This is a genomic window from Sulfuricurvum sp. RIFCSPLOWO2_12_FULL_43_24 (assembly GCF_001829605.1).
GTDB lineage: Bacteria > Campylobacterota > Campylobacteria > Campylobacterales > Sulfurimonadaceae > Sulfuricurvum.
This window is the reverse complement of record NZ_MIBT01000013.1, coordinates 1-52,248: the sequence shown is the minus strand read 5'-3', so window position 1 is coordinate 52,248 and position 52,248 is coordinate 1. Positions and strand designations below refer to the sequence as shown.

General features: G+C 43.6%; 53 protein-coding genes. 27 read left to right on the top strand and 26 right to left on the bottom strand.

From position 1 onward, the window contains the following. Both A3G19_RS01305 and dinD read left to right on the top strand, forming a co-directional pair. On the top strand, nt 1-603 hold a 603-nt coding region (locus A3G19_RS01305; RefSeq protein ID WP_294870202.1), incomplete at its 5' end, for an aldolase/citrate lyase family protein. 74 nt (nt 604-677) lie between these two features. After that, on the top strand, nt 678-1,532 hold the full coding sequence (gene dinD, locus A3G19_RS01300; RefSeq protein ID WP_015653873.1) for a DNA damage-inducible protein D: 855 nt from the start codon (nt 678-680) through the stop codon (nt 1,530-1,532). 162 nt (nt 1,533-1,694) lie between these two features. Here the strand turns inward: dinD and A3G19_RS01295 are convergent, their stop codons facing one another. Both A3G19_RS01295 and A3G19_RS01290 read right to left on the bottom strand, forming a co-directional pair. After that, complete coding sequence (locus A3G19_RS01295; protein ID WP_015653872.1) at nt 1,695-2,363, bottom strand: energy transducer TonB; 669 nt, start codon at nt 2,361-2,363, stop codon at nt 1,695-1,697. Between the two features lie 60 nt (nt 2,364-2,423). Continuing rightward, nucleotides 2,424-3,191, bottom strand: a complete 768-nt coding sequence (locus tag A3G19_RS01290) for a hypothetical protein (RefSeq protein ID WP_294870200.1) — start codon at nt 3,189-3,191, stop codon at nt 2,424-2,426. 264 nt (nt 3,192-3,455) lie between these two features. Between A3G19_RS01290 and A3G19_RS01285 the strand changes: the two genes are divergently transcribed. Then, nucleotides 3,456-3,725, top strand: coding sequence for a hypothetical protein (locus A3G19_RS01285; RefSeq protein WP_015653870.1), 270 nt, complete (start codon nt 3,456-3,458; stop codon nt 3,723-3,725). 7 nt (nt 3,726-3,732) lie between these two features. Here A3G19_RS01285 and A3G19_RS01280 read toward each other — a convergent pair whose 3' ends face one another. From A3G19_RS01280 to A3G19_RS01265, 4 genes are all read right to left on the bottom strand, one after another. Next, on the bottom strand, nt 3,733-4,608 hold the full coding sequence (locus A3G19_RS01280) for a DMT family transporter (RefSeq protein WP_041192424.1): 876 nt from the start codon (nt 4,606-4,608) through the stop codon (nt 3,733-3,735). A gap of 14 nt (nt 4,609-4,622) precedes the next feature. After that, on the bottom strand, nt 4,623-5,393 hold the full coding sequence (locus tag A3G19_RS01275) for a GGDEF domain-containing protein (RefSeq protein WP_015653868.1): 771 nt from the start codon (nt 5,391-5,393) through the stop codon (nt 4,623-4,625). A 149-nt stretch (nt 5,394-5,542) separates the two neighbouring features. After that, nucleotides 5,543-8,224 carry an EAL domain-containing protein gene (locus A3G19_RS01270; protein WP_294870198.1) on the bottom strand — a complete coding sequence of 894 codons (2,682 nt, stop codon included), beginning with the start codon at nt 8,222-8,224 and terminating at the stop codon, nt 5,543-5,545. A 64-nt stretch (nt 8,225-8,288) separates the two neighbouring features. Further along, the gene (locus tag A3G19_RS01265; protein WP_294870195.1) at nt 8,289-9,857 is read right to left on the bottom strand and encodes an EAL domain-containing protein; all 1,569 of its coding nucleotides are present in this window, start codon (nt 9,855-9,857) and stop codon (nt 8,289-8,291) included. Between the two features lie 138 nt (nt 9,858-9,995). Here A3G19_RS01265 and A3G19_RS01260 point away from each other — a divergent pair, with 138 nt between their 5' ends. Both A3G19_RS01260 and A3G19_RS01255 read left to right on the top strand, forming a co-directional pair. Then, nucleotides 9,996-10,226, top strand: a complete 231-nt coding sequence (locus tag A3G19_RS01260) for a hypothetical protein (RefSeq protein ID WP_015653866.1) — start codon at nt 9,996-9,998, stop codon at nt 10,224-10,226. Between the two features lie 12 nt (nt 10,227-10,238). Then, a complete protein-coding gene (locus A3G19_RS01255) occupies nt 10,239-10,451 on the top strand; it encodes a hypothetical protein (RefSeq protein ID WP_294870193.1) in 213 nt (70 codons plus the stop codon). Nucleotides 10,452-10,457: 6 nt separating this feature from the next. Here the strand turns inward: A3G19_RS01255 and A3G19_RS01250 are convergent, their stop codons facing one another. From A3G19_RS01250 to A3G19_RS01240, 3 genes are read right to left on the bottom strand one after another with little or no spacing between them, the layout of a single operon-like run. Further along, nucleotides 10,458-11,216 (bottom strand): TerB family tellurite resistance protein, encoded by a 759-nt coding sequence (locus A3G19_RS01250; protein ID WP_294870191.1) that lies wholly within the window; start codon nt 11,214-11,216, stop codon nt 10,458-10,460. Between the two features lie 58 nt (nt 11,217-11,274). Next, complete coding sequence (locus A3G19_RS01245) at nt 11,275-11,532, bottom strand: GIY-YIG nuclease family protein (RefSeq protein ID WP_294870189.1); 258 nt, start codon at nt 11,530-11,532, stop codon at nt 11,275-11,277. A 6-nt stretch (nt 11,533-11,538) separates the two neighbouring features. Next, nucleotides 11,539-11,907 (bottom strand): hypothetical protein, encoded by a 369-nt coding sequence (locus tag A3G19_RS01240; protein WP_015653862.1) that lies wholly within the window; start codon nt 11,905-11,907, stop codon nt 11,539-11,541. A 151-nt stretch (nt 11,908-12,058) separates the two neighbouring features. Between A3G19_RS01240 and A3G19_RS01235 the strand changes: the two genes are divergently transcribed. Then, the gene (locus tag A3G19_RS01235; RefSeq protein WP_294870187.1) at nt 12,059-12,682 is read left to right on the top strand and encodes a hypothetical protein; all 624 of its coding nucleotides are present in this window, start codon (nt 12,059-12,061) and stop codon (nt 12,680-12,682) included. Beyond that, nucleotides 12,679-13,086, top strand: coding sequence for a c-type cytochrome (locus A3G19_RS01230; RefSeq protein ID WP_015653860.1), 408 nt, complete (start codon nt 12,679-12,681; stop codon nt 13,084-13,086). Before A3G19_RS01235 ends, A3G19_RS01230 begins: the two co-directional genes overlap by 4 nt. On the opposite strand, the gene A3G19_RS01225 is transcribed toward A3G19_RS01230, so the two are convergent. The 4 genes from A3G19_RS01225 to cobA form a co-directional block, all read right to left on the bottom strand. Further along, entirely contained in the window at nt 13,079-15,373 is a 2,295-nt protein-coding gene (locus A3G19_RS01225; protein ID WP_294870184.1) for a nitrate reductase, read from the bottom strand. The two genes, A3G19_RS01230 and A3G19_RS01225, sit on opposite strands and share 8 nt — an antisense overlap. Before the next feature lie 86 nt (nt 15,374-15,459). Further along, nucleotides 15,460-17,025 (bottom strand): DmsC/YnfH family molybdoenzyme membrane anchor subunit, encoded by a 1,566-nt coding sequence (locus A3G19_RS01220; RefSeq protein ID WP_015653858.1) that lies wholly within the window; start codon nt 17,023-17,025, stop codon nt 15,460-15,462. After that, nucleotides 17,025-18,932 (bottom strand): hypothetical protein, encoded by a 1,908-nt coding sequence (locus tag A3G19_RS01215; RefSeq protein WP_015653857.1) that lies wholly within the window; start codon nt 18,930-18,932, stop codon nt 17,025-17,027. Before A3G19_RS01215 ends, A3G19_RS01220 begins: the two co-directional genes overlap by 1 nt. Next, complete coding sequence (gene cobA / locus A3G19_RS01210) at nt 18,910-19,686, bottom strand: uroporphyrinogen-III C-methyltransferase (RefSeq protein WP_015653856.1); 777 nt, start codon at nt 19,684-19,686, stop codon at nt 18,910-18,912. Before cobA ends, A3G19_RS01215 begins: the two co-directional genes overlap by 23 nt. A gap of 110 nt (nt 19,687-19,796) precedes the next feature. On the opposite strand from cobA, the gene A3G19_RS01205 reads away from it, so the two are divergent. Next, a complete protein-coding gene (locus A3G19_RS01205; RefSeq protein WP_294870182.1) occupies nt 19,797-20,372 on the top strand; it encodes a bifunctional precorrin-2 dehydrogenase/sirohydrochlorin ferrochelatase in 576 nt (191 codons plus the stop codon). An 81-nt stretch (nt 20,373-20,453) separates the two neighbouring features. On the opposite strand, the gene A3G19_RS01200 is transcribed toward A3G19_RS01205, so the two are convergent. The 5 genes from A3G19_RS01200 to A3G19_RS01180 form a co-directional block, all read right to left on the bottom strand. After that, nucleotides 20,454-21,689 (bottom strand): alginate export family protein, encoded by a 1,236-nt coding sequence (locus A3G19_RS01200; protein WP_294870180.1) that lies wholly within the window; start codon nt 21,687-21,689, stop codon nt 20,454-20,456. Between the two features lie 60 nt (nt 21,690-21,749). Next, complete coding sequence (locus A3G19_RS01195) at nt 21,750-22,550, bottom strand: ABC transporter ATP-binding protein (RefSeq protein ID WP_015653853.1); 801 nt, start codon at nt 22,548-22,550, stop codon at nt 21,750-21,752. After that, nucleotides 22,547-23,329, bottom strand: coding sequence for a nitrate ABC transporter permease (gene ntrB, locus A3G19_RS01190; RefSeq protein WP_015653852.1), 783 nt, complete (start codon nt 23,327-23,329; stop codon nt 22,547-22,549). The genes A3G19_RS01195 and ntrB overlap by 4 nt, the downstream gene beginning before the upstream one ends. Before the next feature lie 93 nt (nt 23,330-23,422). Continuing rightward, nucleotides 23,423-24,700 (bottom strand): CmpA/NrtA family ABC transporter substrate-binding protein, encoded by a 1,278-nt coding sequence (locus tag A3G19_RS01185; protein WP_015653851.1) that lies wholly within the window; start codon nt 24,698-24,700, stop codon nt 23,423-23,425. 511 nt (nt 24,701-25,211) lie between these two features. After that, nucleotides 25,212-27,140 carry a thioredoxin domain-containing protein gene (locus A3G19_RS01180; protein ID WP_294870178.1) on the bottom strand — a complete coding sequence of 643 codons (1,929 nt, stop codon included), beginning with the start codon at nt 27,138-27,140 and terminating at the stop codon, nt 25,212-25,214. Between the two features lie 127 nt (nt 27,141-27,267). On the opposite strand from A3G19_RS01180, the gene A3G19_RS01175 reads away from it, so the two are divergent. The 4 genes from A3G19_RS01175 to A3G19_RS01160 are packed head-to-tail and all read left to right on the top strand — an operon-like array spanning nt 27,268 to nt 29,497. Then, nucleotides 27,268-27,531 (top strand): hypothetical protein, encoded by a 264-nt coding sequence (locus A3G19_RS01175; protein WP_294870175.1) that lies wholly within the window; start codon nt 27,268-27,270, stop codon nt 27,529-27,531. Nucleotides 27,532-27,541: 10 nt separating this feature from the next. After that, a complete protein-coding gene (locus tag A3G19_RS01170) occupies nt 27,542-28,363 on the top strand; it encodes a DUF692 domain-containing protein (protein ID WP_294870172.1) in 822 nt (273 codons plus the stop codon). After that, nucleotides 28,354-29,043, top strand: coding sequence for a PqqD family peptide modification chaperone (locus A3G19_RS01165; RefSeq protein ID WP_294870171.1), 690 nt, complete (start codon nt 28,354-28,356; stop codon nt 29,041-29,043). The genes A3G19_RS01170 and A3G19_RS01165 overlap by 10 nt, the downstream gene beginning before the upstream one ends. Nucleotides 29,044-29,050: 7 nt before the next feature. Next, nucleotides 29,051-29,497, top strand: coding sequence for a DoxX family protein (locus A3G19_RS01160; RefSeq protein WP_294870169.1), 447 nt, complete (start codon nt 29,051-29,053; stop codon nt 29,495-29,497). 63 nt (nt 29,498-29,560) lie between these two features. On the opposite strand, the gene A3G19_RS01155 is transcribed toward A3G19_RS01160, so the two are convergent. From A3G19_RS01155 to A3G19_RS01140, 4 genes are all read right to left on the bottom strand, one after another. After that, on the bottom strand, nt 29,561-29,986 hold the full coding sequence (locus tag A3G19_RS01155; protein ID WP_015653846.1) for an Rrf2 family transcriptional regulator: 426 nt from the start codon (nt 29,984-29,986) through the stop codon (nt 29,561-29,563). 183 nt (nt 29,987-30,169) lie between these two features. Continuing rightward, nucleotides 30,170-33,130: an EAL domain-containing protein gene (locus A3G19_RS01150; protein ID WP_294870167.1), complete on the bottom strand. Its 2,961-nt coding sequence runs from the start codon at nt 33,128-33,130 to the stop codon at nt 30,170-30,172. Nucleotides 33,131-33,253: 123 nt separating this feature from the next. Beyond that, nucleotides 33,254-34,894 carry a bifunctional protein-serine/threonine kinase/phosphatase gene (locus A3G19_RS01145; RefSeq protein WP_294870165.1) on the bottom strand — a complete coding sequence of 547 codons (1,641 nt, stop codon included), beginning with the start codon at nt 34,892-34,894 and terminating at the stop codon, nt 33,254-33,256. Nucleotides 34,895-35,049: 155 nt separating this feature from the next. Continuing rightward, entirely contained in the window at nt 35,050-36,327 is a 1,278-nt protein-coding gene (locus A3G19_RS01140; protein ID WP_294870163.1) for a nitrate/nitrite transporter, read from the bottom strand. A gap of 145 nt (nt 36,328-36,472) precedes the next feature. On the opposite strand from A3G19_RS01140, the gene nifE reads away from it, so the two are divergent. Then, nucleotides 36,473-37,831 carry a nitrogenase iron-molybdenum cofactor biosynthesis protein NifE gene (nifE, locus tag A3G19_RS01135; protein WP_015653839.1) on the top strand — a complete coding sequence of 453 codons (1,359 nt, stop codon included), beginning with the start codon at nt 36,473-36,475 and terminating at the stop codon, nt 37,829-37,831. A gap of 40 nt (nt 37,832-37,871) precedes the next feature. Then, on the top strand, nt 37,872-38,696 hold the full coding sequence (locus A3G19_RS01130; RefSeq protein WP_015653838.1) for a mechanosensitive ion channel family protein: 825 nt from the start codon (nt 37,872-37,874) through the stop codon (nt 38,694-38,696). Nucleotides 38,697-38,825: 129 nt separating this feature from the next. Here A3G19_RS01130 and A3G19_RS01125 read toward each other — a convergent pair whose 3' ends face one another. Both A3G19_RS01125 and A3G19_RS01120 read right to left on the bottom strand, forming a co-directional pair. Continuing rightward, complete coding sequence (locus A3G19_RS01125) at nt 38,826-39,251, bottom strand: HepT-like ribonuclease domain-containing protein (protein WP_294870161.1); 426 nt, start codon at nt 39,249-39,251, stop codon at nt 38,826-38,828. Further along, nucleotides 39,244-39,540: a nucleotidyltransferase domain-containing protein gene (locus A3G19_RS01120; RefSeq protein WP_015653836.1), complete on the bottom strand. Its 297-nt coding sequence runs from the start codon at nt 39,538-39,540 to the stop codon at nt 39,244-39,246. The genes A3G19_RS01125 and A3G19_RS01120 overlap by 8 nt, the downstream gene beginning before the upstream one ends. 237 nt (nt 39,541-39,777) lie before the next feature. Between A3G19_RS01120 and A3G19_RS01115 the strand changes: the two genes are divergently transcribed. The 10 genes from A3G19_RS01115 (at nt 39,778) to rpoN (ending at nt 47,552) form a co-directional block, all read left to right on the top strand. Beyond that, entirely contained in the window at nt 39,778-40,065 is a 288-nt protein-coding gene (locus A3G19_RS01115; RefSeq protein WP_294870159.1) for a DUF3892 domain-containing protein, read from the top strand. An 80-nt stretch (nt 40,066-40,145) separates the two neighbouring features. Continuing rightward, the gene (locus A3G19_RS01110) at nt 40,146-42,023 is read left to right on the top strand and encodes an ATP-binding protein (protein ID WP_294870157.1); all 1,878 of its coding nucleotides are present in this window, start codon (nt 40,146-40,148) and stop codon (nt 42,021-42,023) included. A 49-nt stretch (nt 42,024-42,072) separates the two neighbouring features. Further along, on the top strand, nt 42,073-43,371 hold the full coding sequence (nifN, locus tag A3G19_RS01105; protein WP_294870155.1) for a nitrogenase iron-molybdenum cofactor biosynthesis protein NifN: 1,299 nt from the start codon (nt 42,073-42,075) through the stop codon (nt 43,369-43,371). Further along, nucleotides 43,361-43,912 (top strand): nitrogen fixation protein NifX, encoded by a 552-nt coding sequence (gene nifX / locus A3G19_RS01100; RefSeq protein ID WP_294870153.1) that lies wholly within the window; start codon nt 43,361-43,363, stop codon nt 43,910-43,912. Before nifN ends, nifX begins: the two co-directional genes overlap by 11 nt. Before the next feature lie 5 nt (nt 43,913-43,917). After that, the gene (locus tag A3G19_RS01095) at nt 43,918-44,364 is read left to right on the top strand and encodes a NifX-associated nitrogen fixation protein (protein WP_294870151.1); all 447 of its coding nucleotides are present in this window, start codon (nt 43,918-43,920) and stop codon (nt 44,362-44,364) included. 17 nt (nt 44,365-44,381) lie between these two features. After that, nucleotides 44,382-44,897, top strand: coding sequence for a flavodoxin (locus tag A3G19_RS01090; RefSeq protein WP_015653832.1), 516 nt, complete (start codon nt 44,382-44,384; stop codon nt 44,895-44,897). Between the two features lie 38 nt (nt 44,898-44,935). Beyond that, nucleotides 44,936-45,310, top strand: coding sequence for a nitrogenase-stabilizing/protective protein NifW (locus tag A3G19_RS01085; protein ID WP_015653831.1), 375 nt, complete (start codon nt 44,936-44,938; stop codon nt 45,308-45,310). Next, nucleotides 45,267-45,713, top strand: coding sequence for a nitrogen fixation protein NifZ (locus A3G19_RS01080; RefSeq protein ID WP_291750831.1), 447 nt, complete (start codon nt 45,267-45,269; stop codon nt 45,711-45,713). Before A3G19_RS01085 ends, A3G19_RS01080 begins: the two co-directional genes overlap by 44 nt. A gap of 82 nt (nt 45,714-45,795) precedes the next feature. Next, on the top strand, nt 45,796-46,086 hold the full coding sequence (locus tag A3G19_RS01075) for a 2Fe-2S iron-sulfur cluster binding domain-containing protein (protein ID WP_015653829.1): 291 nt from the start codon (nt 45,796-45,798) through the stop codon (nt 46,084-46,086). A 200-nt stretch (nt 46,087-46,286) separates the two neighbouring features. Further along, the gene (gene rpoN, locus A3G19_RS01070; protein WP_015653828.1) at nt 46,287-47,552 is read left to right on the top strand and encodes an RNA polymerase factor sigma-54; all 1,266 of its coding nucleotides are present in this window, start codon (nt 46,287-46,289) and stop codon (nt 47,550-47,552) included. Nucleotides 47,553-47,554: 2 nt separating this feature from the next. On the opposite strand, the gene A3G19_RS01065 is transcribed toward rpoN, so the two are convergent. Next, complete coding sequence (locus tag A3G19_RS01065; RefSeq protein ID WP_294870149.1) at nt 47,555-48,478, bottom strand: 5'-nucleotidase; 924 nt, start codon at nt 48,476-48,478, stop codon at nt 47,555-47,557. Nucleotides 48,479-48,521: 43 nt separating this feature from the next. Further along, nucleotides 48,522-48,917 carry a P-II family nitrogen regulator gene (locus tag A3G19_RS01060; RefSeq protein WP_015653826.1) on the bottom strand — a complete coding sequence of 132 codons (396 nt, stop codon included), beginning with the start codon at nt 48,915-48,917 and terminating at the stop codon, nt 48,522-48,524. A 206-nt stretch (nt 48,918-49,123) separates the two neighbouring features. On the opposite strand from A3G19_RS01060, the gene A3G19_RS01055 reads away from it, so the two are divergent. From A3G19_RS01055 to A3G19_RS01045, 3 genes are all read left to right on the top strand, one after another. After that, a complete protein-coding gene (locus A3G19_RS01055) occupies nt 49,124-50,101 on the top strand; it encodes an iron-sulfur cluster assembly scaffold protein (RefSeq protein WP_015653825.1) in 978 nt (325 codons plus the stop codon). Nucleotides 50,102-50,103: 2 nt separating this feature from the next. Then, nucleotides 50,104-51,225, top strand: a complete 1,122-nt coding sequence (locus tag A3G19_RS01050) for an aldo/keto reductase (protein WP_015653824.1) — start codon at nt 50,104-50,106, stop codon at nt 51,223-51,225. After that, nucleotides 51,215-52,248, top strand: a 1,034-nt coding sequence (locus tag A3G19_RS01045) for an FAD-dependent oxidoreductase (RefSeq protein WP_294870147.1), incomplete at its 3' end; no start/stop codon positions are given. The genes A3G19_RS01050 and A3G19_RS01045, both read left to right, overlap by 11 nt.

The window sequence follows — 52,248 nt, the reverse complement described above, 5'->3', positions numbered from 1 at the left end:
GAGATATTGTTTCTCAACCCTTTTATGCCCGATGCGATCCGTGTCCCGAAAATACGGAGTGTAGCCGATGTGAAAAGGGTTTTAACGTTGGTGGATGAAGAGATTGAAATTCATCTCTCCATCGAAACCAAAGAGGCGTGGCTGGCATTGGCGGATCTCAATATTGATTCACGGATAAAAGCCTATTATTTAGGGATTTTGGATCTCTTTGCCGATTTGGGTCTCTCTCAGAGCCTTCTTACCCCTGATAACCCTGCGGTTCACTATCTATTGTCCCATTTTTTGATCACCTGCCGAGCCTGTGAGATTAAACCGGTCTCTTTTGTCTATCAAGATTACAAAAACAGTGACGGATTGCGCAATTGGCTGGAGTTGGAAAAAATGATGGGATTTGATGCGAAAGGGTGTATTTCCCCTGCACAGGTAGAACTGATTCATGAGAATTTTGGACACACTGATGCGGAGATAAGCCGATGCCGTGAGATTGTAAGATTGTTTGAAGAACACAGTGCGCGGGGAATCAGCGGTTTCACGGATGAGCGGTATGGATTTATTGACGAGCCGATTTATAAGGGTGCATTGGCAGTATTGAATGTGCGGTAATTTTTCATATTGTCATATTTCTACATCATTTTCTTGCGACGGGGTACAATGAAGAAAACCATCAAAGGTGACCTATGAAAAAAGAGATCATAGAAACGTTACAGAGTGAGTTTAACGCTATCGCCAATATATTAGACGATGGACGAACCGAATACTGGTATGCGCGGGATTTGCAAAAAATGCTGGGATACCAAGGTTGGGATAAATTTCAAAATGTCATCGATAAAGCAAAAGATGCATGTGAAAATTCCAATGTTGATGTATCAGACCATTTTCGCCACGTGGGAAAAATGGTCTCTATCGGATCAGAAGCTACAAGAAATATAGAAGACATAATGCTCACACGCTATGCGTGTTATCTCATCGCCCAAAACGGTGATAGCAGAAAAGAGCAAATCGCTTTTGCACAAACCTATTTTGCGATCCAAACACGTAAACAAGAGATTTTAGAACAACGCCTAGAGTTGGAAGATCGTTTGCAAGCACGCGCAAAACTTCGTGAGTCAGAAACCGAACTCTCAAAAAATATCTATGAACGGGGTGTGGATGATAAAGGGTTTGCTCGAATTCGTTCTAAAGGAGATAGTGCGCTGTTTGGAGGATACGCAACACAGGCGATGAAAGATAAACTCGAAGTACCCGATAACCGATCATTAGCGGATTTTCTTCCGACGATTACCATCACAGCGAAAAATCTTGCGACCGAAATCACCAATCATAATGTCAAGCAAAATGATCTCTATGGTGAAAATGCCATTACCAATGAGCATATTCAAAATAATGAAAGTATACGAGGATTATTGGTGGAACGTGGGATTAAACCCGAAGAATTACCGAGAGCGGAAGATTTGAAAAAACTCGAACGTAAAGTCAAATCCGATGAGAAAAAACTGATCAAAGAGAGTGCACTTCCCAAAGAGAAGAAGTGAGCGACTACAATGAAGAGCGATTCTAACTGTGGTGAATTCGCCATAGTTGAAGATAGTTCAGAAAAGAATTATAAAACTACATGGGGACAATTTGTCCCTAGGCACTGTAGGAATAGCGTGAATGACAAAACCTTTGTTACCTCCGAAAAGAAAGCATAAAAATCACTCTTTGACAATAATATAAACCCTTATCCGTATATGGGTCGGTTGGTCGGGCTTGGGATATTTGGGATGGGCGAGGTTGATGGTTTGGAGCGTTAGCTCATCGAGCGGTGTGCCGATACGGTTTTTCTCCAATGAGAGATCACTGATTCTTCCATCAGGGTTGAGGATGAACTCGACCACGTTATTATCCATCGGATCGACATCATCGGGGCGTTCACGCAGTAATCGTGTACCGACCATCTCATTGATTTTACGTATTTTTTGGAGATTATCGATGATATAGTGCTGTTCACCTGCACTCAGGGCGAAAAATTCATCACCGTAGTGGTGGAGGACAGAGAATGGAAGGCTCTCTCGGTCCGCTTCGGTTATATGTTTCAGTGAAATTTGGGATGAAGGTTCTTGCAGTTTTATAGGTGTAGTTGAAGCGCTCAGAGCCTTGGATGGTTCAGATTCGGTGATTTGTGTGGGTGATTGGCTCGCTGAGGGGATCGTATCCATAATTTCAGTCTCTTCACTGAGGGTGATACCAAAGCGCTTTTCTTTGTAAAATGGTTTTTGATCGGATATCTCTTCGTACAATACCAAAAACCAAAACAACCCCAATAACAGCGTATGAATAAAGATTGCAATGAAAAGCGCTAACAAAAATCGGTTTGCTTTCATACGTTGATTATAACCACTGAAGTTCCGATGTTATTAAAAACTTCACATTAGAAGAGAGATTTAATACCCTGTAAGATTGTAAAAAACACGGTAGCGAATCAGTGTTTTTTGTTGCGGTTTTGGATATTGGCCGTAGGCCAGTTCGATCACCTCTTTGGTCGTATCGTCCAAAATGGAGAGTTGGCTGTTTTTAAGAAAACGTATATCAGAAATACTTCCATTGGGGTGGAGATAAAATTCGATCATATTGGTATCGTTTATACGAATATTATCGGGAATACGAGATCGGCCGTAACGATCTAAGACTCCTTGGGTGATACGGCGCATCACTTCTTGGTTATCAAGGATATAGCGTTGTTCCCCTTCGGAGAGTTCATTAAATTTATCACCGTAGAGACGTTGGATACTATCACTGACTTTGGTAAAACTTTTTGGGCGCTCTTGGGCTGATGAATCGGCTTTGGAGAGAATGTCGTACAGCCCTTGCTCTTTTTTGGGTTGAGGCTGCCGCTGAATCTCGGCAACCGTTTTAGCAACATGGCGCTCGAATGCTTTTTTAGGCTCTACAATCGGTTCAGAAACCGGAGGTATTGGTTTAGTGGCAGGCGTTACCGGAGGTGTCGGCTTGATGGTTTGCGGCTTCGGTATAGGTTGGGTGTTTTTGATAAGCTGTTCACCGCGTGGGATGGGAAGGGTAGGGGAAATTTTAGGAATATCGTTTTTGACAATGGCTTCGGGTCTGTTGTTCGGCATCTCTTTGAGTGAGAGTCTAAAACGTTCCTCTTTAGGCTCTGGAGGCTTCGTTTCGGGCGGGATAGAAGGTTTCAATTGATTCATCATCATAAGTAACAATATGATAATAAGGTGCACCAGTAAAGCGATTAACAGTGCATAGAAAGAAAAAGATTGGGTTCGCTTCATAGTCTCAAAAAGTATTTAGATAAGGCACGAAGTGCACAATGAGGGAAATTGTACCTCGTATTAGCTAATGAAATGGAAAAGGCTAAGGAATACGTGACGGTTATTTACTTCTTGCAATAGTTGTTAAACAATTTGTGCTATGATATTTGAAGATGAAAGTGGAGAAAATAGATGCGGCGTATTGTCTATATTATACTTTTTGCCATTGTTGTTTTGATTTTTAAAGCATTTTTTTTGGATGATTATTTAAAAGAGCGTGCCAGTGAAAATAACGAAACAGCGCCGGTAGAAGAGGTCAAAACCGAAGAAACAATCAAAGATAAGCCCACAGTCACTAAGAGTGTTAAAGAGAAAAAAGTACAACATTCAAACAAAAATGAGGGTATGCCAATCGATCAGCTCGGTGATAGCATCGCTGAAAAACTGGACGATAAACTATAAGTTATTTTTACCGAGAGAGAATTACTCCGCTAAGAACAATTAACACTCCCCCTCCAATCACCATTGGTGTCGGGAAGAGATCTCCCAACATCACTCCGAACAACGTGGCAAAAAGTACCACTGAATAGCTCACCGTACTAATAACCCCTGCTTTAGCGTAAAAATAGGCACGGGTCATGTAAATTTGCCCGTAAGCGGCAGTAACTCCCATCAATGCAATCCAAATCCAGTCATAACCGGAAGGCTCAATAAACGGGGTTAGGGCAAAGGCGAAAAATTCTGACGTTATGTATTGCGCGGTAAACATCAAAAATACGGGGATAAGCACTCCCGATAGCATAAAAGAGAGGACAACGGTTCGTTCGTCATAGTAGGCTTTGAGGCTTCGGACACTGGTGTAAGCCAACGCCGAGAGAAAGCCGGTCAATATCCCCATAACATGAAGATATCCCAGATTCATTCCGCTGAGCATCGCTACACCGGCAAAACCTATGAATATAGCGAAAATAGCACCGGATTGAAGTTTTTCTCTAAGGAGTAAAAAGGCGAGTAAAGCGGTAAAAATCGGTTCGGTTTTCGCGTAAACGATAGCATTGGAGAGGGTAGTAGCACTGATGGTATAAAAAAAGGTAAGGAGGGCTATGGTTCCGATAACACCGCGAAAAATAAGGGTGAAGGGTTTTCCGCCGATATTTCGGATGGGTTTGTTCAGGCTGAAAAGGGCTATAACGATCAATCCGATCGCATTACGCCAAAAGGTCACTTCGACCGAGCCCATCGAACCCGATAGAAGTTTTGCGAATAACATCGTAAGGGCAAATAAAAAAGAGGCCATCAACATATAAACTATGCCTCGGCGTGTATCGCTCAGGTGTGAAATCATGATGCGATTATAGTCTATGCTCCCTTTTTATGTCGATACATTGATTTATCTGCGGCCTCCACAACGTGGAGGACATCTGCACCACGGGTAAAGGGTGCCATTCCGTAGGCAAAACTGACTTTAAACGATTTATCCTCAACCTTGAAATGGATTTTTTCAAAATAGCGGAGAATATTTTCGATTTTCGCTTTAATATCAGAGGTGGAAACTTTAGCATCAAAAACGACGATAAACTCATCTCCGCCATAGCGTACTACCCGTCCTCCGCTCTCTTTGAGTTTTGCTGTAACATGGATGAGTACTTTATCGCCGACGAGATGACCGTAGGTGTCATTGATCTCTTTAAATTTATTCAAATCAATCATCACGATTGTACCGCTGTCACGTAATGAGAGTTTATCCTGAGTCAAGATGGTGTCGTCGAACCATTTTCGATTATAACTTTTGGTCAGACCATCTTCGTAAACGATTTTTTGGAGTTCTTGGATCTCTTGTTGGAGTTGTTTGGTTTTCTCTAAAATGGAGGTTAAAAGCGATTTGTCTTCAGTCTCTATGGCTGTGATAGCGTGGTCGGCACATTCAGAGAGGGTGATAATGTGACGAACGATTTTTTCATCAAGCATCTCATAGGTTAACAGCTCATCGGGTTTGAGATGAATATCACGAGATTGTGAGGCTTCGTAGTAGAGTTTCCCATACTGAGCCGGAAATACAATGGGTACGTTATGAATAGCTTGTTTGACTTGATTCGTGATTTCAATGTGCTCTTGATGTAAATCAGCCATATTTTTCCATTTTAATATCAATTATAGTTAATGATTATACTTTTTACTCCCTGCCAGTATACTGAATTTTAGGATAATAATCACAATAAATTCAATCTCAGTAACAGCAGGCAGAACACGTTTTTATAAAGCTTCTGAAAGGTTGTCTTTTAAGGTAAAAACAATTTTTCAATTGCTGTTATGGACAATGGTTTATGAAAATAGAACCCTTGTACGGAATCGACTCCATTTGTTTGTAGAAACTCAAGTTCTTCATAGGTTTCTACCCCTTCTGCAAGGACTTCCATCCCAAGTCCTTTTGCCAGAGCGATAATGGTTTTGACAATGGTTTGGTTTTTGGGTTCTGAGGTGATATTGCGAATAAACGAGATATCGATTTTAAGTTTGTCGATGGGAAGATGTTTGAGATAGGAGAGGGAGGAATATCCGGTTCCGAAATCATCGATAGAGATGTAAAATCCTTTGGATTTCAGGATTTCCAGTAATACGATCATCTTTTCAGGATTTTCGAGGATTGAACTTTCGGTAATTTCGAGTTCAATCCATGCGGGGTTACAGTGTGTCTCCATAATAATACGCTCCAGTGTCGCTAAGAAGTTCACATGCGTAAGTTGCCGTGCTGAGATATTGATCGCAATACGTCCTTGTAACAGATTGGCTTCTGACCATTTATGTGCAATCTGACACCCTTGATAGAGGACAAAATCACCGATCTCTTGTATCAAACCTGTCTCTTCGGCAATCGGAATAAAGATAGCCGGCGAAATACTTCCATCGGGGGTAAACCAACGAATAAGTGCTTCAACACCGATGATTTTAGAAGTATGAATATCGACTTGGGGTTGAAAGTAGAGCGCTAAGGCATCACTCGAGAGCGCTTTTCTGAGACTGGTAGCGATTGTTGTACGGTACAGGGCACTTTCGGTCAGATGGGTACTGTAAAAACTAAAGGTATTTTTTCCCATTTTTTTGGCGTTGTACATTGCAGCATCGGCACGCTGCAGTAACTCTTCGGTTGTTTCTGCATCGGCTGGATACATCGCAATACCGACACTGGCAGTGATGTAAATATCAGTTGATTCGATGTGGAAAGGATTGTTGAGGATGGAAACCAGTTGATCCATGGTGGATTGAATAAGATTATGATCTTTTTGACACCCTAAAACAATGACAAACTCATCTCCTCCGGTACGGACGATAAAAGTTTTTGGCGGGAAAATATCTTGGAGAAGGGTTGCAAAATGGACGAGGAGTGTATCTCCAAATCGATGCCCGTAGGAGTCGTTTACCTCTTTAAATCCATCGAGATCGAGGAAAAAGAGGGCAAACGGGTGATCTTCCATCCCATCGGTTTTGATTTTTAGTGTCTCAATAAGGCTTAAACGGTTTGGTAATCCGGTTAGTGGATCGTGATGGGCTAATGCATCCAGATGTTCTTTGGCTTCTATAAGATTTTGCTGATGGATTTTACGTTCGGTAATATCACGTGCTGAGGCATAAATGTAGGGTTTGTTATTGAGCATAATCCCTTTTGCATTGATCTCTACGTCGATTTGCGTTCCATCTTTTCGGGTATGGCGCGTTTCAAAGGTAATACGTTCTTGTGTGAGGTTATGCATCATCTCGTGGATTATTGCGGGATCGAAATAATGATCCCAGTCGTATACACTCAGCTTCTCGGTTTCTTGTCGCGTATACCCCAGCATAAAGGCAAACGAATCGCTGAAAAGGTGGAGGTTTCCGTCCAAGTCGTGTACATGGACCCCATCACTGGCCGTAGAAAGTATTAATTCGATCTCATAAGTATGTTCACGGTTTTTGCGAGAGGAGATGATGTAATAAAACGTAAAAGAGGCTCCCGCAACGGTGATCATACTAAAAAGCAAGATGAGTGGCAAGGAATATTTTTGCAAAACGTCTTGAAAACTGAATGTCATTTTATCGAAGGGATAAACTTGATATTTCTGCATTAAATCACGGGTCGATTTATAAGAGATCGGATTGGAAAAGGAGTGATAATCATTGTAAAGAGTAGAATTGATATGGTACAAAGCAAGGGTTGTTTGTTTGATGGTTTCGGGATCTGGACGGGTGGTCGCTGCAACAGCCCATTCGGGATAGAGAGGTGTGGAACGGAAATAATGGAATGTGTCGGTTTTAGGCTGAGGATTGATGATTTTTAATTCACCGTTTTTGAGTTTTCCTTTAGCGATCATCTCTTCGATGTAGCCGGTCCGAAAAAATGCGACATCAGCCGCACCGGAGCGTAGGGTGTCGAGTATTCGTTCTTGCGGCTGACCGGTAAAGATGAGACGGCAATCTTTACGAATATCGACCCCGGCATTCATCAAGGTATCGAGAGGCAATAAATAGATGGCAAAGGCTTCTTTGTGTGTTGTTGCAATTGTTTTATCTCGAATGTCACTGAGTTGATTGATATCATGGCGATCGGATTTAACGGCGATTACACCGCCATAGCGGGTAAGTTGTTTTTTTTGATCGTCTTGACGGATAATTGAGGCGATGTTTTGGGCATTGTATTTGGTTTCCATCGTGACATAAGAGAGCGAATGGACAACCATAAAATCCAGTTTATTCAGCGCTACCGCTTTTTCAAGATCGATTTCTTTATACGAGTGAATGCGGTAATTGTACTGGGGTTCGAGACGGTTGAGTTCATCAGCGAGAGGTTGCCATATTTGTTGATTTTCGGCAATGGGACGAAATGAAATGATACCGATATCAATGTTTTGTTTCGATGGGTTATTCGATGCAAATAGAGTTGGATGAATTATACAGAGTAGAACGAGAAAAGAAAAAATAAGATGCATTCATTATCCACATGTGATATTAATCAGCAATTATACATTAGATGATGGTTTAACGTATAGAAAATTAAATTAAATCCGTCAAAAAGTTCGGATCCATCGGTTTGTAATAATAAAATCCCTGGACCGAATCGATTCCATTTTCGCGTAAAAACCCGAGTTCATCGGCACTTTCTACCCCTTCTGCGAGGACTTCCATCCCAAGTCCTTTTGCCAGAGCGATAATGGTTTTGACAATGGTTTGGTTTTTGGGTTCTGAGGTGATATTGCGAATAAACGAGATATCGATTTTAAGTTTGTCGATGGGAAGATGTTTGAGATAGGAGAGGGAGGAATACCCGGTTCCGAAATCATCGATTGAAATTTTAAATCCCTTCTCTTTGATCGTTTCGAGCAACAAAATCATCTTTTCAGGATTTTCGAGGATTGAACTTTCGGTAATTTCGAGCTCTATACAAGAGGGTGGACATTGCGTCTCATGGATAATGTTATCGAGGGTAGAGATAAAATCGGGGTGTGCGAGTTGTCGAGCTGAGACATTGATCGCAATAAGCCCGTTTAAAATACCTAATTTTTGCCATTGAAGTGCGGTTTTACACCCTTCAATCAAGACAAATTTGCCGATATCGAGGATGAATCCGCTCTCTTCGCAGATCGGGATAAAAATAGAAGGGGGGATAAAACCTTCGGGAGTTTCCCAACGCAGCAGTGCTTCATAGCCGATAATCTTTTCAATATAAGGGTCCACTTGAGGTTGATAGAAAAGTTTTAGCTCCCCGTTTTCGAGAGCCTTTTTCAAATTACCGGTCATAGTGGTCCGCTGCAATGCATTTTCGATGAGGTCTGTGCTGTAGAAATAAAAGGTATTTTTTCCCATTTTTTTGGCTTTATACATTGCGGCATCGGCACATTGGAGCAAGTTTTCGGTTGTTATGGCATCTTTGGGAAAATGGGCGATTCCGATACTGGCCGAGGTGTATACATCGATATTATCGATATGAAAAGGGTGATTTAGCCCGTCAATTAGGTGTGTCAGTTGGGTTCGGAGTGAAGGGTCATTGTCATGACACGGGGTTATCACGAGAAACTCATCACCGCCGGTACGGGCGATATAGGTATTTGGAGGAAAAATACTTCGGAGTAGATGTGCTACTTCGATGAGAAGATTATCCCCAAAACGGTGTCCGTAAGAATCATTAATTTGTTGAAACTCGTCTAAATCCAAAAAGAGCAAAGCAAAGGGACTTTGATCCGTTTCTGCCATTTTGAGATTCAACGTTTCGATGAGACTGAGTTGGTTTGGTAAATTGGTCAAAGGATCGTGATGAGCGAGGCGATCAAATCTCTCTTTTGCGTCTAAAATAGTTTTTTGGTATCGGATCTGTTCGGCGATGTTTTTGGAATATTGAAGAAATTGTGTGTACAAAAATTGATAGGTAAGGAGATAAAGCAATATGGAAGTGATCAGAATAAAAAACCACCCTTTGTAGGTTTGCAGTAAACTAAGCTGATGATGGTTGGTTGCAATCGCTTCGACCGCTGAATCGGAGAAATAGATCCAAAGAAATCCGAAAATAAGATAAAGAATAGAGACCCAGAAGGCACTTTTAATGCTTTGGTGATTATTGATCTCCATGGTTCCCTTTCAAAGATGCGGTATGGAAGATTATAACACAATAAAATAGCATGAATATTCTTTTTTTAACTATCGATAAAAGCTCATCTGGAACACTCTATGCAGAGGTAATAACAATCAACTCATAAGGATTAGACTATGGAACATCACGTTGTTATCGAAAAATTGTGCAGCTGTGCCAAAAAAGAGGGATTGGCTCAAATTACTACTTTTGAGGCGAAAGATACGGCCTTGGAAGCTGCGGAAACACAAATGGCATATATGAATGGACACTTTTGCGGCAAACATGAGTTTCAGCTGGTGGAAGTGAATGACAATTTTGTCATCGGTATGGTCGGTGGCGGCTGTGGATGCAAGTCCGATCACTAATAGGAGGAAATTATGGAACATCATGTAGTGGTTGAAAAACTGTGTAAATGTGCAATACGGAAAAAAATGCCTCAAATCAAAACATTGGATTATAAAGAAAATGCGATGAGAATCGCTCGTGCATGGGCGCAAGAGATGAATGAGAGCTTTTGCGGTCAACATTCATTCGGCGTTGTGGAAGTGGATGACAATTATGTCATCACGGTAGGAGAAGGGAGCTATTAGCCCTTTCTAGATACCGCGAGATTTTTTAATCATCTCATAGGCGGCGTTGATATCCTGCACTTTCTCTGTGGCTTCTTTGAGATATTCCTCCGAAGCCCCTTGAGATTTAATAATGTCAGGATGATATTCTCGAACCAGTGCGCGGTAGGCTTTTTTCACTTCATCATTCGTCGCTTCGGCGGTAACCCCTAAGAGTGCATAGGCTTGATCGATCGAACTCTCTTTGACACTGTTGCGGTGGTAGGAACCAAAACGCTCCATCATCGCTTTTAGATCCCGCTCACTAAACCCTAAATGGTACGCGATCCGGTGAAGCATATCTTCTTCGCTCTGAGAGAGGGTTCCGTCGATGTAGGTGAGATTGACGAGAAATTCCACCATTTTTTGACGTTTGTGAACATCTTTTTCCAACGTTTTGTAGAGTGCCTGAGCTACGAGATCGAGATTGTGCGGAGCATTTTTCTCTTCATCAAAAATCTCTTTGAGCAGTTTTTTGGTTGCTTCGGGATCAGGGAAGAGTGCGCTGATATCGGTGAACATATTGCTCACGAGTTCCGCTTCGAGCTCATCGACACGACCATCGGCTTTGGCGACTTTGGCGGAGAGGGCGACAAACAGTCCGAGTTCACTGTGTGCAAGGGCGTCTTTATTGAGCTTAAACCCTGCGAACTGATTGCGGGTATAGGTATGCTGGTTTTGGGAAAAACTGCGGGAAAGCCAGTAAAAAATGGCAACAACGACAATAAGGATGAGTATTTGGGTCATGAAAAATCCTGCAATAATTTAGATGTGGAAGTGTAGCTTTAAATCGATAATGAAAAATTTATAACAGCTTCTCTTTTTTGGATCGGGGCATTTTTTTAATAGCAATTTCTCGTTTTAGTGCTTCGCTTTTATTTTCATGTGCTTCATGGTAGACCAAGGTTACCGGACGGCGATAGCGGGTATATTTGGCTCCGCGATCCGAGGTATTGTGCTCTATTATCCTTTTTTCCAGATTGTTGGTGATTCCGGTATAGAGAGTGCTGTCACTGCATCTGAGGATATAAACACTATACGCAAGGTCAGAAATCATAAGCATTCAAATTTATAAGGTAATTTTCAAGGCATCCAGTAATCTTTTTTTGGAGCCTTCAGGGTCATCGAAAAAACCGCTTTTGACATCTTCTTCGAGTACGGCAATATCATCAAAGAGTTCTGAATCGTCCTTATGTGGGAAGTAGCGGGAGACTTCTTCTCCCAGTGCTTCCATGTAACTCTCTTCCATCTCTTCCGCATCGAGCAGTCCGATACGGTTGCAGTGTTGTATCGTGGAGATCGCACGGAGGTAGTAAAGCATGTCGAGACGATTGTCATCGGATTCTTGGTGAATCAGCGTATTAAGCGTAGTCACTTCGTGTTTGTAGATTTCGGTCGATTCTTTGATTTGTTGTAATTTTGCCGGAGGGAAAGTCATGGGCATCTCTTTTGTATGGGGTTACTTTTTTATAAAAGCAATTGTACACATAATTAGTAACGCATAGGATTAAGAGAGACAAATTGATATATATCAATATCCATACGCTCATGAAACATTATAATCTCCTAAATTAAAAGGAGTTATGCGTATGTCTTTTCCTATTTTTTTTAACAATGTTCCCGTAATCACAATGGCTGATCCCCTCGCAGATATTCTGGGTGCCGCTTCAGGCGGGATCATGGAATATAGCTATGCCGATGCGGTTAAATTAGCGGGGCACTCCTGTCCAACGGTAGCAGGGGCCTATCGTATGCTGCAGCAAGGGCTTGCCCTTTTATACCCTGAAAGCGTCCCTGTTCGGGGAGAGATTCGCGTTACGATCAAAGGAAAGCTTGGCGATGGCGTTGTCGGGGTAATCGCCAATGTTGCATCTATGATTACAGGAGCGACTGAATCGAGTGGATTTCATGGTTTGGGCGGACGATTTGATCGGCGAAATCTCCTCTATTTTGATGAGGGATTAGAGAGCGATATGGTGTTGGAGCGGATCGATACCGATCGAAGTGTTTGCTTAAGTTACAATCCAAAGATTGTTTCAGCTCATCCGCAGATGCAAGAATGGCTTGGAATGATTTTGAGCGGAAAAGGTGATATGAAGACACGTGAAGCCTTTCAATCCGCATGGCAGGATCGGGTTAAACGGATTTTAATCGATCATCGCGATGATGGTGTTATCAAATTAAAAATGTTAGAAGAAGGGAGAATTATATGATTAAAATGGGGATGATACTGGGGGTTGCTCTTTCGCTATACGGGGCAGACGGATATAGTGTCTATCAAAAAAACTGTATGCAATGTCACGTTGAAATGATGGAGAAAAAAGAGGTGATAAAAGTACTTCACACTCTCAAGGCTCCTCCTATGGTAGAAGTTTCCAATCGACTCAAAGAGAATATTATTATTGCCGATGAGGATGAGGATGTGAAGCGTCGTGTGACGATTGCATTTATCAAAGATTACATCGAAAATCCCAGTGTGCAATACAGTATGTGTCACCCGATGGCGATTGAGAAATTTGGAATTATGCCCTCCCTCAAAGGGAAGTTGAATGAGGATGAAAAACAAGCGGTTGCTGAATGGATTATCGATCGGTATGCAAAAGTCTCGTTTAAATAACCGCCTGTTCTAACGTTTTTTCCTCTATTCGCAGATCAGAATCCGTTCTTTGCAATGTGATTTCACCGCTGATCTGTGGAGACTTCATTTTGATCCCCTCCGGTACTTTCTGCGAGTGAAGCTGAACGGCGGTTTGTTTAAAATTCGGTTCTCCCGATTTAGGGCAAAATAGACTCGGGGTGAGGGTATTAATGAGCTGGGTGTTAAAATGAAACGGGACAAAGACGTTTCCTTCCCGTACCGTCTGTGTCACCCGTACCACGATATTATCGACCCGTCCGCGCGGTGAGCTGATGGAGAGACGATCTCCGCTTTTGACCTCCAATTGTTCGGCATCGGCAGGATTAATATCGACCCACGCTTCGGGAGCCAAATCGTTGAGGATACCGATTTCTCGTGTTTTGGTACGGGTGTGCCACTGCTCGACGGTGCGGCCTGTATTGAGAATAACGGGGAACTGCTCGACTGTCGGCTCTTGGAGCGGTATCCATTCCAAGCTCAGGAGTTTGGCTTTGCCATCAAGGGTGCGAAAACCGATTTCAGGGGTATAAAGTCTCGGCGTACCGAGGGGGAATTGTTCGTTACACGGCCACTGTATTCCTCCTCTGAGTTCCATCATTTCATAGCTCATACCCGAATAGTCGCACAGCTGTCCCTGCGTGACCCGTTTCCACTCCTCGAACGCATCGGCCGGTGTTTCCCAGTTGGGATAGATTAACTCTTTGACCCCCTCGAAATAACCGCTGAACTCAAGAAAAATATCAAAATCGCTTTTGGCTTCGCCCGGAGGGTTGATCGCTTTGTTTGCGCGGTTACAGCGGCGCTCGGAGTTGGTGTAGGTTCCCTCTTTCTCTCCCCATGTTGCGGCAGAGAAGACGACATCGGCCAGTTCTGCCGTATCGGACATAAACGCATCCTGTACGACGAGGAGATCAAGTTTGGCAAGGGCGGCACGTAAGCGTGTCTGATCGACGAAACTGACCAGCGGATTGGTCGCAACAACCCACAGCGCTTTGATCTCACCGCGTTCGATCGCTCCGATGATCTCACCGTATTTGTAGCCCCGTGAGGTCGGGATCAGCTCAAGCGGTACATGGACGATATCAGCGTACTCTTGTGCCGCTTTTTCATCACCGTAGTTACGGTATCCCGGAAGGGAAGAGGTAAAACCGCTCTCACGCGTTCCCATGGCGTTGCATTGCCCCGTGATCGAAAAGGGGGAGGCTCCCGGACGTCCGATCTGCCCCGTGAGGAGGTGGAGGTTGATGATAGCGCTGACGGTATCGGTTCCCATGTAGGATTGATTGACTCCCATTGTCCATGCGGTAAGTGCCGCCGGTGCTCCGGCGATGAGACGGGCGAGTTCATAGAGGGTTTTGACATCGACTCCCGTGATATTGGCAACTTCCTGCGGAGGGTAGTTTTGGAGATGGCGGCGCAAATCGCCTAACCCCGTGACGTTGGCTTTGAGGTATTCGCTGTTTTCCCACCCCTGTTCCAAAACGATGTAGGCCAGGCCGTTGAAAAGGGCGAGATCGGTACGAGGTTTGAGGGGGACGAAAATATCGGCCATCTGCGCCGTTTTTGAGGCTCGCGGATCGATCACGATGATTTTGGGCTTTTTGGTGTTTTTGGCGATATGGAGTTTGAGGATCGGATGGTTGTCGGCGATGTTCGCCCCCACGAGTACGATCACGTCGGCACACTCAAAATCTTCATACGATCCGGTAGGACCGTCGGAGCCGAGGGATTGTTTGTATCCTGCCACCGCCGAAGCCATGCAGAGGGTTGTATTTCCGTCGTAATTGTTGGTACGAAGCCCCAGCTGAACCAGTTTGCCGAGGGTATAGAACTCTTCGGTCAAAAGCTGTCCGGTCGAGAGGACGCCGATGGCGCGCGAACCGTATTTTTCGCTGATGGATTTGAATGTCTCGGAAACTTTGGTAAACGCTTCGTCCCACGATGCTTTTTCCAGTGTCTCCCCCTTGCGAATGAGCGGGGAGAGGAGGCGGTTGGAGGAGGTGAGCATCTCGTGTTCGCTTAGACCTTTTGGGCAGAGGGTTCCCATGTTGACACTATGACAGGCGTTGCCTTTGGTATAAACGGCTTTTCCATCCTTGACCCCGATGTAGAGACCGCACCCCACGCCGCAGTAGCCGCAGGTGGAGAAGACCCATTTATCCGGTTTTTTCGCATCTGCTATGCGTCCGAACATCGGATCATCACTCAGAGCGTATTTGGAGGCTTTGATATCCAGACCGAGGAAGTTTTTGAGTGAATTTAGCATCGTAAAGCCTTTCGTTTTATCTATTCTGTTCGTGGTGAGCTTGTCGAACCATGAATGCACCCTTCGACAGGCTCAGGGCGAACGGGTTAATGTCGTTGTGTGCCAACGAAGAAACCGCCGGCCATAGAGAGGGGAACCGTTGTTGTATAAAATAAAAATCGATCCATAAGCTCACTAAGCACTAAAAGGATAAGCGCGATTCCCAAAGTGAGTATGGATGCGAGGTTCACCCCTGACGCGATAAACAAAGTGGTAAGCAGTGGCAGTGCAAAGGCACCCACGGCAAACATACCCCATCGGAGCGTATGGAATGTTAAGAAATATTCGCGGTACAACCGGAGCGTTTTTTGTAACTGCGGTATCGATGAACTTTTGAGTTCATTGTAGGCATCAAATGTAAAAAATCCGTGCATGAGTGCCAGTAACATTGCCGCACTGAGCAACGGTGTTGCCGAATCGTTTTGTCCGAAAATGAGGAGGGCAAGGGCGACTAAAAAAAGTCCGCTATAGGCAGTGGTAAAGAACTTTCGGTTGGTGCTTACTCTATCCCATGAAGGGCGGGCAGGTATACGATAAATCATCGCTTGGGCATAGATACCGTAAAGTCCGACCATCAGTGTCATCGCTTCAAAAACAAGGCGTATCGCCGTCGTAATCTCAAAATAATAGAGAGCGACATTGAGACTCATCAGTGTTGCAAATGCACCTAATGCGGCGGCTTCTCGGCTGAGCCAGCTGGTGCGGAGATTTTTCATCGCGCTGAGTGCTTTAAGTGGACGCCCAAGATGCAGAGCTGAGAGGGGGAGTCCTAGTGCGGCAGGAGCAAGGGTGAGGAGGGCAAGTATCCAGTTGGGCTCAAAAAATCCGAACAGGGAAAGAATATCTCCGACGAACAATGCGCCGAAAGCCCCCAACGACATTTGAGTGAGAACCGTCATAAACACGAGCGGAATCTCGGAATGAGCAGGGTGCAGATGATGTTCATCGGCTTTACTCATCGTTTCGGGGAGATCGTTTGGGAGGGTAAAGCGGGTCGTGGAATGGGTGAGGCGCGCGTTTGCCAGATGAGGCATATTGCCCTGCGTGTCGATAGCACTCTCTTTCCATTCGCTGACATTGACGGTTTCGATTTCGATGGCACCGGAGGGGCACGCTTGGACACAGGCGGGGCTTTGGCCGATGGCGAGACGTTCGTGACACATATGGCATTTGGTAACGATATGGCGCTCTTCGTGGTAGGTCGGGACACCGTAGGGGCAGTTCCAGGTACAGTATTGGCATCCGATACAGCTGGGATCATCGTGAAAGACGATACCGTTATCGAATTTGATGTAGCTGTTGGTGGGACAGCCGATGAGACAGGCGGGATCAATGCAGTGGTTACAGCTCATGGAGTTAAAGAGCAAGAGGGTGTCTGGGAAGCTTCCCCCCTCCATCTCGCCCACGCGACGCCATTTGATGTCGCTAGGGTTATTGTTTTGCTCATTGCACGCCACTTCACAGCAGCGGCATCCGATGCATTTGGTGGCATCGAAATGGAAACGGTACTGTTCCCCCACACCCAGAGGCGGAACATCGATACTGTAGTTTCCACATTGCATTCCGGTAGCGGCTTTATACCCGATAAAGCTCTCCAGTGGTGTTGATTCCATTATAGGCTCGATTCCAGTGTCGTAAGATCATTCGTGATTTCGGTAAAAACTTGATACCGATTCAAAGGATTGGGATGGATCATTTTCTCAATAATTGCCTTAAAAGGCAGATAGTGTTTATCCAATACTTTTAAATCAAAAGCAAACGGTTTTTTCCCTTCTAAAAATGGGTCTTCGACATCATAGGCTTTTGTTCCTGTGATCGACTGAACGAGGGACAAACCGAAGAGATAGATTTCATCACTCTCTTTGTGGCTTCCACCGTGGGTTTTGAGATTAAAATGGAGCGTGGATTCGAGTGATTGAAGATTCATAAATCGGTTCCATCGCATTAAAAAACCGATAGCATAGTTGCTATAACGGATGTGAAGACGCTGAATAAAATGTTCTAAACTCTCTTTAGCAACTCGTAGATCACGGTATTGCCGCATCAATTCGGCCACAAATTCACGAGCCTCTTCGAGGACGATCCCCTTCAGCAATAGATGAGCCTCTTCCCCCTCACCGCTCAAACTTCCGCCGATGAAAATATCGACTCCGAGTACTGTTTTACCGTTGCGCGGTACTTTACATCCGACAAAGCCCAAATCTCCGGCACCGTGCACTCCGCACCCTTTGATACATGCCGACCAGTAAAGGCGTACTTTTGCATCCTCTAAAGGGACTTCACGACTTAAATACTCACCCATATCAATCGCATCGGGTTTACCGGGTATGACGCCGAAAGGACAATGCTCGCTCCCTGCACAGGCGATGAGGTTCGCCATGTACGGTGAGGGGCGGTTAGGATATTTGACAAAGAGCGGTGACTGAAGTGCCGCTATTTCATCGCGAATTCCGGTGACAATAAGATTTTGCTCGATCGTAAGACGGAGTGCTCCCCCTTGTGACTGGGCAATATGGGCTGCATGGAAGAGATCGGTGCCGCTAAAAACACCGGATGGGACAGCGGCATAGAGGGCGAATGAGCCATCATTCAGAGCGATTTTTCCGTAATGATCTCCCCCTTCCAGCTGGGCAAGACTTATCCCCGCTTTAGGCATCGCATGCCCTAACTGCTCTTCAATCGCAGCTCTAAATTCACTCATTCCGACGGCTTCGATCAGAAACTTCAAACGGTTTTTATTACGGTTATCGCGGAATCCATAGGTTTTAAAGAGGGTTGCCACCGCTTCAAAGACACGTACCGCTTCGGAAGGGGCAACGAACATATCGGCATCGTGTGCCAAACTTCCCACACGACCGCCCAGATAGAGGTTAAATCCGTATTCCCCCTCTTTTTCTGCAAGGGAGAGTGCAAAATCCTGACCGAAAATATTACATCGATTGCTGAGTGAACCGTTGACTCCGATATTGAATTTACGGGGCAGGGTAGTGATCCAGTCGGGATTTTTCAAAAAGACGGATTGAATCTGCTCCATGATCGCTTTAGTGGAGATGATATTATCCATAGCCAGCCCATCGAGCGGATCGATGAGGATATTTCGGAAGTTATCCACTCCGGTTTGATAGCTTGTGAGTCCGACATCTTCTAAAAGTTTCAACGCTTCCGGGAGATCTTCGATGCGCAGATAACGCAGCTCGATTTGCTGACGGGTGGTGATATCGATGTAGTCTTGACCGAACGATTTTGCCACATACGCAACGACGAGTGCTTGTTCAACGCTGAGTCCGCCTCCGGCAATCCGTACCCGTATCATAAACCGTTCAGGTGTAGCGGGACGATCGAAAATACCGAAACTTTTGAGGACAAAATCTTTGTCATCGTCACTGATCGACGCGTATCCGGTTTTGGAATAACCGATCAGTCGTTCCCACGCTTCGGTTGCACTAAAAGCATCTTTGATCGATTCGGTTTTGTGCCGTTTGGCACTGCGCTCGGCATTAGCTTGAGAGAGCGATGTCATTACATTCCTCCTTGATTTCATAACGGTAGGTTGGGAGAACCTGTGCTAAATTGACAACATTGCCGAACACCAAAATAGCCGGTTTCGGTGCTCCTTTGGCGGCAGTAATCAGCTCGCCGAGCGTAGTGATAACAGAGCTTTGAATCGCCGTTGTGGCATTAGAGATGATAGCAACAGGCAATGAAGCATCAATCCCTTTATCCAAGGCCTCTTTCACAATCTGACGTGTACGGCTTAACCCCATGAGTACAACCGTGGTGTGATCTTCGACACTTAACATAGGTATCCATGAAAGATTTACACGATCCCCTGAGAGATGGGCAGAAACCACGGAAACCCCTGTGCTGACACCGCGCGCAGTGGGGGCAATTCCAGCGGAGAGCGGGCCGGAAAAGGCAGATGAAATTCCCGGGATGACTTCGGTCTCAATATTGTTTTGAGAAGCGTAAATCGCTTCTTCCGTACCACGACCAAAGATGTAGGGATCACCGCATTTTAGGCGTCCTACCGTGAATCCTTGCAGAGCATATTCACTAATCATTGCATTGATCTGATCCTGAGGAAAACTGTGCTTCCCTTTCTCTTTTCCCACAAACACTACTTTGGCTCGTGAAGGGATCAGTGCAATGATTTCATCGGTGAGAAGATGATCAATAAGTGCAATATCAAGTTTCTCAATCGTTTTAAGTGCTTTAAGGGTTAGTAGATCGGCATCGCCGGGTCCACACCCGATTAAATATAATTTTCCGTTCATAGGATATTCCTTATTAGGACTTTTTTGTCTTTAAAATAATAGTGTAAAATGTCAATAAGAAAAACAAATTTTTGTTTATTTTTTAATCAGTTTGTTGAGAAGGATTTTAAATGGCACTTTTCCCTATGTTTGTCGATTTAAAAGGTCAAGATTGCTTGGTCATTGGAGCAGGGGAAGTGGCTTTGCGAAAAATTGAGCAATTGGTAAAATTCTCACCAACCTTGAGTGTCATTGCCCCCGATATCCATGAAGAGATTCGCTCTCTTGCTCTTCAATACCCAATTATACTCCTAGAAAGAGAATATGAATCCAGCGATTTAGAGGGGCGTTTTTTGGTCATCGGTGCATTGGATGATATGGATGAGCAAGAAAAGATCTTTCATACCTGTATGTCGACTAAAACACCCGTTAATTGTGTCGATTCTCCGGCATTGTGCAGCTTCATCTTCCCTGCACTGATCGTTGAAGGGGATTTATGTATCGGGATCAATACGGCGGGGAGGGCTCCTGCGGTCAGTTCAGCGTTACGTAAATTTTTAACGTCGGTTATTCCTGATGGGATTCATAATCTGATCGATCAAGTTCATGCGATTCGTCAAAGCGAGCCGGTAGGCAAGGCTCGTCAAGAGAAGATTATTGGGATTTGTCGAACATTTTTTGAAAGCTTTATCACATCCAAGCAGTAGAGAACGAAGTGGGCGAAACATAAGGAGGAGATCGTAATCCTCTACTGCTTGAATCTGATCACCCGCGAGGGGTGAGGAATATTAAAATTTATATCCGAGTTGCAACCAGATTTTGGTGACGTCTTTATCGAATCCGCTGACATCTCCCCCTCTGAAATAGGCTGCTTTGGCTAAGCCGCTAAGCCCTTTGATCCCCGGAATAGCATTGGTATAGAGAATATCCCATTCTGAACCTAAATCATTTTTTTCGGACATCGCTTTATCGGTTTCAAAATCGTGATAGACCGCCATCGCTTTGCCCAGACCCGGAGCTGTATATCCCAAAGATAAACTCATGTCTTTCAAACCGCCTGTCGGTGTTGCAAGAAACTTATCGGCCCAACCGTTGAATGCATGTAACGTTGCGAGCGGAGTAGCAAACGCCGTTTTCCCATCACTGCCGGTAGAGCCGCTTAGCACTTCGTACCCGGCACCGACGAGGAGTCCGCTGATGTTGGCAAGTGCATCGAGATTATAATACGTTGCATCATTCTCTTTTTTTACACTGCCGATGGTTTTAAAGGTTGCATCCCCTTGTTGCGCATATTCGGCACGATAGGCTACTTTTGCCATAGCAACCGGAAGATCTCCGGTAAGCGCTAACCCGTAAGTGTCGCTTCCGTAAGAGGCTTTTTCAGATGAAATCATGTAATCATAGGCCGTAATTTTGACCATATCGCTGATTTTATACGTACCGTTTACGATAACCGATTTGCTATCCCATGTCGGTTCCTCAAAGACCGTTGCATAGCTGTAGACATACGCACCGCTAAGACTTAAACCGGCAACGGAAGTATTTGTAACACTAACGGCATCCAAACTTTGCATCATTTGACGCCAATCTACCGAACCGATGAATCGCTGGTTATCGAGATTGAGGATTTGACGGCCGGCTTTTACCGTCGTTGAACCGTATTTGTATTGAAGATAGGCTTGGGTAAAACGGGTTTGCTCAGGATCGGCAACTATCTCATAACTCGCATCTTTCGTCGGAGAAAGATCATTGTAGTGGGTTCCTCCAAGCGTTTGTACCGTTGTCCCATCCACTTTCATCGAGAGGCCACTGATACCGAGCAGTTGTGCTTCCAATCCGAGCGTTGCACGTACGCTAAACGCATCGGCATCTTTTTTCGTGGAATCTTCGATCGATACGCTCTCAAAACGGGGACGTAACTCTCCGTTGAACTTTGCATCACTCAAGAGGGTAAAGCCTTCTGCACTCAGTACATTCGGCAACAATGTTAATACAGCAACGGCTGATAATGTGATTTTTTTCATTCAATTTTCCTTATGTTTTTATGTTTATATACCCTCTCGTCATGAGGGAATTTGTTAATACTATTCGTCTTCTTTGGCGAATTTAGAATAGAGAAATTCGATGATCGCTTCGCGGCATCGGAGATACTCAGGGTTTTGTTGCAATTCTAAACGATTACGGGGACGCGGAAGGTTCACCTCCAGTATCTCTCCGATGGTCGCCTCAGGACCGTTGGTCATCATGATGACTCGGTCACTGAGAAGGACTGCTTCATCGACATCATGGGTGATGATGATGACGGTGTTGCCTGTTTGCATTTGGATCCGCATCAAATGATCTTGCAGATTGGCACGGGTCAGCGAATCGAGCGCACCGAAGGGCTCATCCATCAGCAAGACTTTCGGCTGGATGGAGAGGGCACGGGCGATACCGACACGCTGTTTCATCCCTCCGCTGATCTCACCGGGATATTTGTCTTTGGCATGATCAAGATTGACCATACTGATGTATTTCATCACATGATCGCGGATTTCGCTGTTACTGAGATCTTCACCGAGAACTTTGCGTACCGCCATTTCGATGTTTTGGTAGACACTCAGCCACGGTAAGAGCGAATGGTTTTGAAACACCACCGCACGTTCGGGTCCGGGAGCGAGGATATGTTTGTCTTCGAGCAAAATTGTCCCGTTACTGATCGTATCCAATCCGGCAATGAGGTTCAGAATCGTCGATTTCCCGCATCCGGAGTGACCGATGATCGAGACGATTTCATTCTCTTGTATATCCAGTTGGATATCTCGAAGGGCAACATACTCTTTGCCTCCCCCTAAAGGGAAGATTTTATCGACATGATCGATTTTTAAAAAAGGTTTTGCGCTCATTTGAGTCCTCGCTTACGATAATCAAAGAAATCGGCGATAATCCCCATCAGAGCATCGAGGATATACCCGATAATCCCGATAAGGATGATTCCGATAATAATATGGGAGTAGTTGAGATTGTTGTACTCATCCCAAATCCAAAAGCCGATCCCGACACCGCCTGTGAGCATCTCTGCTGCGACGATAACCAGCCATGCGATCCCTAATGATAGACGCATACCCGTAAAAATAAACGGTACGGCAACGGGGAGGATAATTTGAAATACTTTCTCAAACGGACTCAACTGAAGTACACGTGCAACGTTTAGATAATCCTCGCTGACACTTCGAACTCCCAGTGCCGTATTAATAATAATCGGCCAGATAGAAGTAACGAAAATGACGAAGATAGCCGTCGTATTGACCTCTTTAAACACGAACAATGCGAGTGGAAGCCACGCAAGGGGTGAAACGGGTTTGAGTATTTGGATATACGGGTTGAACGCCGTATAAGCACTTTTAGACATCCCGATCAATAACCCCACCGGAACACCCACGGCGATAGCAAGGGCAAATCCTCCGAATACGCGGGCAAGAGAATTACCCAGTTGAAGTGCGATCCCCTGATCTCCCGCACCGTTGTTGTAGAACGGATCGGAGAGGACGACGAGAAGTTCACTCCATACTTCGCCCGGAGGAGGAAATCCCGGTATCTGAGCTGCAATGGCCGACCAAATCGCGATGACTACTCCAAAGAGCAGCAGCGGCAAAAGGACGGCATTGATATATTTTGAAACCATTGGGTCTCCTTGTAAATTTTTATTGTCATGCTAAACTTGATTCAGCATCTCTAAGATTAGATCCCGAATCAAGTTCGGGATGACAGAGCCGTATTACTTCACACTCCACTTATTCACTTTCATAAGTGCTTCTTTGGTGATTTTCGGCGATTTGATCGGTGCGTTATAGATATAATCTACTGATTTATTCGGATCAAACGTTACACCGTCGATGAATTTTTTCTCCACTTTCCATCCAGATGATGGGAGAGCGTAATTGACCTCTTTAGCCGCTTTAGCAAACAGATCGGGGCGATAGACGCTCTCAACGGTTTTTTTCATGTCGATTGCATGATCGAGTTGTCCCCAGCGGATCATTTGGGTGACCTGCCATAGGCCATGACTGTAATACGGATAAAGAGCCTGTTTTTTACCGAATACGTTGAAGTTCGGCATCGGTGTATTGACACCGTTAGTGAACATATAGGTTCCGGTCATCGAGTTATCGATAACATCTTTCGGGGCATTGACATACGATTTACTAGAGAGAATCGCAGAAGCTTCTTTACGGTTTTCCCACGACGCATCGAGCCACATTCCCGCTTCGATCACCGCTTTGATCATCGCTTTGGTCGTTTCGGGATTTTGATCGGCAAACGCTTTTTGGACTCCGAGGACTTTCTCCGGTCCATCTTGCCAGAGTTGATATCCGGTCACGACGGTTTTACCGATATTTCCCATAACGGCACGTTGATTCCACGGTTCACCCACACAGTAGCCGTCGATATTTCCGGCGGTCATGTTGGCAACCATTTGGGGTGGCGGAACGACTTTGAGAGCGACATCGGTATCGGGATTTACACCCCCCGCTGCCATCCAGTATCGAACATGGTAGTTATGGGTTCCGGTAGGAAATGTCATCCCGAATTCCGGAACTCCCATCGTTTTGGAAGCGATTACTTTTTTGAGAGCACTCGCTGAGCCTTTTTTGGTAGCGACCGGATCAGCGGCCATCATTGCATCATACATTTTATTCGAGACGGTGATAGCATCGCCGTTTTGACCCAGTGCCATGAGGGCAACCATATCTTTTTTCGCACTTCCGACACCGAGTGTTGTCGCGATCGGCATTGCCGCGAGCATATGAGACGCATCGAGTTCACCGACGGTCATTTTGTCACGGACATTCGCCCATGAAGCCTCTTTGCTTAGCTCAACATTGAGACCGTGTTTGGCAAAGAACCCTTTTTCTTTTGCGATAACCAGTGCCGCACAATCGGTTAATGGGATGAATCCGATTTTGAGATCTTTTTTCTCTGGAGCTGCCATCGCCACCGAAGCGGCTAATGAGAGCATTAGAGCACCTTTTGCAAATACATTCAAGCTTTTCATGTGAACTCCTTATTAAAGACTATTTTGTCTGAAATAATTGTAGGGGAAAAAGTTCAAGTATGTATACAGTTTTATGATTAAAAAATAATCAACGTACTGTATATTTATGTAAAAATTAAAACATTTCTATGGATATCATCCGAAATCAATAATAGGTAAGGGGAAAAAGGGGTGAAACGGATAGCGTTGTTACGAATAAGAAAGCGCGTCTAAAGTTCCCAATACCAATTTGAAAAGAACCATGTCAAAAGATTCAAAATATTTAACAAAGCAAGAGCGTATAACGTAGTGCCTGTTGTCACATAAAGTGTACAACGTAATAGTTTATTATCAGAACGATACATGGTACTTTTCCTTTAAAATTGGTATATCTACGCAATGAAAAGAAAGAATATACTCCGCTATCTATTAAATTATAATTAATTTTTTATGTTATTTTTTGACAATATAAAGTGTGATAGGGTCAACAATCATACAAATATTGGGCGATTTCTCCTACATTAGTGTTGTGCTATTTTTTTAGCTCACTAATCGCTTTTTTAACCACATCTAAATTCTTATCATTACTAAAACATCCATTCACGGTACATGCTCCGAAATCATCCCTCACTTCCGGATGAAGATAGAGATAGGGATAAGCAATTTTTGCAATGCTTTGGCGATTTTGATTCAGAATCGTGCGTTGGTGCGAAAGGGATATTACCCCGTAACGTCCCATGAGCCACGCAATCATACTGGACGGTGCGTTGAGGGAGGGATCAAGATATGGGGTCTGTTCCAGCGACTTTTTGGCAAGCCGCTCATAGCGGGTCTCTTCACTAAGAACAGAGAGAATACGAAGATTTTGCATCATCCTCCCATAAGCAGAGGTGGTATATTTATCGAGCAAGTCCACTTTTACTTTATGAGGATCACTATTTTGTACCCATCCTTCTTTGGTGTAAAAGTGTGTTATCGCTTCATCGCACAATTTTTGGGCGAGTTGTAATTTTTCTTCATCCAAGGTGGCTTGGTATCCGACTAGGAGTGCCGAGATGAGAAAAGCATAATCCTCTAAAAGGGCTTTTTGGGTGATCGGATACCCTTGAACTCTTTGATGGTATAACGTCCCCTCGACTTGGAGCGTTTTGAGAAGGATATTGAGCGAAGTATCTCCCATTTGTGTATAGGCGGGATCAATCGCACCCGCTTTGTAAAGCGCTTCGATCATCATCGCATTCCACGAGGTGATGATTTTGGTATCGATAAAGGGATAATGACGATTTTTGCGAAGTTCTTGCAGCTTAGTTTGAAGTTCACGAAACCCTTTGGGGCGGCTAGGCGTTGCAATGTGAAGATGGTATTTCCCCTCGAAATTTGCGCCATCTTCCAGCTCCAATGCCGCATTGAGTGATGCGGAGAGATTGAGCTGTTTTAATTCCTGCTCAGTGTAGATAAAATAGCCTCCCTCCTCATGGTCGCTGTCCGCATCACTGGCACTGTAAAACACTCCATTGCTTCCAAATCGGTGTTGCGTTATGGCTATTGTTTCTCGAACGACATCCGCATACAGTGGATTATGGGTCATTTGATAAGCGCGAACGTAAAGCGGTATCAATTCGGCTTGATTGTAGAGCATCTTCTCAAAATGGGGAATCTCCCATCCGGCATCGGTACTGTAACGGAAAAATCCCCCTTCGCTTTGATCATACAGACCGCTCAGTGCCATGGTGTGGAGTATCTCTAAAGCCATTTTTTTGGCTTGGGGATTACCGAGTTCCGCAAGATCGAGCAATAACGCTATTTTGGAGGCTTCCGGAAATTTAGGGGCAATTCCAAATCCGTGATAGAGTGCGTCATAGTTAGAGGTGACGGATTCAAAAAGTGCTTTGGCAGAAATGTTCCCATCCGCTACAACAGTCGGAGAGATCTTTTCGATATTCATGGCAAGAGCACGGTATTTTTCTTTATCACGTGCATACCCCTCGCCGAAGCGTTTCATTATCGAGTCCATCCCCTCCACCCCTTCTTCGCTGTGCGGCGGTACATACGTTCCGATCCAAAACACTTTTCCCTCTTCGGTCAGTATCGCATTTAGCGGCCATCCTCCTGAGCGTCCATAGAGTTGTCGATGGAGCTGTTGGTAGTGACTGTCGAGATGGCTGAGTTCTTCACGGTCGATTTTAACGGGAATAAAATAGGTGTTGATAATTTCGGCGATGGTTTCATTTTCGAACGATTCATGCGCCATGACATGACACCAATGACAGGTACTGTACCCGATGGAGATGAAAATCGGTTTATGCTCTTCTTTGGCACGCTCCAGTACGTTCTCATCCCATGCAATCCAGTCGACAGGATTTTGCGCGTGTTGTTGCAGATACGGGGAAGAAGAGTGAATGAGGGAGTTGGAGGCGAATGATGTCAAAAAGAGTAGTGCTAAAAGGATCATAAACCGCATGATGTATACTTCCTGAATTAGTAATTTTTGTATTTTATCGTTTTTTGATAGTTTTGTGACCTTCGTTACAGACTATTAACTTTTTTTATATTACAATGGTTTTTGAATATTATATAAAGGAGTTGAAATGACACGTAAAGAGATAGCAGGATTGGTTCTAGGAACGGCATTAATGAGCGCACCAATGGCGATGGCGGGTGAAGCAAGTGCAAAATGCGGTACAGGAAAATGCGGCGGTTCAAAAGACAAAACCAAGGAACAAAGCAAATGCGGTGCAAATAAAATGGGTGCAAATAAAATGAGTGCTGATAAAAATGCTTCTGCCAAATGTGGTGCAAATAAAATGGGTGCAGATAAAAATGCTTCTGCCAAATGTGGTGCCAAAAAATAAGATCATGAAGATGAAAAAGATTCAAGGATGCGGATTGGGTCTGCGTCGTGACTTCATCGATGAGTTGGCTGGGGCGCATGAACGTCCCGATTGGCTGGAAGTCACCCCTGAGAATTGGTTTTTTACCCCTCACCGTTATAAGGAAACCTTTGAGCATATGATGAGTGAGTATACCGTGATCGCTCATGGCGTATCGCTCTCAATCGGCTCTCCCGAACCGGTGGATAAAAGCTTTTTGAACCAGATGAAGGCTTTTTTGGATCGGTATGACATTAAGCACTATTCAGAGCATATAAGTTTTTCCTCATTGGCAGGAAAGCAGACATATGAGCTTCTTCCGTTGCCGATGACCAAAGCGATGATTGCTCATTTGTCCCAAAAAATCGCTTCGGTGCAGGATATTCTGGAACGTCCTCTTATCCTAGAGAATGCCAGCTATTACATCAGTCCTTACAGTGAGATGGTGGAGGTGGATTTTTTGTGCGAAGTGTTGGAGAGATCGGGTACAAAGCTTTTGTTGGATGTCAACAACGTTTATGTCAATTCGGTCAATCATGCATTTGATCCCGATGCGTACATTGCTCAAATTCCGGCGTCCCGTGTGGCGTACATGCATATTGCGGGGCATTTGGAATATCCGGATGAAGAGTTATTGCTCGATACCCACGGTGAGGCGGTGTGTGAGAATGTTTGGGGATTGTTGGAACGAACCTTCAAAACGCATACTGCACCGGTGATGATCGAGAGGGATAATAATATTCCGCCGTTGGCCGAGTTGATGGCAGAGTATCGGACGCTTCAATCCATAGTTGGGGGTGTCAAGTGCAACTAGAACAATCCAAAATGGAACAGTTTATCGGTATTTTAACCTCCGATGAGCCCATTATTAATCCTTTGCGTGATCGCAATCAAGTCTATCGGGATATGGTGTATCATCGTTTTTTCGAGACCATCACGAATATCTATCCGATACTCACCGCACAGATGGGAAATCAGCTCACTCCCCTCATCCGTGAATTTCAGCGAGAGGGGGCAAGGTCAGCCTTGATTGTTGAAATGGCATATGAGTTTGGAGAGTTTTTAAAACACCATCCGATTTATAATGAGATGCCTTATTTGGACGATTTGTTATGGTTGGAGTGGAGCGAGATGGAGTTGCTGTTAGAGCAGTTTAGCGATGAAGAGATTGCGTTTGATTGGGAAAAGAAATACACTCTCTCCTCATCAGCACGATTTAGACGTTTGGATACTCCGCTCTATAGAGGTGACTTTGAAAGCTTAGGTGAATATCCGCTCCTGCTCCATTACGATTTTGAGGAAAAGAGAGTCTATTTCGAGGAGATTACCCCCTTCGCTTACGAGCTATTGAAAATTCTTCCGACCTATACTCCTACTGAGGCGTTAGAGGAGTTAGCAAGACGCTATGAGGTGGATCAAAACGATCTTGAAGAGCCATTGGAACAGTTGCTGAATCAGTGGTGTGAGAAAAAAATCTTACAAAATGAGGTGTGAAATGTGTATGTTAAAAGAAAAAATGGAAATGGTGTTGGATAAAGGACAAGATCTCTCTTTGTTGTTCCTGCGTTTGATTTTAGCGTACGGTTTTTATGGGCCGATGATGAGTAAATGGACCGATATGGGTGCCGTAGCCAAATGGTTCGGAGAAGAGTTGGGGTTGCCGTTTCCGTTGCTCAACGCCTATATGGCAGCATCTACGGAGGCACTGGGGGTGGTATTGCTCACTTTAGGTCTTGGGGTACGTTTTATCTCCCTACCGCTCATGGTGGTGATGGTCGTCGCGATTACGACAGTTCATATCGGTAACGGTTTCTCAGCCGGTGATAACGGATTTGAAATACCGCTGTATTATATGCTGATGCTCTTTGCCCTTGCAACGCACGGCGGTGGGAAATGGGGTATTGATGGATTGTTTTGTAAAAAAAGTTGTGATGGTGTACAGGTTTGATATCATTCAAATTGTAGAATATTCGGATACCAGTGTATATCGGGTTCAATCCGATACACTGCATTAAATCCGTTTGACTTTTCGCAGCATGACATCTTCGGTGATTTCACTCAGACGCATAGCCGAATACATTTCCAGCATCTCTTGACGCCATACATCCCATTGCGCATGCAAAGCACACGGTTTTTCGGCTTCGCAGTCTCCGAGTCCCAGTACACACGCATCAAAAAACGTTGATCCGTCAACCGCTTCGATGATCGAGAGGAGAGTGATTTCAGATGCTTTGCGTGAGAGGGTGACACCTCCTGCTGCTCCGCGCTGCGAGATCAGTATCTTTGCATGAACGAGTTTTTGGAGTGATTTTGCCATAAAATGAAAAGGGAGTTCCAATGCCTCGCTGATCTTTTGTATCCGATGAAATTCACCGGTGGGTTGGGTAGAGAGCCATACAGCGGCTCGGATAGTATCTTGGCAAGCGGAGGAGAGCATTGTTAAATCACTCGATTTTTGTTAAAATTTTTCACTATTGATTTGTCCATACTGTATCTCCTAAAAAATAATCGCTCATTATTGGTTTGACTTTTGATGATTAATAACGAAATTATAATATATAGTCTATTCATCTAACCAAAATAGCAGCATTGGATAAAATAATGTCGTAGTACAAAAGTATTATTTTAACAAAGAGTGGTAATGTTCAAATTCCGGAGCAGGGAGGGGTTTGCTGAAATAATACCCCTGTACCTCGTTACATCCGCTTTTACGGAGTAAATCAAGTTGTTCGAGTGTTTCAACACCTTCGGCTATGGTGATCATGTTGAGACTGTGTGCCATATTGATAATTGTTTTGACGATGGTTTTGTCTTCGGGATTATCGGTAATATCACGGATGAATGATTGATCGATCTTGAGTTTATAAACCCGAAAATTTTTGAGGTAGTTGAGGGAAGAATAACCGGTTCCGAAATCATCGATTGACATACGTATACCGTGATCGTAGAGGGTATTCATTATTTTGATGGCTTGGAGAGGATTCTCCGAAGCGATTCTCTCCGTGAGTTCCAGTTCGAGGAATTGTGGAGGGAGGTGAAAGTCTTCGAGAATCCCTAACACCAGTGAAACCAACTTTGGATGTCGAAATTGGATAGCTGAGAGATTGACGGCCATGATAAAAGGCTCCATCCCCGCATTGATCCATGCTCTTAATTGCCCGAGTGCATGGTAGAGAACCCACTCACCGATCGCAATAATTTGACCGCTCTCTTCGGCAATAGGGATAAACTCTGCCGGAGAGATCATCCCCATCGTCGGATGATTCCAGCGTAAAAGTGCTTCAACTCCAATAAGTTTCCCATTCTCAAGGGCGATTTGAGGTTGATAGTGAAGCGTAAGCTCATTTCGTATTAGTGCATGACGGAGGGCATTTTCAAGTTCGAGATTTCGCGCAGAACGTTCCTGAAACTCCGGGGTGAAAAAACGGTAACAGTTGCGTCCGTCGTGTTTTGCGCGATACATTGCGGTATCAGCTGATTGGGATAGAGCCGTGAGATTAATTCCATCGATTGGATAAATTGCTATCCCGATAGAGGGGGTGATGGAGAGTTCGTGATGGTGGATTTTGTACGGCTGTGAAACACTTTCTATCAATTTTTCGGCAACGTGTGCTGCGTTATCGGCATCCGCACCGGAGAGGAGAATCAAAAATTCATCCCCCCCTTGACGGGCAAGTGTATCGGCTTCTCGGATGACAGATTGGATCCGTGAAGCGACATAAACCAGTAATTCATCGCCGATATTATGGCCGAGGGTATCGTTAATATTTTTAAAATGGTCCAGGTCCACATAGAGCAATGCTATGGAATCTTGGGTACGATAGGCATGATGTATGGCGTAATTAAGTCGGTCATTGAGCAGTATTCGGTTCGGTAATCCGGTGAGGGGATCAAAATGGGCGAGCCAATGCACTTTTTCTTCCGCTGTTTTTTGAGCGGTAATATCTTGCATTGTACCGCGAATACGAATAACCTGACCTTCTTCAAGCACCGGGGCACCGATGGTTCGGACCCATTTTTTCTCCCCTTTTGGGGTACTCATCTGAAGTTCCAGATCAAACGGCAGGGCTTTGTTAATGGCATCCGCAAGTGCCATTTCCATTTTTTCCAGCCATTCTTTTTCATAAACGCTCAAGCCCACGTTTTTGGTCACCGTTATGCTACTGGGCATGTCGTAAATTCGGGACACTTCGGAGGTCCATACTCCTGTATTATCTCTTGGATCAAGTTCCCACCCGCCGACATGGGCCATTGCACTCATCTCTTCGAGGAGTTGTTCGGTTTGGAGCAAATGTGCTTCCGTCATGTGCCGTTGCGTGATATCGCGTGCGATACCCAAAACACCGATCAAAGCACCGGATTCATCCCTCATAGGCATTTTGATCGTTTCCAAAAGTGCGCGATGGCCGTCATCAGCAAAGCTAACCCACTCTTCATTGATACTTGGAGCGTTGATCTCCATCGCCAAACGGTCTTTTTGCCGGAAAAAATCGGCCAGCTCTTTATCGACAAAGTCATAATCAGTTTTACCGATGATATCTTTTTCTTTTGCACCGAAAAAACGTTCAATCATTGGATTGCAGAGGAGATAGATTCCGTCTTTGTTTTTAAGCCATATCAAATCGGGAATGGTATCGAGCAGAGTATGAAGCTGAATTTTGGTTTCCGAAATTTCGGCCGTACGTTCTTCAACCTGTTTTTCGAGGAGACGTCGATAGTTTTTGAGTTCGGCGTATTGTTTCGCGATATATCCCATTAAAAGACTGATAAAGGTACTGACCGCTATGCCGAGTGCCAAAAGCCAGTAATCGTGCCATCCGGCGGTGGGTGCAATACTCAGTGTCCAGGTCGTGTTTTGGAGTTGAATAAGGGTTTTCACGGGATGATCAAGAGGTTTGTCGGTTGATGCGGCAATGATCTGCAACTGTTGCGTTTTTGGGTGGATGCGGGTGAGTGTATACTGATAGCCGTTGTTGGTGAGCTCATGCATCGTATTAGTATAGAGAATATCAGGGAATCGGATGATAATAATAACAAATCCCCAGAATTTTTTCTCTTTTCCTCTAAAAATGGGCATACGTCCTATAATTCCATCTCCACCTTGTATCAGATGTATCGGTCCCGCAAGTGTCAGTTTTTTGCTGTCGCGTGCCAAAAGTGCTTCAGCTTTTTGGTTAGGATCGGTTAAGAGGTTGAATCCTATCGCTTTTTCATTTTCCCTCAGGGGGACGACATGTTTGATTATCCCCTCAGGGGCAAGCGCTATTTCGGAAATAAGAGGATAATGGGAGGTGATTTTTTGGGCGATAAATTCAAAATCGTTAATGCTTCCGTCTTCATGAACTGTTGTGGCAATCGGATAGATTAATGCCATCATTTGATCGATATTTTTATCTAAATGGAAAGCATTTTCATCCGAAATATTTCGAATTTTATATTTTATTTCATTGACATGCATATCATCAAGATGCCAAATGATGTTTCCTGAAATGGTGGCGGAGATGAGAAAAATCAATATCCCGATTTTCCATTCTTTTGTTCGATAACGTTCGAATGGAAAAGAAGAGAAAAAATTAGACATTGTAAAACAACCTTCTTCTTTCTTTGAAATCATGTATAAAATATTATAACATCGTTTGTGTAAAACTCATTTATTTCCCGTTTATTTTAAGTTATTGTTAATAATACGACTTTGATACTAAAATTACTTGGATACATACAGTCCAAAAGTCCATATTTCAAGGGCTAAGAGGATAAAAAATCCGATTTTGTAAAAGGTGGCGGGCGAGCGTTCGATCAGAGGTGTTGTTTTGCAAAAAAATGGCTTTACTTTTTCAGGGGCTTTAAGTTCATAAAAAAATTCAGAGTAATGTGCATAGCGCTGATCGGGTGAGATCGCGATGGAACGCATAATGACGGAATCGAGCCAGAGAGGAATATTTTTATTGATCACGGAGGGACGTTTTGGTGATTTAAACGTTGGCGTTTGAAACGGTTCAATCTCTCCGTAGGGAAATTTACCCGTTAGTGCCCAATAGAGTGTGACTCCGATGGAGAAGATTTCAGTTGATTCGTTGATAGCACTTTCGCTAAAACGTTCAGGGGCGAGATAGGTAGGGGTACCTGCTCGTGAATTGGTGGAAAATATCTCGACGATGGAGCCGAAATCAACCATTTTAAACTCCACTCCCGCTTCACCGTCTCGTTGGTAGACGAGGATATTCTCGGGTTTTATATCGCCGTGAACAAGCCCCAAATGGAGTAGATGGGCCTCGGCACGGTGGAGAAATTTTCCTAAACTGATGGCATTGTCTATGGAGAGAGGGCGGTTTTTGAGATATTTTTGGAGATTGACCCCTTCCACCAGCTCCATCAGATAATAGCGCATGCTCCGCTCCTGCGGAACCCACGCATGACCGAAAGCTTTGTGGGTTATCTGTTTTGCGTACCATGCTTCACGAACAAAGGCATCGAGTGCTTCGTCATCATCCGCTTTGAGCGGAAATTTCATAACATACAGTTCAGAGTCTTTGAGTACTTTCCAAATACGTTTGTGTTCCATCATAGGGGAGAGCAGGGTATAGCCGTCGATAATTTGCCCCTCACTCAGTGTTTCAGGGATGATGAGCGGAGCATGTTTCATTGCATAAAGTGGATCGAGCTTTTCGATACGAAAAATCTGGAGGCTCATATCATCTCGATCTTTAGGATCGCAATTTTGGGTAGCACTCTGGATGATGGTCGAGGCACCTAACCCTTTTTGGAGCATATCGGCAAAGATTTTTTCCTCTAAGAGGTTGTAAACACCGTCACTGCACAGTATGAGAGTGTCACCGACACCAATAGGTGTCGAGAGGATAGTTAGATCGATGTTTTCACTCAAACCGCACGCAGAGGTCAAGACATGGGACATATACTCATCATCCATCGTGTGATCGGTACTGAGTTGTACAAAGGTGCCATCTTTTTTGAGTAGATAGATACGTGAATCACCGAGATTGAGAGTGTAGAGGTTCTCTCCCTCGATTACGGCAAGGCAGAGTGTTGTGAGGAGTTCGATTTTTCCGTATTGCGTCATCGACTCTTTAAATAACAAAGAATTGATATGGCGGGTAAAGACCTCCATTGTTTTGGGAATATCCCATGCTTTGGGGCGATTTTTGAATTGATCGATAAAAAACTTTACACATTGGCGTGCCGCAGTCCCTCCGCGTGCCGCACTTCCGACTCCATCACACAAAACACTTACCAGCAGAGCGTTATCGATGATAGTATAGGCACAGGCATCATCGCCAGTGGTAGCGTCTTTGGAGAGGATGAATTCGGACGATTGGAGTGTGAGCATGGGCAAACCCTTGGTTGTAATATATTATCCGTTCGTGGTATTCTCGCTCCCACTCTCCTGAGTGGGAGTGTATACATGTTTTGTTGTCTTCGTTCCCACTCGGGAGAGTGGGAACGAGCAAGAAAACCCTTCGACAGGCGCAGGGTGAACGGGGGTTAAATTCTTGCTCCTGATTCCGCGCCCCATGTCGTACGCCAGCGTGTTTTGACCAGACTGATCCCGCTGATAGCAATCATCGTCATGACGGCAAAGATGACAAACCCGGCAGTGTAGCCATCGAATGCTCCCTGTGACCATCCGAATGTTTTGATCAGAGCCGTTCCGCCCAGACCTCCGGCCATACCGATAAGTCCGGTCATCACACCGATGTCTTTACCGAAACGCTGCGGTACGAGCTGAAACACCGAACCGTTCGCCATTCCCAGATTCGCCATGATCAAAAACATCACGACAATCGCTGCCCAAAACGGTAATGCGACAAATGCGCTGATCAATGCAAGAATGATTATACTGCCATAAAAGACATAAAGCGATTTAATCCCACCCATTTTATCGGCGACGGCTCCCCCCACCGGACGAAGCAATGCACCGGCGAAGATACACAACGCTCCGAAATATCCGGCGATAACTTTGACATTTCCCTCATCCATGACATCCAGACCAAAAGCTGACATATCGGCTTGATAGGTATTCATCAAATAGACTTTCATGTAGTTGGCAAACCCGATAAATCCGCCGAAACTGACGGCATAAAAGAGGTTAAACCACCACGTATCACGGTCACGCATCAGTTTCATATAGTCACCGAGTTTTTTCGGATTGGCTTTATAAACTGATGATGGGGCATCTTTGGCCATAAACAGATACGCAATCAAAACGATAAACGACAATACTCCTCCGACGAGAAAGACCGACGGCCAACCCCAAATCTCGGCGATTTTAGGGGCAAACAAAAAGTCGATGACGACACCGATATTTCCGGCACCCGCGATCCCCAATACCGTCCCTTGCAGACGTGGCGGATACCATTGACCCGCTTGAGGGAGTGCGACGGCGAACGATGCACCCGCAAATCCCAGACCAAGAGCCACAAACAAGAGCTGATCATACGTGATGGTTTCAGCCGCTATGTATCCGTAAAACAGTGTCGCGATAACAATCACCTGAGAAACCAATGCCGTCTTTTTCGGCCCGAATTTATCGACGAAAATCCCTAATACAAGGCGTAAAATCGCCCCCGCTAGAACCGGAACGGCAAGGAGTGTTGCTGTTTGATCATCATTCATCGTAAAACCGCGTGAGGTAAGAGACTCATTAATCTCGGTAGCGAGAGGTCCCAACATTGTCCACATCATAAAACTAAAGTCGAAATACAAAAAGGCGGCAAACAGTGTCGGCCAGTGCCCCTCTTTTTTTAAATCTCCAAATTTCATCTTCTCTCCTAATCAGGATTTTTTTATCTGAAATAATTGTATCAATTAAATATCACTCTTTAATGCACTATAGTGATTAAAAAATAATCACTTTGCTCGTATGGTTCTTGCATTTGTTCTAGAACATCATCCTTAGGAGTCACCTATGGTCAGCCGTGCTAAAATCAAAGAACTTATGAACGAGAGTGCCTGCTCTCACAGTAAAGATAAAAAACCCGGAGAAGGGTGTGACAAGCCCAAGCCGGGGTTAGCCGCAGGGGGATGCGCTTTTGACGGTGCTCAAATTTCGCTGTTTCCCTACGCAGATGCCGTACACCTCGTTCATGGCCCTCAAACTTGTCTGGGGTCTTCGTGGGAGACCCGTGAGACAAAAACGTCGTACAATGGAATGGACCATACGCAGATGGGGTTCACGACCGGAATCAATACCAACGATGTCATCTTCGGCGGAGACAAACGACTGGGTGAATCGATCGATTATATCATGGAACATTATAAACCCGAAGCGATTTTTGTCTATTCGACATGCGTTACGGCGTTGATGGGGGATGATATCGATATGACCTGTAAGCTGGGAGCCGAAAAACACGGTGTTCCTGTTGTTCCGGTCCATGCCGCAGGTTTTGTCGGAAGTAAAAATCTCGGATCTCGTTTAGCCGGGGAAGCGGTTTTAGAGCATTTGATCGGTACAAAAGAGCCTGAATTTACAACCCCTTACGATATCAATTTGATCGGCGATTACAACGTCACGGGGGATATGTGGCAGTATCTTCCGCTGTTTGAGAAAATCGGTATCCGCGTTCTGAGTTCTATGAGCGGAGACGGGCGTGTCGGAGATATTCGGACAGCCCATCGGGCAAAGCTTAACGTTATTGTCTGTGCCAAATCACTTATTACGTTGACTCGTAAGATGCAGGAACAGTACGGCATCCCATGGATTTCGGTCTCCTTTTACGGTAAACGGGATACGACTTTTGCCATTCGTGAGATCGTGAACGCATTGGGCGATCCTGAGCTGATAGCACGAGCCGAAGCGGTGATCGCAGAAGCCGAGGCGGAATTAGAATTGGCATTAGAGCCTTATCGTGCAATGTTTGCAGGTAAAAAAGCGGTGCTCAATACCGGAGGGAACAAAGCGTGGTCGATTGCTTCGGGATTGCAGGATTTGGGGATCGAAGTCGTAGCGACCAGTGTCGCTAAATCGACACAGGATGACATCGACAAAGCACGAGAATATTTGGGTGAAAACGGTGTCTTGATGACGAAGCCCGCGTCTGAGCAGGGAAAAATAATCGATTCTACAGGAGCCCATATCCTCCTCGCTGGAGGGAGAAGTCTCTACACCGCGATCAAGAAAAAAATCAGCTTTATCGATGTCAATCAGGAGAAGAAAACGAGCTACGGCGGCTACGGCGGATTACTCAATCTCGCGGAAGATTTGAAATACGCATTTCGCAATCCCGTCTTTGCCAATGTTGGAAAACCCGCGCCGTGGGAGATGTAGAATAGGGCATAATATTCTTTTTAATTGCTAAGGAGAGAGCATGAATCAAGAATTGCATTATGTGCAGGAATTTTATGATCAAACGATCGCTTTTTTGACCAATTACAGTTTCCAAATTATCGGTGCGGTTATTATTATCGTTATCGGCTGGTTTGTCTCCAAGTACGCATATAAGACGTTGGTAACATTTTTTGATAAGCATGATTTCGATGTAACGTTAGGAAAATTTGCGGCAAATGTTGTTCGGATACTGATATTCGGTGCGATGTTCATTGTTGCTATCGGAAAACTGGGGATTTCGATAGCTCCGTTTATTGCGGCTGTCGGTGCTATTTTTTTAACCGCCGGTTTGGCATTGCAAGGGACGGTGGCAAACTTCGCTGCCGGTATTTCACTGGTGATTACCCGACCGTTTAAAATCGGAGATACCATTTTGGTCAATAAAGTCTACGGTGTCGTCGAAGAGATCAAACTGGGATACACGACGCTGCGAACGGAAGATGAAGAGATTATTACCGTTCCCAATAAAAACATGATCGGCGAGGTGATCGTTAACTCGTTCAACTACCGTATTGTTGAATCGAGTGTCGGAATATCCTACAGCGATAATGCGGATCAAGCGATTGCATTGATTCGAGAGGTTATCGATAACTTTGAGAGTTTATCGACTGAAAACAAATCGATTGTCGGAATACAAAAATTCGGCGATTATGCAATTGAAATCGGGATGCGCTACTGGGTTCCGACTCAGAATTATTATAAGATACAGTACGAAGTTAATTCGGCTATCTATAAGGCTCTCCAAAACGCAAACATTACAATTCCTTTTCCACAGAGAGAAATTCATATTTACGAGCAGAAATAGAGGAAAAACATCCTTAATAGAATCATTTTTCACGATAAAATAAACTTAATTATTATTATGCCAAACCATAAATAAATTACCCTTCGACAAGCTCAGGGCGAACGAAAACAAGGTTATCAGAGAAGTTTATTATTTCCGTAAATACTGCAAATGCTGATAATACGGAGAGTCTAAAAACTCGTTGAGCAGTTCTGCCGAAGGGTTGATCAACTCGATCATTTCGATAAGGGTTTGTTTGAGCAAATATAACTCTTTATGTATCGTATTCCATAAAATAGCTTCATCAACCCCTCGGTAATCATGAGAAATTTTATCTCGTATCCCCGCCACGTCCGACCAGTCGAGTTTTGTAGCAATATCATTTTTCAGTGATTGGTCTATTTTCTTGGATTCTTCACCGATAGCGATAAACATGGAGATTACGGCATTGAGATGAATTTGTGCATCTGCCCAAATAAAATCTCGTGGATTATCAAAGCCAGTAGAATAAATCCAGCATTTTTCGGTACATCCGAGCATCGTAAAAATATAGATTAAATTTTCTTCGTTATACATAGATAAAATCTTTTTTAGCGTAATGCTTGATAATCGGATTCATAGAATTTAATCGTACAAAATCAACTTTTGAGTGCAAATCAGCTTCAATTTGACGTAAAAATTTAGAAAACTCTAAAAATCCCATTGAAAAAGTCTCATTGCTGTCATAGAATATATCCACATCGCTACTTTCTTTTGCCTCATTACGGGCATAGCTTCCATACAGTCCAAGCGTCGTAATCCCGTACTTTTGGCGGAATTCCTCTTTTTTACTTTTGAGATAATCGATGATGTACTGTTGAGTCATAGCAACCTATCTGATTTTAAATTGTGGTTATTATACACCAACCCAAAAAAATCATCGATAAACTTCATCCATTCGCCCTGAGCGTGTCGAAGGGTGAAAAGTTTTTGAATAGTACAAAAGTGGAAGAGGGGTATATTATATGGTACGAGAGAAATAAATATGTCATATTGCAATATATCCTTTTGAATGTAAAAAAATAGATAAAATAATTAATCTTTAAAAACATAAGGAAACATAATGGCAAGTTCTCATCAAGTCAAGTGTATTAACAAAAGTGATCGACAAAATGCTCATGAACGTATTAAGATAATCGGTGGCACAAACGCCGATGGTACTAAATGGAGATTGACTTTAGAAGAAGCAATAGCAGGCATTGAAAGTGGTAAATGGACTTTTTATGTAAATGTTGGAGGCAAATCAGTTTCTGTAATTGTTTCAAAAAGTCAATCTGGACACAAGTATTTGAAAACAGTAAATGATGGTGAACAGCCTAATAATTTATTGAGTTTGCCAGAATGTATCTAACTTTAATATATAATATAGATATGTATGGCTTTTATTGCTAAAAGTCGTTGAGAAAATAATACTTTAAATGAAGGTATTTTATGCACAATCAGGAAGTTTTGTTTGCACCTCGTTTTTTAGAAAAATATGTTGGTAAACCTATACTTAGTGAGCCAAAAATTGCTATCATGGAATTAATAGCTAATTCATGGGATGCGGGTGCAACAAAAGTTGAAATTCAATGGCCTAATTACAAAGATGAAAAATTATTTTCTATAGCAGATGATGGTTTAGGTATGACGGAAAATGAATTAAATCATCGTTGGCGACAACTTGCTTATAATAGATTGTCTGAACAAGGAGAATTTATTGATTTTAATAATATTAAAAAAAGAAGAGTTTTTGGAAATAATGGTGTAGGACGGTTTGCAGGATTTTGTTTCGGTGATAGTTACTTTATTGAAACGTCTGCAAAAGGTGAAAGAGTTATATATCAAATAAAAAATTCTTCAGAAGAAAATATTCCCTTCATACTTGAAAAAGTACAAAAAGATATATGCCAAGATAATGGAACAAAAATTTACACTACTGAACTTAGTGGTGTAAAAATTGATGCAGAAAATATTAGAGCTGAGATTGGAATGCGTTTTTTGACTGATCCAATGTTTGAAGTTTATGTTAATAATAAAAAAGTAACTTTTTCGGATATTTCGTCACAAAATATTAAAGAAAAAGATATTGAAATTGATGATATGAATTCAATAAAAATATTGATTATAGATACTAAAGAAAGTGATAAATCTACAAAATTACATGGAGTTGCATGGCATGTTAATAATCGGTTAGTTGGTGAATGTTCTTGGCAAAACTCAAAAATTGATTTTGATAGAATGATTGATGGCCGGCGTAATGAAGCTAAAAGATATACATTTATTGTTATAGCAGATTGTTTAAATGATAGTGTTGTTCCTGATTGGACTGGATTTCAGCAGAATGATTTTGTAAATATAGTAGAAGAAAAGGTATATAAAGCTATTCATGAGCATATTTTAGATTTAACAAAAGAAAAAAGGCAAGATGTCTTACAAAAAGCAACTAATGAAAATTATCTAAACCTCAATAAATTAACTGATTTAAAAAAAGAGAAATGGACATCATTTGTTAATGAAGTTCAAGAAAAATGTCCAACCATTTCGGATAAAGATGTTATTAAACTAGCAGGAATAGTAGCGAACTTAGAGCTTTCAGAATCAAAATATAAATTAATTTCATTGTTACATGAGATGCAACCAAATCAACTAGATAATTTACATGAATTACTTGATGATTGGAGTATTGATTATGCAAAAGAAGTTTTAGATGAATTAAAAATACGGTTAAAGCTTCTTGATGAATTAAAGATAAAAGTTGAAGATCCAAATACAGATGAAGTACAAGAATTACAACCTTTATTTCAAAAAGGTTTATGGATTTTTGGACCAGAATTTGAAACTATTGAATATACTTCAAATGAAGGTATGACAAATGTAGTGCAAAAATTATATAACTCAACAATAACTGCTTCTAGAAATCGTCCTGATTTTGCTATTTTGCCTGATAGTACAGTTGGGCTTTATAGTTACGCATCTTATGATGAAGAATATGCTGAAAGCGGAACAGATAAATTAGTTATAGTTGAATTGAAAAAACCTACGGTTAATATTGGTTCAGATGAAAAAAGTCAGTGCTGGAAATATGTAAGTGAATTATATGAAAAAGGATTTTTACAAGAGAATTCTACTGTTAAATGCTTTGTTTTAGGTTCGAAAATTAAACATATTGAAGCAAGCCGCCGTACAGAAAATAACGGTAAAGTAGACATAATACCATTAACATATAGCACTATAATAGATCGTGCAAAAAGTAGAGTATTAAAATTGTATGATAAAGTTAAAAACGCTCCATTTTTACAAGATAAAGATAATAGTTTATGTAGTTAATCTCTTCTCGCACACTTCTTGCATAATCTATGATAACTAAGGAGTTGTCATGGAATTCTCCCTTTCTCGTCATGAACACAAACCGCTTCAAGTCAACCCGATCAAACACTCTCAGCCGATGGGTGCAACCCTCGCATTTTTAGGGGTTAAAGATTGTATGCCGTTGATGCACGGTGCGCAGGGGTGTGCTTCGTATACCAAGGTTTTTTTTACCCGCCATTTCAATGAACCGATCGCGATCAACAACACTTCGGTAAGCGATATTACCGCAGTTCTCGATGGCGGAGATTACTCGATACTTATGGCGATTGAGAATATCCAGAACAAAGAGAAAAATATCAAACCGAGCATGATCGGTCTGCACACGACGGGTCTGACCGAGACCAAAGGGGATGATGTTCGCGGTGTGGGGATGCACATCGAAATCCCCTATGTGTTTGTCAATACTCCCGATTACGAGGGGGGGATGGAGAGTGGATGGTCACTGACAGTCACCGCGATGATCGAACAGCTTACGGAGGCTGCTACCGAGCTAAAAACCAATAAACTCGTTTTTTTACCCCACCTGAGTATGCAGCCTATCGAGGTGGAGAAGATCAAAGCTCTCTGCGAGGATTTCGGGTTTGAAACCTATGCACTCCCCGATCTCTCTACCTCACTGGACGGGTATTGGGAAGCGGGGCAGGGGAAACTCGCCAACGGCGGAATAACGGTGGATCAAATCCGTGATTTGGCGACCTCTTCGGTGGTGGTTTCACTCGGAGCTTCGATGAAAAAAGCGGCATTGGCACTGCAAAAAAAGAACCCCGCGATAGAGCATCTCCATTTCGATCATTTGATGGGATTGGACGGATGCGACAATTTTGTAAGTGCACTTATGAAAATACGACAACGTGAGCCAAAACCGCTGATGAAACGATGGCGATCCCGTCTGCAAGATGCGATGTTGGATTCGCATTTTCTGATCGGGAGTTCCCATTTTGTCGTGATGGGTGAGCCGGATATGCTGGTCGGAATTTGTGCATTACTCCGCAGTGTCGGTGGAACCATTGATGCGGCAATATCTACGACGTTTAGCGACTCTTTGCATTTGATCGAAGCAGAAAAAGTGTTTGTCGGGGATTTGGAAGATGCCCGGCAGTTTTTCGAGGGGGCTGATATGGTGATCAGCAATTTTCATGCAGAACGAATCTTGCATACGTATACTCATACGGCACTCGTGATCCGAGGATTCCCTAATTATGAAGAGTTAGGGAACCAGCTCAAAAACGATCAGTTGTATGAAGGCAGTACGTACTTTTTGTTTGAGATAGCTAATTCATTACGGAAGGTTAAGCATGAAGAATGAAATTTCTGCTCCGAACGGAGCAAGCTTTAGTGCCATAGCGGCTAGCGAAAGCGAACTGGGCTTTGCTCAGGTCACGACTAAAAAAAATGATAGTACTAAAATCACAGTAGAGGGGAATGGGACAATGAATAGCGCTTTACGAGTTGCATTTGCAACCAAAGATATGGAAGAGGTTAATGCCCATTTCGGCGGAGCCAAAGAGTTTGTGGTGTACAACGTCTCTCAAGATGGCTACGAGGTCTCAGAAGTGATTAAAACCGATACCTCTGAACTGGAAGACGATGACAAAACCGATTTCCGTGTTCGTGCGCTGAAAGGTGTGAATATCATGTATTGTGAGAGTATCGGCGGAACGGCAGCCGCAAAAGTAATCCGAGCGGGAATCCATCCTATGAAAGTGAATGAACCGACATTGATCGAAGATCTTTTGAAAAGTTTGGTAGCCATGATCAACGGTAATCCTCCGCCGTGGGTTAAAAATATCATTCAAATGAAAACGGAACACGACGTGCGACAAGATCGATGGGCAGAAGGGGAATAATTATTATGGAAGCAGAAAAAACAATGAATGAATTTGGAACAGAGTTAATACGTCAAATCCGGGCACTTGATCAGTTTGGAAATTGGTCACGAATCAGTGATGATGAGTTGTTAATCAAAAAGTATGTTAAGACCAAAGAGGATTTAAAAACGATCCCTTTGATCGCAGACATTGATGAGATGCTTATCAATGATATCAAAATGATTTATAAAGCCCTTGCATTGGCATTTGAGCGCAAAACAGGTGTAGTGTGCAACGTCATCATGGAAATGAGTCATGAAGGTTTCGGTCGCTGCGCGGTTATCGCTGATCGTATCTGTATTGTGGATAAATATTTCAAAGATGCCCACCGTTTCAGTTTCCGTACACTAGAAGCATTGTTTGAAGACGGTGATAAACATTTAGTCAACGCTATTGCTGTTTATGAGCAATATCAACCATATAAAAATTAAGAACAAGGGGTTTTAACATGTCAAAAGTCGGTATTTTTTTCGGTAGCAGCAGCGGTGTCACACGGGGTGCGGCAGAACTTTTAGCGGATGAGATCAAAGGTGCAGAATTGATCGATATGGAAGAAGATTTCGATGGAATCGATCAGTTTGACGATTTCGACGTATTGATTCTTGGTTCTTCTACGTGGGGTCAAGGTGATCCTCAACGTGACTGGGTCGATCCATTGTATGAATTGGACAATGATCGTCCTGATCTGGAGGGGAAAAAAGTAGCGTTTTTCGGTGCCGGTGATCAAAAAACACACGGTGAGCATTTCCTGAGCGCTTTGGGAAAAATGCATGATTTGTTTACCTCTCTTGGGGCAAGTGCATACGGATTTACGTCAACAGCGGGATATGAGTACGAGTTCTCTCTTGCAGAACGTGACGGAAAGTTTTGCGGATTGGGGATCGATGACATTAATCAGGAAGATTTGACCGAAGATCGTGTTAAAGAGTGGGCCACTCAACTTAAAAGTGAAATAGGGCTGTAGAGTCAAAATTGCATTATCAGATATACAAGGAGCATACGATGGGAACATTAAGCGAATTTCAACAAATTACCGATACCGAAGATTTCTTTGACTTTTTCGATTTGGAATACGATGAGCGTCTTGTGAACGCGAAACGGTTTCATATCATGAAAAAGTTTGGTGAATTGGTCGAGAAAGCAAATGGCCATGATATGGGTGGTGAGACGAAATTGCTCGAATATTACCGATTTGCTCTTATTACGGTCTATAAAAATTTTGAAAACGGCTATAGTCCATCTGCCGCTGATGTTTGGGCTATGTTCGATAAGCCGAGTGCTTGCGGTACCTGCTCAACATCGAGCAGTTGTAATGATGTAGAGGAGGTCAGTCATGGAGTCCACGCCTGCACAAGCCAAACCACTATCAGCTTCTGAAGAGGATATGCCGATTAATGATGAGGCACGTAAAACCAACCTTTACAAGATGTCCACCAAAGACGAGATTCTTTCTCTGTACAGAGTGGGGCAGAGGGTTCGACTGACTAAATCGATCCGAAATGACGGAACGTATCCACATGCACGAGTCGGTGATGTGTTGATCGAAGCAGGTTCGGAAGGATACGTCCGAAAAATCGGTGATTTTTTACAGACAATACGTGTTTATGAAGTCAATTTCATCGAAGAAGGGTTGGTATTCGGATGCCGCGAAGCGGAACTGGAAAGCGCTCTTGAAGATGACGGTTATGATGAAGTGGCGGAAGAATTGAAATGGCTCAAAGAACACCGTGCTGCGCGAGCTGCTGAAAAAGCGGCGCAATCTCAAGAAGAGGGGGAATAAACCACACCTTTCTGAGATTTTTGCATACCGTATCAAATTGGTGCCCTAGTGGCTAAATATCGTAATCAACAAAGGAGTTGGGATGACAACACGTGTAGAAATTATGAATGACTTTTTGGCGATCAACGTCATACCGGGCAAAACGATCCAAGATATCGTTGAAGCTTCAGGGAGTGCACTTCCATTCGGGTGCCGTGACGGTGAATGTGGTACCTGTGTCGTAATGATCGAATCAGGTATGGAGTACATGAGCGAAATCAATGAAAAAGAGAAAGCGGTACTTAAAACGCTGAATGAAAGTAACCCAAAAGCTCGTCTTGCTTGTCAAATGAAAGTTATTGCACCAAACGGATTGGTACGTATTAAATACTAAGCCCATTTATGAAGAACGCCATCGGAATACATTCCGATTGGCTTCGCCAATGTTTCTCTGAAACGCTTGCCTCATTCGAGGCAGATTTATCAACTGCCTATTTTTTAACCACCTATCTGCCTAAAAAAGTCCTATAATTTTCATAAGAACACAATATGCATTTGATCTTATAAAAGTGTATATTTTTTAGGAGGTGTATCATGCAAACAACATTATCGTATAAGCAAAAGCAACTCCCGCGACTCTCGATGCAAACGTGGTTGCCGCTGTTGCAATGCTCCCTGAATGATCTCGAAAAACATCTGCAAGTAATTACAAATGAAAATCCTTGTTTAGAGGTGAAATCAGGCTTTGAAGAGTCAAATTCCGGGGCAGGGGGGAATACAGCGTATGGCGCATTTCAGAACTATGTCTCTAATGCATCAAGCGATCAAATCGAGTGGCTCAGTATCTCTTCGACATCACTGTACGAAAAACTCGATGAACAGATTGTAGCCCCTCTTTTTCCGACACCGATATCGCAAAAGATCGCTCGTCAAATTATCTATTACATTAATGACGAAGGGTATTTTGAAGGATCGGTCGAAGAGGTAGCTCAGCAGTGTGATACCGATGCTCATACCGTGGAGCGAGTACGCCAGCGATTTGCCCATTTGGAGCCTTCCGGCGTCGGTGCTGCGGATTACAAAGAGTCATTTTTGTTTCAGCTCAGTGATCATGATTTGGATGATGAACTCTCTATTTTGCTCGGTGCGATGATTTTGCAGTTCGATAAGATGGAAAAATTTATCAATCACCCACGACTGCATGATGCCAAACATGTATTGCAACATTTGAGAAATCCTCCGGCGTTGGAATACATGGAGCCAGAATCACAGATTACTCCCGATTTGTTTGTCGAATTTGCAGGATCGGAGCTCAATATTCGTATTAACCATGCGTTTTATCCCGATTTACAGGTCAACATGATCGACAAATACGACAATTTTGCGAAACAAAAGTTCAAAGAAGCGCGTGAGCTGGTCAAACTTCTCGATTTGCGCAAGGCGACACTTTATAACGTTGCGTTGGTATTGCTCGAAAAACAATACGCCTTTTTTATGGGGGGAGAACTCAAACCGCTCCGACTCCAAGACGTTGCCGATGAACTGGGATTTAACGAATCGACGATTTCACGAGCGATTGCCGATAAATATATTCAAACGGAGCGGGGATTGTATGCGTTTAAAGACTTTTTTTCGAACTCGATCGGCGAAGTTTCTACTTCAGAGATCAAACATTTCCTGAAACGGCTTGTGGGAAGTGAAAACAAAGACGATCCGTTTAGCGATAAAACACTTCATGAGATGATCGAAGAGCGTTTCGGGGTCAAAATGGTACGTCGTGTTATCGCGAAATACCGTCAAGAACTGGATATCCCATCGTACAAAGAACGATTGTTCTTGTACAAGTTGGAATTGCTTTAAAATTAGCTGTTTTGCGCAAGCGGTGAAGAAGAGCTATACGGCACTTTTGCGCTGGGGGTCTCTTTGGAGGTTTTTTCGAGATGAACGTCTTGGTCATCGAAGAAAATATCGGCTTGAAACGCTTTTACAATCTCGTATTTGTCCACACCGCCTAGAAAAAAGGCTTCATCGATACGAACTCCCCACTCATTGAGGGTTCGTATTACACGCTCGTGTGCAGGAGAGTTGCGCGCGGTAATCAATGCGGTTCGGATCGGTGCAGAGATATCGTCGGGAAAATGGGTTTGGATCTTTGAAATGATCCGTAATAATTTGGCAAACGGCCCATCGGGCAGTGATTTGGCGACGTTCTCTTTTTCGTGGGCGATAAAAGCGTTTAGCCCTTGCAGTTTGTAAATTTGTTCCGATTCGTCTGAGAATAAAACCGCATCTCCGTCAAATGCGATCCGAACCTGATGAGAAATCGGCTCATTTTGATTCCCCTCAAACGGTAAAATCCTCGCAGCGGCTATCCCTGCATCGATCGCATCGCGGACATCGTCTTCGTAGGCCGACAAAAAGAGATCGACTTTGAAGGGTAATAGGTATTTTGATATCTTTTCCCCACCCGTCCATGCAGAGCGGACGATATCGAGATTATACGCTTCGATCGATTTAGTTATTCGTAGGCTGGTGGCGGCATTGTTGCGTGAGATAATGATGACTTCGATGTGTTTTCCATCATCAAACAAAGTATTGATGGCTAAAAAGTTGTTGACAAGACCAAATGCCGTCCCCGGTTGGAGGATGTCGAGCTCTTTTTCCAACTGATGTTGATAATACTCTTTGAGCCCTTTTTCCTCAAAAATGCTATTTTCTTCTTCAAGTGAGAACAATGCTCTGGAAGAGATGGCAATAACAAGCTTATTTTCTAAATCATATCCCATTCATGCTCCGCAACAGAAAGTCATTGCGGATATTATAGCACTATTAGCTCGATGGGGTGTCGACAGCGGTAAAGAAGGTGTTGCTTTTATGTGTAGCGCGAGGGATCGGTTGCGTCAGTGCCGATTCGTCTCTTTCCCCTGTACGGATACGCTCTACTTCGAGTACCGGAGTGACCCATATTTTACCTGCACCGTGGCCTAAATCCTGAGTATGTGCACGGATCGCTTCCATCGTAATCTCTTTTGTTTTTTCATTTGATACTACGACAATAATCATAACTTTCGGATACAAATCGGGGGCATTGTTTTTTTCGGCAATACCGAGAGAACCTTTTCCGATGACATCTGTAACGGTTACACCTTCGATTTCGTTATCAAATAATTCACGAAGAACATCGTTGAGACAGTGTTTGTTAAATACAGCAGTAATCTGGACCATTTTGGACCCCTTTATGTGGTTTGTTGATAAGTCATTATAAATTGAAAATGAGTGAGTATTCACTGTATAACTGCTTATAAATTAATCAACTTTGAATAATTGCATGCATAGAGTGTTCTCGAAAAATAATACTACAAAATTGTTATATCCAAATAAGAACAGCTCTTGCAATGGTTAAAAATATAATCCATTTACAGGAGCTAGTTATGGCACGTGACACACTGATCGGCGGAGCATTATGGGAAGAGTATTCAACTGAAGTACAACGACGGATGAACGATCCGATCAATATGGGTGAGATTACTCAAGAAGAAGCCGATGCAGCTGATAAAAAGTTGATTATTGCCGATTTCGGTGCGGAGAGCTGCGGGGATGCCGTACGTCTTTACTGGATGATCGATCCTAAAAATGATGTGATCGTAAAAAGCCGATTTAAAAGTTTCGGATGCGGTACGGCGATTGCCAGTTCAGACATGATGGCAGAACTATGTATGGAAAAAACGGTTGATGAAGCACTTAAGATCACTAACATCGATGTGGAAAAAGCACTTCGTGACGAGGAAGATATTCCGGCAGTTCCCGGGCAGAAAATGCACTGTTCCGTTATGGCGTATGACGTAATCAAAAAAGCGGCATCAATCTATAAAGGGGTTGATATGTCCGAGTTTGAGACCGAATTTATCGTCTGCGAATGTGCCCGTGTCAGTCTCGACACCCTTAAAGAGGTGATTCGTCTCAACAAACTTGAATCGATTGAACAAATTACCGATTACACTAAAGCGGGCGGTTTCTGTAAATCGTGTATTAAACCGGGCGGACATGAGAAAAAAGATGTCTATCTCGTCGATATGCTTGCAGAAATCACCGCTGAGCTTCAAAAAGAGGCAATCAGTAAAAAGATCAAAGAGGCAAAAGGAGACGGAAACTTCAATGCGATGAGTTTGGTACAAAAACTCCGCAGTATTGAATCGATTCTCGAAGAATACATTCGTCCTACTCTCAAAGCCGACCATGGAGATGTTGAAGTGATCGATCTCAAAGAGGTAGACGGAGAACACGAACTCTATATCCAGTACAAAGGTGAGTGTATGAGTTGTTCTATGAACACGACAACAACCCTCGCAGGAATGCAAGATATGCTAAACTTTAAACTCAAATCTAACTTGCGAGTGATGGTGGTTTAAGAATGTTATGTGCCACAAAAGAGGGAACTTTTTCGTATCTCAAAAAATTCGGTAATTACTCGAAAGATTTTTACCGTTTTAACGGAGAACTCTTTTTCCCATCTCTCGGGATCGGAACCTATAAAGCCGAACCGTACAAAGAAGATAATTATATTATCAACTACGCAGAGGCCATAAAAATGGCACTTCGTCGTGGAATTAATATGATCGATACGGCGATCAACTACCGCTATCAAATGAGCGAGCGTGAGATTGCCGAAGCGTTGAATGCAATGTTTCAAGAGGGTGAAATAAAACGTCAAGAGGTGATCATCGCTTCCAAAGCAGGTTTCATCCCTCTGGATTTCCCGTTTCCAGAGAATCCCTACGGATGGATACAAGAGAATATCATTCAGACGGGATTAGCGACCAAAGAAGAGATCGTTATCGATCAGCACTGTATGAGCCCTAAATATTTACGTTGGAGCTGTGAGCAGTCGTTACGCAATTTGGAGTTGGAAACGATCGATATTTTCTATCTCCATAATCCCGAAACACAGCTCGGATACGTCGATCAAGAAACGTTTTATGGCCGTATCGAAACAGCATTTAAGCTTTTTGAAGAGCTAAGAGCGGAGGGTAAAATCGTCTCTTACGGGATAGCGGCTTGGAACGGATTTTTGTATGAAGCGGATCATACCGAGTACATCGCCCTCTCAAAAGTAGTAGAAATTGCTCGTCGTGCGGGTGGGATAAACCATGGGTTTAAATACCTCCAAAGTCCGTTTAATCTGGCAAAACCGCATGCCTACGGTTATGCAAATCAGCAAGCTGAAGATGGGATGTATTATCCTCTTATGCATGCGTGCGCTAGCTATGGGATAACGTATATCGGTTCCTCTCCTCTGCTGCAAAAAAATCTCTTTAAAAGAGCGTTTGCACCGGATGTCGCTGAACTTATGAATACGAATGAACTGAGCGACATTGCCAGTGCATTACAATTTGCGCGTAGTGCAGGGGGGATCTGTGCAGTATTTGGTGCCGTTGATCCTGCCCATGTCATAGATAATGCGGTTTTGTGTTATCTCCCTGAAGCTTCCGCCAAGGCAGTAAATACGCTTATGAAGGGTGCTTATGCTGTATGATGTAATTGTTGTCGGCAGCGGTATCTCCGGATTATATGCCGCACTTAGTGCCAAACGTGCCGGACTCAAGGTTGCTTTAGTCTGCAAAAGCAATCCTCTGCGTTCCAATTCTGCCGTAGCATCTGGGGGAATCAATGCCGTACTTAAAACAACGCGTCACGATTCATGCCGTGATCATATCGCCGATACGTTAAAGGGAGCCGACAAGCTCGGTCGTCTTGCCGTTGTCAGTGCTATGGTAACCGGTGCAGAAGAGATCATTAATGATCTGCAATCGATGGGAGTTGCCTTTGATACCAACGAAGAGGGACACGTTGCTCAACGCCCATTTGGGGGAACAAAAGCAAAGCGTACATGCTATATCGCTGATAAAACGGGCGCTTCAATTACCCAAACCCTTCTCGTACAGTGCCGTAAAGAAGGGGTAAAAATATTTCCTAATCATCTTATGCTCTCGATTGCTACTTTTAAGGAACAACTTTCCGGTATTACGCTCCTTAGACGTCGAGATTCACAAGTAATCGCCTTTGCGTGCAAATCGCTTGTACTGGCTGGAGGAGGGTTTGCCGGAATATATCGCGGTCACTCTACTAATTCCCAAGAATCAAGCGGAGATGTCATCGCTATAGCACTCAGAGCCAAGATGCGTTTAGCCAATCTGGAATTTGTTCAGTTTCACCCAACAACACTTGCCAAGAGCGGTACTTTAATCAGTGAAGCAGCACGGGGGGAAGGTGCGTATATCGTTGATGAAATGGGGGAGCGCTTTACCGATGAGCTACAAACACGCGATAAACTCTCTCGTGATATTGTTCTTCATCAGTTGAATGGTCATACCGTTTATCTCGATTTCCGCCATTTGGGTGAAGAGTTGATCGACAAAAAACTCCCATCCGCGCGTAAACATGCCCTCAACGGCTCAGGCATTGATATCCTCACTGAATTGCTCCCTATCACGCCATCCGCTCACTATACCATGGGCGGAATTTGGAGCCGCAACGATACCTCTACGGATATTGCAAA

Coding starts and splice junctions, on each gene's coding strand:
- dinD (WP_015653873.1), top strand. CDS start 678: ATGAAAAAAGAGATCATAGAAACGTTACAGAGTGAGTTTAACGCTATC.
- A3G19_RS01295 (WP_015653872.1), bottom strand. CDS start 2,363: ATGAAAGCAAACCGATTTTTGTTAGCGCTTTTCATTGCAATCTTTATT.
- A3G19_RS01285 (WP_015653870.1), top strand. CDS start 3,456: ATGCGGCGTATTGTCTATATTATACTTTTTGCCATTGTTGTTTTGATT.
- A3G19_RS01280 (WP_041192424.1), bottom strand. CDS start 4,608: ATGATTTCACACCTGAGCGATACACGCCGAGGCATAGTTTATATGTTG.
- A3G19_RS01275 (WP_015653868.1), bottom strand. CDS start 5,393: ATGGCTGATTTACATCAAGAGCACATTGAAATCACGAATCAAGTCAAA.
- A3G19_RS01270 (WP_294870198.1), bottom strand. CDS start 8,224: ATGCATCTTATTTTTTCTTTTCTCGTTCTACTCTGTATAATTCATCCA.
- A3G19_RS01265 (WP_294870195.1), bottom strand. CDS start 9,857: ATGGAGATCAATAATCACCAAAGCATTAAAAGTGCCTTCTGGGTCTCT.
- A3G19_RS01260 (WP_015653866.1), top strand. CDS start 9,996: ATGGAACATCACGTTGTTATCGAAAAATTGTGCAGCTGTGCCAAAAAA.
- A3G19_RS01255 (WP_294870193.1), top strand. CDS start 10,239: ATGGAACATCATGTAGTGGTTGAAAAACTGTGTAAATGTGCAATACGG.
- A3G19_RS01250 (WP_294870191.1), bottom strand. CDS start 11,216: ATGACCCAAATACTCATCCTTATTGTCGTTGTTGCCATTTTTTACTGG.
- A3G19_RS01245 (WP_294870189.1), bottom strand. CDS start 11,532: ATGCTTATGATTTCTGACCTTGCGTATAGTGTTTATATCCTCAGATGC.
- A3G19_RS01240 (WP_015653862.1), bottom strand. CDS start 11,907: ATGACTTTCCCTCCGGCAAAATTACAACAAATCAAAGAATCGACCGAA.
- A3G19_RS01235 (WP_294870187.1), top strand. CDS start 12,059: ATGTCTTTTCCTATTTTTTTTAACAATGTTCCCGTAATCACAATGGCT.
- A3G19_RS01230 (WP_015653860.1), top strand. CDS start 12,679: ATGATTAAAATGGGGATGATACTGGGGGTTGCTCTTTCGCTATACGGG.
- A3G19_RS01225 (WP_294870184.1), bottom strand. CDS start 15,373: ATGCTAAATTCACTCAAAAACTTCCTCGGTCTGGATATCAAAGCCTCC.
- A3G19_RS01220 (WP_015653858.1), bottom strand. CDS start 17,025: ATGGAATCAACACCACTGGAGAGCTTTATCGGGTATAAAGCCGCTACC.
- A3G19_RS01215 (WP_015653857.1), bottom strand. CDS start 18,932: ATGACATCGCTCTCTCAAGCTAATGCCGAGCGCAGTGCCAAACGGCAC.
- cobA (WP_015653856.1), bottom strand. CDS start 19,686: ATGAACGGAAAATTATATTTAATCGGGTGTGGACCCGGCGATGCCGAT.
- A3G19_RS01205 (WP_294870182.1), top strand. CDS start 19,797: ATGGCACTTTTCCCTATGTTTGTCGATTTAAAAGGTCAAGATTGCTTG.
- A3G19_RS01200 (WP_294870180.1), bottom strand. CDS start 21,689: ATGAAAAAAATCACATTATCAGCCGTTGCTGTATTAACATTGTTGCCG.
- A3G19_RS01195 (WP_015653853.1), bottom strand. CDS start 22,550: ATGAGCGCAAAACCTTTTTTAAAAATCGATCATGTCGATAAAATCTTC.
- ntrB (WP_015653852.1), bottom strand. CDS start 23,329: ATGGTTTCAAAATATATCAATGCCGTCCTTTTGCCGCTGCTGCTCTTT.
- A3G19_RS01185 (WP_015653851.1), bottom strand. CDS start 24,700: ATGAAAAGCTTGAATGTATTTGCAAAAGGTGCTCTAATGCTCTCATTA.
- A3G19_RS01180 (WP_294870178.1), bottom strand. CDS start 27,140: ATGCGGTTTATGATCCTTTTAGCACTACTCTTTTTGACATCATTCGCC.
- A3G19_RS01175 (WP_294870175.1), top strand. CDS start 27,268: ATGACACGTAAAGAGATAGCAGGATTGGTTCTAGGAACGGCATTAATG.
- A3G19_RS01170 (WP_294870172.1), top strand. CDS start 27,542: ATGAAAAAGATTCAAGGATGCGGATTGGGTCTGCGTCGTGACTTCATC.
- A3G19_RS01160 (WP_294870169.1), top strand. CDS start 29,051: ATGTTAAAAGAAAAAATGGAAATGGTGTTGGATAAAGGACAAGATCTC.
- A3G19_RS01155 (WP_015653846.1), bottom strand. CDS start 29,986: ATGCTCTCCTCCGCTTGCCAAGATACTATCCGAGCCGCTGTATGGCTC.
- A3G19_RS01150 (WP_294870167.1), bottom strand. CDS start 33,130: ATGTCTAATTTTTTCTCTTCTTTTCCATTCGAACGTTATCGAACAAAA.
- A3G19_RS01145 (WP_294870165.1), bottom strand. CDS start 34,894: ATGCTCACACTCCAATCGTCCGAATTCATCCTCTCCAAAGACGCTACC.
- A3G19_RS01140 (WP_294870163.1), bottom strand. CDS start 36,327: ATGAAATTTGGAGATTTAAAAAAAGAGGGGCACTGGCCGACACTGTTT.
- nifE (WP_015653839.1), top strand. CDS start 36,473: ATGGTCAGCCGTGCTAAAATCAAAGAACTTATGAACGAGAGTGCCTGC.
- A3G19_RS01130 (WP_015653838.1), top strand. CDS start 37,872: ATGAATCAAGAATTGCATTATGTGCAGGAATTTTATGATCAAACGATC.
- A3G19_RS01125 (WP_294870161.1), bottom strand. CDS start 39,251: ATGTATAACGAAGAAAATTTAATCTATATTTTTACGATGCTCGGATGT.
- A3G19_RS01120 (WP_015653836.1), bottom strand. CDS start 39,540: ATGACTCAACAGTACATCATCGATTATCTCAAAAGTAAAAAAGAGGAA.
- A3G19_RS01115 (WP_294870159.1), top strand. CDS start 39,778: ATGGCAAGTTCTCATCAAGTCAAGTGTATTAACAAAAGTGATCGACAA.
- A3G19_RS01110 (WP_294870157.1), top strand. CDS start 40,146: ATGCACAATCAGGAAGTTTTGTTTGCACCTCGTTTTTTAGAAAAATAT.
- nifN (WP_294870155.1), top strand. CDS start 42,073: ATGGAATTCTCCCTTTCTCGTCATGAACACAAACCGCTTCAAGTCAAC.
- nifX (WP_294870153.1), top strand. CDS start 43,361: ATGAAGAATGAAATTTCTGCTCCGAACGGAGCAAGCTTTAGTGCCATA.
- A3G19_RS01095 (WP_294870151.1), top strand. CDS start 43,918: ATGGAAGCAGAAAAAACAATGAATGAATTTGGAACAGAGTTAATACGT.
- A3G19_RS01090 (WP_015653832.1), top strand. CDS start 44,382: ATGTCAAAAGTCGGTATTTTTTTCGGTAGCAGCAGCGGTGTCACACGG.
- A3G19_RS01085 (WP_015653831.1), top strand. CDS start 44,936: ATGGGAACATTAAGCGAATTTCAACAAATTACCGATACCGAAGATTTC.
- A3G19_RS01080 (WP_291750831.1), top strand. CDS start 45,267: ATGGAGTCCACGCCTGCACAAGCCAAACCACTATCAGCTTCTGAAGAG.
- A3G19_RS01075 (WP_015653829.1), top strand. CDS start 45,796: ATGACAACACGTGTAGAAATTATGAATGACTTTTTGGCGATCAACGTC.
- rpoN (WP_015653828.1), top strand. CDS start 46,287: ATGCAAACAACATTATCGTATAAGCAAAAGCAACTCCCGCGACTCTCG.
- A3G19_RS01065 (WP_294870149.1), bottom strand. CDS start 48,478: ATGGGATATGATTTAGAAAATAAGCTTGTTATTGCCATCTCTTCCAGA.
- A3G19_RS01060 (WP_015653826.1), bottom strand. CDS start 48,917: ATGGTCCAGATTACTGCTGTATTTAACAAACACTGTCTCAACGATGTT.
- A3G19_RS01055 (WP_015653825.1), top strand. CDS start 49,124: ATGGCACGTGACACACTGATCGGCGGAGCATTATGGGAAGAGTATTCA.
- A3G19_RS01050 (WP_015653824.1), top strand. CDS start 50,104: ATGTTATGTGCCACAAAAGAGGGAACTTTTTCGTATCTCAAAAAATTC.